Origin of the sequence: Amycolatopsis sp. MJM2582, assembly GCF_000754115.1 — a bacterium.
GTDB lineage: Bacteria > Actinomycetota > Actinomycetes > Mycobacteriales > Pseudonocardiaceae > Amycolatopsis > Amycolatopsis japonica.
The window spans coordinates 1-57,671 of record NZ_JPLW01000009.1 but is presented as its reverse complement, the minus strand read 5'-3'; the positions used below and the strand labels follow the sequence as shown (position 1 = coordinate 57,671).

48 protein-coding genes and 2 tRNA genes (1 of these 50 running past the window's edge) are annotated in these 57,671 nt (G+C 69.6%); 24 read left to right on the top strand and 26 right to left on the bottom strand.

Annotated elements, in window-relative coordinates; all coding sequences use genetic code 11:
* The 3 genes from ED92_RS38970 to ED92_RS38960 all read right to left on the bottom strand — a co-directional run.
* Positions 1-950, bottom strand: partial view of an ROK family transcriptional regulator gene (locus ED92_RS38970; RefSeq protein WP_052121261.1) — the 5' portion only. Its footprint begins 217 nt before the window's first position; 950 of the gene's 1,167 nt are visible here — the first part of the coding sequence; it begins with the start codon at positions 948-950; the stop codon falls past the left edge of the window.
* 60 nt (positions 951-1,010) lie between these two features.
* The gene (locus tag ED92_RS38965; protein WP_037347831.1) at positions 1,011-1,451 is read right to left on the bottom strand and encodes a GNAT family N-acetyltransferase; all 441 of its coding nucleotides are present in this window, start codon (positions 1,449-1,451) and stop codon (positions 1,011-1,013) included.
* Between the two features lie 176 nt (positions 1,452-1,627).
* A tRNA-Pro gene (locus ED92_RS38960) sits at positions 1,628-1,701 on the bottom strand.
* Between the two features lie 84 nt (positions 1,702-1,785).
* Between ED92_RS38960 and ED92_RS38955 the strand changes: the two genes are divergently transcribed.
* Positions 1,786-1,859 (top strand) — tRNA-Gly (locus tag ED92_RS38955).
* Positions 1,860-2,068: 209 nt separating this feature from the next.
* Here the strand turns inward: ED92_RS38955 and ED92_RS38950 are convergent.
* Complete coding sequence (locus tag ED92_RS38950; protein ID WP_052121258.1) at positions 2,069-6,748, bottom strand: HAMP domain-containing protein; 4,680 nt, start codon at positions 6,746-6,748, stop codon at positions 2,069-2,071.
* Positions 6,749-6,878: 130 nt separating this feature from the next.
* Between ED92_RS38950 and ED92_RS38945 the strand changes: the two genes are divergently transcribed.
* Positions 6,879-8,456 (top strand): SpoIIE family protein phosphatase, encoded by a 1,578-nt coding sequence (locus ED92_RS38945; protein WP_037347606.1) that lies wholly within the window; start codon positions 6,879-6,881, stop codon positions 8,454-8,456.
* Here the strand turns inward: ED92_RS38945 and ED92_RS38940 are convergent.
* Complete coding sequence (locus ED92_RS38940) at positions 8,439-9,446, bottom strand: DNA topoisomerase IB (protein ID WP_037347827.1); 1,008 nt, start codon at positions 9,444-9,446, stop codon at positions 8,439-8,441. The two genes, ED92_RS38945 and ED92_RS38940, sit on opposite strands and share 18 nt — an antisense overlap.
* 97 nt (positions 9,447-9,543) lie before the next feature.
* On the opposite strand from ED92_RS38940, the gene ED92_RS38935 reads away from it, so the two are divergent.
* Positions 9,544-10,086 carry a type 1 glutamine amidotransferase domain-containing protein gene (locus tag ED92_RS38935; protein WP_037347604.1) on the top strand — a complete coding sequence of 181 codons (543 nt, stop codon included), beginning with the start codon at positions 9,544-9,546 and terminating at the stop codon, positions 10,084-10,086.
* Positions 10,087-10,145: 59 nt separating this feature from the next.
* The gene (locus ED92_RS43100) at positions 10,146-10,319 is read left to right on the top strand and encodes a hypothetical protein (protein WP_162836917.1); all 174 of its coding nucleotides are present in this window, start codon (positions 10,146-10,148) and stop codon (positions 10,317-10,319) included.
* Here the strand turns inward: ED92_RS43100 and ED92_RS38930 are convergent.
* Positions 10,312-10,698: a hypothetical protein gene (locus tag ED92_RS38930; protein WP_037347603.1), complete on the bottom strand. Its 387-nt coding sequence runs from the start codon at positions 10,696-10,698 to the stop codon at positions 10,312-10,314. The two genes, ED92_RS43100 and ED92_RS38930, sit on opposite strands and share 8 nt — an antisense overlap.
* Before the next feature lie 48 nt (positions 10,699-10,746).
* Positions 10,747-12,066, bottom strand: a complete 1,320-nt coding sequence (locus ED92_RS41590) for a serine/threonine-protein kinase (protein ID WP_052121256.1) — start codon at positions 12,064-12,066, stop codon at positions 10,747-10,749.
* A gap of 144 nt (positions 12,067-12,210) precedes the next feature.
* Between ED92_RS41590 and ED92_RS38920 the strand changes: the two genes are divergently transcribed.
* Together ED92_RS38920 and ED92_RS38915 are read left to right on the top strand one after the other, a co-directional pair.
* A complete protein-coding gene (locus ED92_RS38920) occupies positions 12,211-13,308 on the top strand; it encodes a hypothetical protein (RefSeq protein ID WP_081976079.1) in 1,098 nt (365 codons plus the stop codon).
* A 139-nt stretch (positions 13,309-13,447) separates the two neighbouring features.
* Complete coding sequence (locus ED92_RS38915) at positions 13,448-14,278, top strand: SAM-dependent methyltransferase (RefSeq protein WP_037347601.1); 831 nt, start codon at positions 13,448-13,450, stop codon at positions 14,276-14,278.
* 5 nt (positions 14,279-14,283) lie between these two features.
* Here the strand turns inward: ED92_RS38915 and ED92_RS38910 are convergent, their stop codons facing one another.
* The 3 genes from ED92_RS38910 to ED92_RS38900 all read right to left on the bottom strand — a co-directional run bounded on the left by ED92_RS38910 (position 14,284) and on the right by ED92_RS38900 (position 18,378).
* Positions 14,284-16,167, bottom strand: coding sequence for a M48 family metalloprotease (locus tag ED92_RS38910; RefSeq protein ID WP_037347600.1), 1,884 nt, complete (start codon positions 16,165-16,167; stop codon positions 14,284-14,286).
* A 167-nt stretch (positions 16,168-16,334) separates the two neighbouring features.
* Positions 16,335-17,168 (bottom strand): aldo/keto reductase, encoded by an 834-nt coding sequence (locus ED92_RS38905; protein WP_037347599.1) that lies wholly within the window; start codon positions 17,166-17,168, stop codon positions 16,335-16,337.
* 28 nt (positions 17,169-17,196) lie between these two features.
* The gene (locus ED92_RS38900; protein WP_037347598.1) at positions 17,197-18,378 is read right to left on the bottom strand and encodes an MFS transporter; all 1,182 of its coding nucleotides are present in this window, start codon (positions 18,376-18,378) and stop codon (positions 17,197-17,199) included.
* A gap of 143 nt (positions 18,379-18,521) precedes the next feature.
* On the opposite strand from ED92_RS38900, the gene ED92_RS38895 reads away from it, so the two are divergent.
* From ED92_RS38895 to ED92_RS38880, 4 genes are all read left to right on the top strand, one after another.
* On the top strand, positions 18,522-18,974 hold the full coding sequence (locus ED92_RS38895) for a MarR family winged helix-turn-helix transcriptional regulator (protein WP_037347597.1): 453 nt from the start codon (positions 18,522-18,524) through the stop codon (positions 18,972-18,974).
* Positions 18,975-19,068: 94 nt separating this feature from the next.
* The gene (locus ED92_RS38890; RefSeq protein WP_037347596.1) at positions 19,069-20,526 is read left to right on the top strand and encodes an amidohydrolase; all 1,458 of its coding nucleotides are present in this window, start codon (positions 19,069-19,071) and stop codon (positions 20,524-20,526) included.
* A gap of 39 nt (positions 20,527-20,565) precedes the next feature.
* The gene (locus ED92_RS38885; protein WP_037347593.1) at positions 20,566-20,970 is read left to right on the top strand and encodes a hypothetical protein; all 405 of its coding nucleotides are present in this window, start codon (positions 20,566-20,568) and stop codon (positions 20,968-20,970) included.
* 43 nt (positions 20,971-21,013) lie between these two features.
* Positions 21,014-21,478, top strand: coding sequence for a DUF2127 domain-containing protein (locus ED92_RS38880; RefSeq protein WP_037347589.1), 465 nt, complete (start codon positions 21,014-21,016; stop codon positions 21,476-21,478).
* Between the two features lie 9 nt (positions 21,479-21,487).
* Here ED92_RS38880 and ED92_RS38875 read toward each other — a convergent pair whose 3' ends face one another.
* The 7 genes from ED92_RS38875 to ED92_RS38845 form a co-directional block, all read right to left on the bottom strand.
* Positions 21,488-22,186, bottom strand: coding sequence for a PP2C family serine/threonine-protein phosphatase (locus ED92_RS38875; RefSeq protein WP_037347586.1), 699 nt, complete (start codon positions 22,184-22,186; stop codon positions 21,488-21,490).
* Between the two features lie 109 nt (positions 22,187-22,295).
* Positions 22,296-23,117, bottom strand: a complete 822-nt coding sequence (locus ED92_RS38870; protein WP_052121254.1) for a hypothetical protein — start codon at positions 23,115-23,117, stop codon at positions 22,296-22,298.
* 43 nt (positions 23,118-23,160) lie between these two features.
* Complete coding sequence (locus ED92_RS38865) at positions 23,161-25,002, bottom strand: glycosyltransferase family 39 protein (protein WP_037347583.1); 1,842 nt, start codon at positions 25,000-25,002, stop codon at positions 23,161-23,163.
* Positions 25,003-25,005: 3 nt separating this feature from the next.
* Positions 25,006-26,259, bottom strand: coding sequence for a bifunctional glycosyltransferase family 2/GtrA family protein (locus ED92_RS38860; RefSeq protein WP_233629966.1), 1,254 nt, complete (start codon positions 26,257-26,259; stop codon positions 25,006-25,008).
* Positions 26,260-26,333: 74 nt separating this feature from the next.
* On the bottom strand, positions 26,334-28,181 hold the full coding sequence (locus ED92_RS38855; protein ID WP_037347578.1) for a glycosyltransferase family 39 protein: 1,848 nt from the start codon (positions 28,179-28,181) through the stop codon (positions 26,334-26,336).
* A 4-nt stretch (positions 28,182-28,185) separates the two neighbouring features.
* Complete coding sequence (locus ED92_RS38850) at positions 28,186-29,712, bottom strand: cell wall metabolism sensor histidine kinase WalK (protein ID WP_037347576.1); 1,527 nt, start codon at positions 29,710-29,712, stop codon at positions 28,186-28,188.
* 137 nt (positions 29,713-29,849) lie between these two features.
* The gene (locus ED92_RS38845; protein ID WP_037347573.1) at positions 29,850-31,862 is read right to left on the bottom strand and encodes a fatty acid desaturase; all 2,013 of its coding nucleotides are present in this window, start codon (positions 31,860-31,862) and stop codon (positions 29,850-29,852) included.
* A gap of 453 nt (positions 31,863-32,315) precedes the next feature.
* Here ED92_RS38845 and tig point away from each other — a divergent pair, with 453 nt between their 5' ends.
* From tig to ED92_RS38815, 6 genes are all read left to right on the top strand, one after another.
* Entirely contained in the window at positions 32,316-33,686 is a 1,371-nt protein-coding gene (gene tig / locus ED92_RS38840; protein ID WP_037347570.1) for a trigger factor, read from the top strand.
* Positions 33,687-33,858: 172 nt separating this feature from the next.
* Positions 33,859-34,461 carry a ClpP family protease gene (locus ED92_RS38835; RefSeq protein ID WP_016332353.1) on the top strand — a complete coding sequence of 201 codons (603 nt, stop codon included), beginning with the start codon at positions 33,859-33,861 and terminating at the stop codon, positions 34,459-34,461.
* 28 nt (positions 34,462-34,489) lie between these two features.
* On the top strand, positions 34,490-35,161 hold the full coding sequence (locus tag ED92_RS38830) for an ATP-dependent Clp protease proteolytic subunit (protein ID WP_016332354.1): 672 nt from the start codon (positions 34,490-34,492) through the stop codon (positions 35,159-35,161).
* Positions 35,162-35,379: 218 nt separating this feature from the next.
* Positions 35,380-36,675: an ATP-dependent Clp protease ATP-binding subunit ClpX gene (gene clpX / locus ED92_RS38825; protein WP_016332355.1), complete on the top strand. Its 1,296-nt coding sequence runs from the start codon at positions 35,380-35,382 to the stop codon at positions 36,673-36,675.
* A gap of 104 nt (positions 36,676-36,779) precedes the next feature.
* Positions 36,780-37,160, top strand: coding sequence for a hypothetical protein (locus ED92_RS38820; RefSeq protein ID WP_037347567.1), 381 nt, complete (start codon positions 36,780-36,782; stop codon positions 37,158-37,160).
* 76 nt (positions 37,161-37,236) lie between these two features.
* Positions 37,237-38,157 carry a sensor histidine kinase gene (locus ED92_RS38815; RefSeq protein ID WP_304413656.1) on the top strand — a complete coding sequence of 307 codons (921 nt, stop codon included), beginning with the start codon at positions 37,237-37,239 and terminating at the stop codon, positions 38,155-38,157.
* Positions 38,158-38,162: 5 nt separating this feature from the next.
* On the opposite strand, the gene ED92_RS38810 is transcribed toward ED92_RS38815, so the two are convergent.
* Together ED92_RS38810 and ED92_RS38805 are read right to left on the bottom strand one after the other, a co-directional pair.
* Positions 38,163-39,104, bottom strand: coding sequence for an alpha/beta hydrolase family protein (locus ED92_RS38810; RefSeq protein ID WP_037347565.1), 942 nt, complete (start codon positions 39,102-39,104; stop codon positions 38,163-38,165).
* Between the two features lie 98 nt (positions 39,105-39,202).
* Positions 39,203-39,901, bottom strand: coding sequence for a TetR/AcrR family transcriptional regulator (locus ED92_RS38805; protein ID WP_037347563.1), 699 nt, complete (start codon positions 39,899-39,901; stop codon positions 39,203-39,205).
* A 70-nt stretch (positions 39,902-39,971) separates the two neighbouring features.
* Here ED92_RS38805 and ED92_RS38800 point away from each other — a divergent pair, with 70 nt between their 5' ends.
* Entirely contained in the window at positions 39,972-41,405 is a 1,434-nt protein-coding gene (locus tag ED92_RS38800; protein WP_037347561.1) for a carotenoid oxygenase family protein, read from the top strand.
* Between the two features lie 269 nt (positions 41,406-41,674).
* Here ED92_RS38800 and fdhD read toward each other — a convergent pair whose 3' ends face one another.
* Positions 41,675-42,505 carry a formate dehydrogenase accessory sulfurtransferase FdhD gene (gene fdhD, locus ED92_RS38795; protein WP_037347559.1) on the bottom strand — a complete coding sequence of 277 codons (831 nt, stop codon included), beginning with the start codon at positions 42,503-42,505 and terminating at the stop codon, positions 41,675-41,677.
* A gap of 101 nt (positions 42,506-42,606) precedes the next feature.
* On the opposite strand from fdhD, the gene ED92_RS38790 reads away from it, so the two are divergent.
* Genes ED92_RS38790 through ED92_RS38780 form a run of 4 tightly spaced genes read left to right on the top strand, consistent with a single transcriptional unit; the run spans position 42,607 to position 46,304 of the window.
* On the top strand, positions 42,607-43,968 hold the full coding sequence (locus tag ED92_RS38790; RefSeq protein WP_037347558.1) for an OFA family MFS transporter: 1,362 nt from the start codon (positions 42,607-42,609) through the stop codon (positions 43,966-43,968).
* Positions 43,965-44,093, top strand: coding sequence for a hypothetical protein (locus ED92_RS43730; RefSeq protein ID WP_255355414.1), 129 nt, complete (start codon positions 43,965-43,967; stop codon positions 44,091-44,093). Before ED92_RS38790 ends, ED92_RS43730 begins: the two co-directional genes overlap by 4 nt.
* Before the next feature lie 15 nt (positions 44,094-44,108).
* Positions 44,109-44,852 carry an SDR family NAD(P)-dependent oxidoreductase gene (locus ED92_RS38785; protein WP_037347555.1) on the top strand — a complete coding sequence of 248 codons (744 nt, stop codon included), beginning with the start codon at positions 44,109-44,111 and terminating at the stop codon, positions 44,850-44,852.
* Positions 44,853-44,900: 48 nt separating this feature from the next.
* Complete coding sequence (locus tag ED92_RS38780; protein ID WP_037347551.1) at positions 44,901-46,304, top strand: LCP family protein; 1,404 nt, start codon at positions 44,901-44,903, stop codon at positions 46,302-46,304.
* A 6-nt stretch (positions 46,305-46,310) separates the two neighbouring features.
* Here the strand turns inward: ED92_RS38780 and ED92_RS38775 are convergent, their stop codons facing one another.
* From ED92_RS38775 to ED92_RS38760, 4 genes are all read right to left on the bottom strand, one after another.
* Positions 46,311-47,198: a hypothetical protein gene (locus tag ED92_RS38775; RefSeq protein ID WP_037347548.1), complete on the bottom strand. Its 888-nt coding sequence runs from the start codon at positions 47,196-47,198 to the stop codon at positions 46,311-46,313.
* An 81-nt stretch (positions 47,199-47,279) separates the two neighbouring features.
* The gene (locus ED92_RS38770; protein WP_037347546.1) at positions 47,280-49,592 is read right to left on the bottom strand and encodes an FdhF/YdeP family oxidoreductase; all 2,313 of its coding nucleotides are present in this window, start codon (positions 49,590-49,592) and stop codon (positions 47,280-47,282) included.
* Positions 49,593-49,635: 43 nt separating this feature from the next.
* Entirely contained in the window at positions 49,636-49,953 is a 318-nt protein-coding gene (locus tag ED92_RS38765; protein WP_037347543.1) for a hypothetical protein, read from the bottom strand.
* 29 nt (positions 49,954-49,982) lie between these two features.
* On the bottom strand, positions 49,983-50,957 hold the full coding sequence (locus ED92_RS38760) for a hypothetical protein (RefSeq protein WP_235213507.1): 975 nt from the start codon (positions 50,955-50,957) through the stop codon (positions 49,983-49,985).
* A 107-nt stretch (positions 50,958-51,064) separates the two neighbouring features.
* Between ED92_RS38760 and ED92_RS38755 the strand changes: the two genes are divergently transcribed.
* Positions 51,065-53,698: a valine--tRNA ligase gene (locus ED92_RS38755; protein WP_037347541.1), complete on the top strand. Its 2,634-nt coding sequence runs from the start codon at positions 51,065-51,067 to the stop codon at positions 53,696-53,698.
* 60 nt (positions 53,699-53,758) lie between these two features.
* Here the strand turns inward: ED92_RS38755 and ED92_RS38750 are convergent, their stop codons facing one another.
* Positions 53,759-54,634 (bottom strand): SGNH/GDSL hydrolase family protein, encoded by an 876-nt coding sequence (locus ED92_RS38750; protein WP_037347538.1) that lies wholly within the window; start codon positions 54,632-54,634, stop codon positions 53,759-53,761.
* 107 nt (positions 54,635-54,741) lie between these two features.
* Positions 54,742-55,371, bottom strand: a complete 630-nt coding sequence (locus ED92_RS38745; protein ID WP_037347535.1) for a bifunctional 2-polyprenyl-6-hydroxyphenol methylase/3-demethylubiquinol 3-O-methyltransferase UbiG — start codon at positions 55,369-55,371, stop codon at positions 54,742-54,744.
* 70 nt (positions 55,372-55,441) lie between these two features.
* Between ED92_RS38745 and ED92_RS38740 the strand changes: the two genes are divergently transcribed.
* Entirely contained in the window at positions 55,442-57,118 is a 1,677-nt protein-coding gene (locus ED92_RS38740; protein WP_037347532.1) for a folylpolyglutamate synthase/dihydrofolate synthase family protein, read from the top strand.
* On the top strand, positions 57,115-57,513 hold the full coding sequence (locus ED92_RS38735; RefSeq protein ID WP_034316250.1) for a DUF4233 domain-containing protein: 399 nt from the start codon (positions 57,115-57,117) through the stop codon (positions 57,511-57,513). Before ED92_RS38740 ends, ED92_RS38735 begins: the two co-directional genes overlap by 4 nt.
* Positions 57,514-57,671: the final 158 nt, after the last annotated feature.

Below are 57,671 nucleotides of genomic sequence, written 5' to 3'. Positions count from 1 at the left end.
ATTTCCGGATTGAGGACGTCGAACAGCAAGGCGGCGGCCTGTCCGATGATTCTCGCGCGTTCCCGGAAAAGGGCGACGGCGCCTTTGTTTCCCGATGCCGCCAAATGGAGCACATCGGTGAAATCCGGTTCTTCGATGATGTGCGCTTCGACGGCTTTACGGGCGATCGTGCGCTCGGACACCGTCGCTTCGAGACAGCCGGATCGCCCGCAACGGCAAGGTTCCTCGCTGTCGTCGACCCGCAAATGCGCGACGGCGCCCGCCGCCGACCTCGGTCCATGATGGACGGTGTCCCCGGTCGCGAAGGCGGCGTCGACCACGTTGCCGGTGAACAACTGCACGACACTGCTCCGCGCTCGCGGTTGCCCCAGCAGGCGTTCGGCGTGGATGAGCGCCCGCGAATGCCCGTCGACGCGGACGTCGAGACCGGTGACCTCCGTGAGCAGTTCGCGCAACGGGACCCCGCGCCAGCCGAGCAACCCGTGCTCCACCACCGTTCCCGAGGCCTCGTCGACCCATCCGCCGGTCGCCACCCCCAGCCCGAGTGGCGTCCGCTCCGGCGCGTGTCCGACGAGAAGGTCGTCGAGCAGCTCCGCGATCTGCGCCGCCTGCACGGCCGGCTCGGCGCCGTGATGCGGGGCTTCCAGCTGTGCCAACACTTTCCCGCGCAGATCGAGCAACCCGACGGTGAGATGGTCGACCGCGACATGTGCTCCGCACACCACGAACCGCTCGGTGTCGAGCTCCAGCGGCACATACGGCCTGCCGACCGCGCCCGCGACCTCGGGCAGCTCGATGAGGAACCCGCGGCGCATCAGCTCCGCCACATGCCCCGTGACGGCCGCGGCACTCAGCCCGGTGCGGCGCGCGATGGTGCTGCGCGCTATCGCTCCTTCGTCCAGCACCACGCGGAGCACCGCGCTGGCACTGGCGCTCCGCCTGCCGGTCACGGTGCCGATGTTCGCAAGCGGGTGGCGGTGGGCCTAGGGCTCTCACCATCCGGGAGCTGGTCAGGTGGTCAGTTCGCGGAAGAACTTGGCGCTGCGTTCGCACCGGTCCTCGTACCCCCGCGCCCGGTAGAAGGCGTGCGCGCCGGTCCGGCGGCGGGAACTGCTGACCTCCATCGCGCCGCAGCCCCACCGCAGCGCCTGCTCTTCGGCGGCGGTGATCAGTGCGCGGCCGACGCCGGTGCCGCGTCGGGTCTCGTCCACCACCAGGGCCACGATCCGTCCCACGGCGCCTTCCCGCTCGAGAAGCGGGATCGCGACCACCGCGATGACCCCGGCCACGGTGCCGTCGGACTCGGCGACGAACGCGGCGCCTTCGGGATGACGGGCCCAGCGTTCGAGCCGGCCGCGTACGTCGGTCTCGGTGTTGTCGGGGTAGCCGAGCTCGGCTAGGAGGGTGGTCACGGCTGGGGCGTCGGTGGCGCGGGCGTGGCGGATCTCCATGATCGCCATCATGCCGCTGACCCGGAGTGAGGGGTGTGTGGATCTCGGGTCATCGACTACCGGACCCGGGCGGCAGTGAAACCGTCAAGGCGGAGGGTCGCTGAGCGCGGCACCCACCCTCGAACCGGCGAGTTCAAGCCGAAACGCCGGTGAAGCCGCAGGTCGAAGACCTAGAGTCGGGATGACAGGATTTGAACCTGCGACCCTCCGCTCCCAAAGCGGATGCGCTACCAAGCTGCGCCACATCCCGTGACTTCCCCGATCTCCCGGGGGGTGTGCGCACAGCCTAGCGGGTCACGCTAAGCTGTTTTCGCACCCGGTACTCCGGGGGCACGCGGGTGTAGCTCAATGGTAGAGCCCTAGTCTTCCAAACTAGCTACGCGGGTTCGATTCCCGTCACCCGCTCCACAGCTCCACATCAGAACCCGCAGGCGTCTGGCCTGCGGGTTCTTTCGCGTCCGGGGGCGGAAGTCCGCGTGTCCTGAAGGCCCCCCTTTGAGACATCCAACGTCTCAAAGGGGGCCTTCAGGACACGCGCCAGCAGGGGTCCAGGTGGTCGTGAGTGGCGTTTCGGGCTCTAACCCGAAACGCCACTCACGACCAACCCGACCAACGCCTCAGTCCGACTCGGCGGGTGCCACGGCTTGCGAGAGGCCGCTGGAGGCGGCATCCGCCTCCAGATGGGCCGCGATCAGGTCCAGCAGCTTGTCTGTGTCGACCGGCTTGGTGACGTAGTCGTCGGCGCCCGAAGCGAGCGTCCGCGCCTTGTCCTCCGCGGTCGCCTTCGCGGTGACGGCGATCACGGGCAGGTCTTCGTGCGCGGCCTCGGCGCGGATCGCGGTGATCGTGGCGTTGCCGTCCAGTTCGGGCATCATCACGTCCATCAGGACGAGCGCGGTGTCCTCGTGCCGCTCCAGCGCCCGGATGCCCGCGACACCGGTCTCGGCGTAGATGACCTCCAGGCCGTTGCGTTCCAGCACGGCGGCCAGCGCGAAGACGTTGCGCAGGTCGTCGTCGACGATCAGGATCTTCTCGCCGTGGAACCGCTGCGACGGCGTCACCGGGATCACCTGCGGTACGGCCATGATCAGCGGGACACCACTCGCCGCGGCGGAGGTCGGGACCACCAGGTTCGCCGCGCTCACCGGCAGGTACAGGGTGAACGTGCTGCCCTTGCCGGGCTCGCTGCGGACCCGCAGTTCGCCGCCGAGCAGTTCCGTCAGCTGCTGGCTGATCGACAAGCCCAGCCCGGTGCCGCCGTACTTGCGGCTCGTGGTGCCGTCGGCCTGGCGGAACGCGTCGAAGATGATCGCGAGTTTGTCCGGCGCGATGCCGATCCCGGTGTCCTCCACGGCGAACGCGAGGACGCCGGGGGCGTTGCGGAGCGAGTCGGCTTCGACCTCGCCCGGGTCGGCCATCCGGATGTGCAGGCGCACGCCGCCCTCGTCGGTGAACTTCGCCGCGTTGGACAGCAGGTTCCGCAGCACCTGCTGTACGCGGTGTTCGTCGGTGTGGATCGACGACGGCACCGGCGGGTCGATGAGGACGGCGAACTCCAGGCCCTTGTCCGAGGTGAGCGGACGGCAGATCGATTCGACGTACTCGACCAGTTCGGGCAGCGTGACGTCGGACATCTGCAGGTCCAGGTGGCCGGCCTCGACCTTGGCCATGTCGAGGATGTCGTTGATCAGCTGCTGCAGGTCGCTGCCCGCCGAGTAGATCGTCCGCGCGAACTGGACCTGCTTCTCCGACAGGTTCCCGTCCGGGTTCTCCGAGAGCAGTTTCGCGAGGATCAGCGCGCTGTTGAGCGGGGTCCGCAGTTCGTGCGACATGTTCGCCATGAACTCGGACTTGTACTGCGACGCCATGGTCAGCTGCCCGGCACGTTCTTCGAGCTCCTGCCGCGCCTGCTCGATCTCGCTGTTCTTGACCTCGATGTCGCGGTTCTGCTGCGCCAGCAGTGCCGCCTTCTCCGCCAGATCCGTGTTGGACCGCCGCAGTTCCCGTTGCTGCGCCTGCAACTGCTCGGACCGCGCGCGCAGTTCCTGTGCCAGGCGCTGGGATTCGGTCAGCAGCGCTTCGGTGCGCGAGTTGGACTGGATGGTGCTGACGTTGACCGCGATGGTCTCCTTCAGCTGTTCCAGCAGGTCGATGTGCACGGTGCTGAAGGCGTTGATGGTCGCCAGTTCCAGCACCCCGAGCACCTCGCCCTGGAACAGCACCGGCAGCACGATCACGTTGACCGGCGCGGCCGAACCCAGTCCCGACGAGATGAGCGCGTACTCCGGCGGCGCTTCGTGGACCAGTATCGTGCGCCGGTCGACGGCGGCCTGCCCGATGAGCGATTCGCCGGGGGAGAACCGCAGCCCGTTCTGGGATTTCGCCAGCCCGTAGGTGGCGATGCTCTCCAGGACCACCTCTTCCTGCTCGTCTTCGCGGGCCAGGAAGAACGCGCCCTGCTGCGCGGACACCAGCGGCGTCAGCTCGGACAGGATCAGCGTCGCCACCGACGCGAGGTCGCGGTGCCCCTGCATGAGCGCGGACAGCCGCGCGAGGTTGGTCTTGAGCCAGTCCTGCTCGCGGTTCGCCCGGGTGGTCTCCTTCAGGTTCGCGATCATCTGGTTGATGTTGTCCTTGAGTTCGGCCACCTCCCCGGACGCGTCGACGGTGATGTGCCGGGTCAGATCGCCGGCGGTCACCGCGGTGGCCACCTGCGCGATCGCGCGCACCTGGGTGGTCAGGTTCCCGGCCAGCTGGTTGACGCTTTCGGTCAGCCGCGACCACGTGCCCGCGACGCCGGGCACCTCCGCCTGGCCGCCGAGCGTGCCGTCCGTGCCCACTTCGCGGGCGACTCGGGTGACTTCGGAGGCGAAGGCCGAGAGCTGGTCGACCATCGTGTTGATGGTCGTCTTGAGTTCGAGGATCTCGCCGCGCGCGTCGATGTCGATCTTCTTCGACAGATCGCCCTGCGCCACCGCCGTGGTCACCGTCGCGATGCTGCGGACCTGGCCGGTCAGGTTGTCGGCCATGACGTTCACGTTGTCCGTCAACGCCTTCCACGTGCCCGCCACGTTCGGCACGCGGGCCTGGCCGCCGAGGATGCCTTCCGTGCCGACCTCGCGGGCGACGCGGGTGACCTCGTCGGCGAACGCGCGCAGCGTCTCGACCATGCTGTTGATCGTCTCGGCGAGGACGGCGACCTCGCCCTGCGCGTCGATCGAGATCTTCTTCGACAGGTCGCCGTTCGCCACCGCGGTGGTCACCGTCGCGATGCTCCGCACCTGGTCGGTGAGGTTGGTGGCCATGACGTTGACGTTGTCGGTGAGGTCCTTCCACGTCCCGGCGACGCCGCGCACCTGCGCCTGGCCGCCGAGCTTGCCTTCGGTACCGACCTCGCGCGACACCCGGGTGACCTCGTCGGCGAACGCCGACAGCTGGTCGACCATGATGTTGACGGTGTTCTTGAGCTCCAGGATCTCGCCGCGCGCGTCGACGATGATCTTCTGCGTCAGGTCGCCCTTCGCGACGGCGGTGGTGACCTGGGCGATGTTCCGGACCTGGTCGGTCAGGTTCTTCGCCATGAAGTTGACGTTGTCGGTCAGGTCCTTCCACGTCCCGGCCACGCCCGGCACCTGCGCCTGACCGCCGAGCCGCCCGTCGCTGCCGACCTCGCGGGCCACTCGCGTGACTTCGTCGGCGAACGACGAGAGCTGGTCGACCATCGTGTTCAGGGTGTTCTTGAGTTCGAGGATCTCGCCCTTGGCGTCGACGGCGATCTTCTGCGAGAGGTCGCCCTTCGCCACCGCCGTGGCCACCTGGGCGATGTTGCGGACCTGCGCGGTGAGGTTGTTCGCCATGAAGTTGACCGACCCGGTGAGGTCGCGCCACGTCCCGGCGACGCCCGGCACCTGCGCCTGGCCGCCCAGCTGGCCTGCCGTGCCGACCTCACGCGCGACTCGCGTGACTTCGTCGGCGAACGACGACAGCTGGTCGACCATGGTGTTGACGGTCGTCTTGAGTTCGAGGATCTCGCCGCGCGCGTCGACCGTGATCTTCTGCGTCAGGTCGCCCTTCGCGACGGCGGTGGTGACCTGGGCGATGTTGCGGACCTGGTCGGTCAGGTTGTCCGCCATCTGGTTCACCGAGTCGGTGAGCCCGCGCCACGTCCCGGCGACCCCGGGCACCTGCGCCTGGCCGCCGAGCCGGCCTTCGCTGCCGACCTCGCGCGCGACGCGCGTGACTTCGTCGGCGAACGACGAGAGCTGGTCGACCATCGTGTTCAGAGTGTTCTTGAGTTCGAGGATCTCGCCCTTGGCGTCGACGTTGATCTTCTGCGAGAGGTCGCCCTTCGCCACCGCCGTGGCCACCTGGGCGATGTTGCGGACCTGGTCGGTCAGGTTGTCCGCCATCAGGTTCACCGAGTCGGTGAGGTCGCGCCACGTGCCGGCCGCACCGGGGACCTGCGCCTGACCACCGAGACGGCCTTCGCTACCGACCTCGCGCGACACCCGGGTCACTTCGTCGGCGAACGCCGAGAGCTGGTCGACCATGATGTTGACGGTGTTCTTGAGCTCCAGGATCTCGCCGCGCGCGTCGACGTTGATCTTCTGGGTCAGGTCGCCCCGCGCCACCGCGGTGGTCACCTGGGCGATGTTGCGGACCTGGTCGGTCAGGTTGCTGGCCATCACGTTGACGTTGTCGGTGAGATCACGCCAGGTGCCCGCCACCCCCGGCACCTCGGCCTGACCGCCGAGCCGTCCTTCGGTGGCGATCTCGCGGGCCACTCTGGTGACCTCGGTCGCGAACCGCGAAAGCTGCTTGATCAGGCCGTTGACCGTCTTCGCGACTTCGGCGAACTGACCCTGCAGCGGCCGTCCGCCGACCTCCAGGGGCATCGGCTCGGACAGATCGCCCTCGGCGACCGCGCCGAGGACGCGGTTGAGCTCGGCCGTGGGCCTGCTCACGTCTTCGATCAGCCCGTTGACGACGTCGACCGCGGTCGCCCAGCCGCCGGGACCGATCTCGGCCGCGACGCGCTCGGTCAGCCTGCCTTCCTTGCCGACCGCCTCGCGGACGCGCAGGAGTTCGGTCACCAGTCGCTGGTTCCGTTCGGCGATGTCGTTGAAGGCGCCCGCGAGCTGGGCCGCGAGCCCGTCGCCGTGCGCCACCAGCCGCCGCCGGAAGTTGCCGTCCCCGAGGTCACGAGCCGCCGCGAGCAGGCGTTCCAGGGTCGCTTCGTCCACCTGGCCGCCACCACCTTCCACGGGGAGCCGGTCCCTTTGGGAGTGCTGTGTCATCTGTGTCGACCCTCTCCACCACGCATGCCAAGCCATGGTCGTCGCATCAGCGTGCCATGATTCGACCTACACTTCGAGCCAGTCCGCCCGCTCACACTGCGCTACCCGCCAGGCAGGAGGAGGTCCGGGAATGGTGTCACGGCCGGCCCCGGCCTCGACGTCGCTCCCCTCGGAGTCGTCGACGGCGACCAGCGAGGGCGCGCTGCCCGAATCCGGGCGGTTCTGGCGTGAGCTGCTGGAAGACGTCCGTGACGCGGTGCTCGTGCAGGACGTCGGCGGCGCGTTGCGCTGGTCGAACCCCGCCGCCCGCGAGCTGTTCGGCGGCGGCCGCCCGATACTGACCGCCGAAGGCCCCGACGTCGGGCATGTCGAGCACACCGGCCGCCGGTTCCCGGCCCGGATCCGGACGCTGCCCGGCGGCTGGCACGCGTGGACGGTGACCTCCGCGGTCGCGGCCGACGGCCCGCGCGTGGACGGATTCCTCGCCGCTTCGGGCCCCAGGCTCGCCTCCGCGCGAGGACGGCACGGGACGGCGAAGGTGATCGCCGAGGTCGCCGCCGCCGAGCTCGCCGACTGCGTGTTCGTGCTGCTGCCGACCACGCGGGGCCGGTGGGAATGGTGGAGCTGCGATCACCGCACCAACCACGGGCACGGCCGGATCCGCCGGGTCCCGGTCCAGCTCGCGCCGGTGCTCGCCGGCACCTTCGCCTCCACCGAGGAACTCGAAGCCAAAGCGGTGCCGGAGGAGGAGATCGCGACGCTGCCCGCGATCGTCGCGGAACGGCTCGCCGTCCATCCGTCCGTGACCGTGGTCTCACTCGGCTTCGACGGCGGCGCCGGGGTCACCGGGGCGGTGGTGCTCGGCAGGCGCGGCGCGCCCGCGTTCGGCGAGGACCACCCGCGCGCGGTGACCGAATTCGCCCGTGCGGCCGGGACGGCGCTGGCGAACGCGCATCGCTACGCCCGCCAGGAAGAGGCGACCCGCGGCTTGGAGACCACCCTGCGCCCGACACCGCCGCCGGACGTCCACGGCGTCAAATTCGACGTCTGGTACGAGCCGTCGGGCGGTCTGCTCGACGTCGGCGGCGACTTCTACGACGTCCTGCCGCGCGAAAGCGGCGGCGCGATGTTCGTCCTCGGCGACGTCTGCGGGAAGGGCGCCGAGGCGGCCGCGCTCACCGGACGGGTCCGGCAGACCCTCGCCGCGCTCGACCTCGTCGAGCACGACAACACCACGTTGCTGAGCCTGCTCAACTCCCTGCTCATCACCGGCGGCAGCGGCCGGTTCGCCACGCTGGTGCTCGGTTCGGTGCTGGCTAACGAAGACGGTCTCGGCGTCACCTTGGCCTCCGGCGGCCATCCCGCGCCGCTGGTGGTGCGCCGCCGTGGCGGCGTCGACGAGATCACCCTGCCCGGCACACTGGTCGGGATCTCGCCGCAGGCGCGGTTCGCCGAGACGGCCATCCGGCTGGGCGAGGGCGACGTCTGCCTGCTCTACACCGACGGCATCACCGAAGCGCGCCACCACGAGCGGCCGTCGGACCTGTTCGGCGACGAGCGGCTGCGTGAACTGCTGGCCGGCTGCCGGGGGATGTCCGGCCGCGAGGTGGTCGCCCGGATCCGCACCGCGGTGCGGGAATGGCTCGGCAGCGGGACGCACGACGACATCGCCGTCCTCGCCATCGAGGCCTCACGACCCGCTCAGTAGCCGCACCACCGCCCGCTCCACGATGTCGCGGGCCTCGTCGGGATCGGAGACCTTCCGCGCCCGTCGCGTCGCACGCGCGATCGTCCGGTCCCGGCGGTAGGCGGTGATCACGCGCGGGTCCACATAGGACCGTCGTGCCACGGCTGGCGTGTTGCCCAGTCCTTCGGCCACTTCGGTCATCACCGCCTTCTCGACCCGCTTCAAACCTCTTTCGCTGGAAGGCTTTTCGGTCTCCGCGAAGGCCGAAGCGGCCAGGACGGTGGCGTTCCAGGTGCGCAGGTCCTTGGCCGTGAAGTCGTCCCCCGTGAGTTCCTTGAACCGCTCGTTGAGGTCTTCGGCCCGGATCTCCTGCCATCCGCGACCGTTTCGGTAGGCGAGCAGGCGCACCTCGTCACCGCGGGCCCGCCTGAGTGAGCGGATCAGCCGGACGAGGTCCTCGTCCCGCAGCCGGACCTTCCGCTGGATCCCGCCTTTCGCCGGATAGTCGCAAAGAAGGCAGCCCTCCCGGATCGAAACGTGCTCGCACAGCAGGGTCGCCACCCCGTGCGTACCGTTCTCGTCGGCGTAGCTTTCGCCACCGGTCCTGAACACGCCGAGGTCGAGCATGCGGAGCGCGCCGGCGAGCACCCGTTCGCGGGTGAGGCCGCGGGAAGCGAGATCCTCCCGGATGGTCCGGCGCAGCCGGGGGAGCCGCCGCGCCAGCGCGAGGACGCGCTCGTGCTTCTCCTCGTCGCGGGCCCGTCGCCATTCGCCGTGGTAGAGGTACTGCTTCCGGCCTGCGTCGTCGACACCGACGGCCTGGATGTGGGCGTTCTCGTGCGGCGAGATCCACACGCGCCGCCACGCGGGCGGGATCGCCAGCGCCTCGATGCGCTCGATCGTCTCCTCGTCCTTCAACGGTTCGCCGTCCGGCGTCAGGTAGCCGAAACCCCGGCCTCTTCGCCGCCTCCCGATACCGGGGGAGCCCAGATCCGCTCGCCGCAATCGCATGCGCGGCGAATACCCCCGGTGATCGCGGTTCATGCCCATGGTTCGGCGAGGCCGCCGCGGGGTAGCCGGGGGCGAAGACGACTTCAGGAGGGAACCGATGACGACATCGCTGAACGGACGCCGCGTGGCCATCCTCGCCGCGGACGGCGTGGAACAGGTCGAACTGGTCGAACCGCGCAAGGCGGTCACGGACGCCGGGGCGACGGCCGAGCTCGTCTCGCTGGAACCCGGCGAGATCCAGGCCATGAACGGCGACATCGACAAGGCGGACAAGTTCACCGTCGACCGGGTCGTCAAGGACGTCACCGTCGACGACTTCGACGCGCTCGTGCTGCCCGGCGGCACGATGAATCCGGACAACCTGCGCGTGGACGAGAACGCCGTCCGCTTCGTGCGCGACTTCGTGAACAGCGGGAAGCCGGTCGGGGTGATCTGTCACGGGCCGTGGACGCTGGTCGAGGCCGACGTGGTCCGCGGCCGCACGCTCACGTCGTATCCGAGTGTGCGCACCGACATCCGCAACGCCGGCGGCACCGTCGTCGACCAGGAGGTGGTCGACGACAACGGCCTGATCTCCAGCCGGAACCCCGGCGACCTCCCCGCGTTCTGCGCCGCGATCGTGGCCCGATTCGCCGGATAAACGAGTGGCGCGCGTCACAATGATGGGGGATCGTGGTGGGCAGAGGAGGAGGTGCCGCGATGACCGTGCATGCCAGACGCTACGGCCGTTGGTGCCGTGAGCACTTCGAGACGGAGCACGCACCGGAGCAGCCGTCGGCCGAGACCGAGGCCGCCCCGGAGGTCACCGACGCCCAGGCCGAGCAGGCCCAGGCCGGTGACGCTCCGGAAGCGAGACCGGGCTCGCTCAACTGAGCGGTCGCCGGTACCAGACCCGCTTCGGGCCGGGCAGGCCGATCCGCGACACCAGATCGGTCACCACGCCGCCGATGATCAGCCACAGCAGTGCGGCGAGGCCGTCGTTGAACAGCGTCCGGGGTTTGATCCCTTCCGGGGTGAACAGGTTCCGCAGCCCGAGCGAGACCGCTCGCGACCACTGGTCGATCAGCTGCGCGAACCCGTTCCCCGGATTGGCTTCGCCGAACACCAGCAGGATGTGCACGATCAGCACCAGCGCGAAGATCCAGCAGATCGCGTGGACGAGGGCGTTGACGATCCGCACGACACGGATCCTGGCGGGCGTCTGTTCGACGATCTCTTCCGGTGGCTCACGCGGGTCGTTGATGTAGGTCATCGCCGTCTCCCATCATCGTCCACTGTGGACACCCGGCCGGGCGGTCGCTCAGCCGGGAGGGCCTGGCTTGCTCTTCGTCGGCGGGCTCGGCCGGGTCTTGCTCGGCTTGCCCGAGGTGCTCTGCCGCTCGCTGGCGGCGGTCGTTTCCCTGGGTGTCGAGGTGGCGTCGACGCTTTCGGTGGCACCGGGCGGATCCGCGGAGGCGGGCGCGTCTTCGGTCACCACGACAGTGGCGTTGCTGGCCTTCGGGCCGCGGGTGGCCACCTCGGCCACTTCCGAGGACCGGGGCCCCTGGCCCGCCACCGGGGCGGACGAGCCGGTCGCCGCGGGAGGTAGCAGGCCGCCCGGCCGGCCGGGCTGGTCCGCCGGGGTCTGGTTCACCGCGAGCAGCACCCCGACGGTGATCGCGGCGGCGGGCGCGCTGATGGCGGCGACCACGGCCGCCCGTTTGCGGGTGGCGGGCGCGAGATGGGCGACCTTCGTGCCGGTGGAATCCTCCAGCAGGATCCGGGAGATCGCCGCGGCCGTCGGGCGCTGCGACGGTTTCCGCGCGGTCATCCCGCGCAACAGCGTGGTCATGGTGGCCGACAGGCCGGCGGGGATCCGCGGCGGCCGGTGCAGCCGTCCGACCGCGGCCTCGACCGGGGTCCCGGTGTACTCCCGTTCCCCGGACAGGCATTCGAGCAGGACCAGGCCGAGCGAATAGACGTCGGCGGGCGGGCCGACGTTCTCGCCGCGGACCTGTTCGGGCGCCATGTACGCCGCCGTGCCGACGACACCGCCGGTCTCGGTCACCCTGGTCGCGTCGAAGGCGTGCGCCACGCCGAAGTCGCCGATCAGCGGGCCGTCGTCGGCGATCAGGATGTTCGCCGGTTTGAGGTCGCGGTGGGTGATGCCGTGCGCGTGGACGTGCGCGAGCGCGTCGGCCAGCCGGGCGGTCAGCTCGACGACCTCGTCCTGGGGGAGTGGTCCGGAGCGCAGCCGCTGGGCCAGATTCGGCCCGTCGACCAGGCGCATCGTGAGGTAGGTGTAGCCGTCGTCGGTGCCCGCGTCGTACAGCGGGACGAGCCCGGGGTGGCGGACCGCGCTGAGCGTCTGGATCTCCTGCTGACGGCGGCGCTCGTCCCGGGTCATCGTGTCGGCGTGGAACAGCTTCAGCGCCACTTCGCGCTGTTCGAGCAGGTCGCGGGCGCGGAAGACGCGTGCGGTCGCGCCGCGCCCGAGCAGCTCGCCGACCTCGTAGCGGCCGGCGAGTTTGCGCGGGAGATGGTCCGGGTCGTGGACGTTCAGGCTGAACCGGCGTTGAGTGGTCCCGGCATCGGGTTCCTCCTCGTTGTCACCGCCAGCACGCGAACCCGCGTCGTCCATCGGTGCTACCTCCGTCTCACCGGCCGAACGCCGTATACCCGGTCCGGCCCCGGGCGAAACAAGGGTGGGGAGCCTACCGGAGACGATCCGCGGGTTCACCCCGAACGGCGGGCAACCCCGGCGGGGGCCGTACGTCTCGTGGTCATGAAGCCGAACCGGTGGGCCGCGCTCGCCGCCGCCGCACTGACCGCCCTGGCCGTCTTCACCCCGCCCGCCGTCGCCGATCCGCTGGTGCCCCGGGGTTTCGCGCCCGCGTCGACGAGCTGGACCGGGCCGTCGCGCGGATTCGTCCTCGGGTTCTCGCCGTGCGGGAAACCGGGATGGTGCGCGTCCCTGCTGTCGACGACCGACGGCGGGAAGCGGTGGCGGCGCGTGGGCGAACCGCCGATCTCGTTGCCGGACAACCACAATCAGGTCAAGCTCACGGTGATCGACGAGCGCGACGTCTTCCTTTCCGACGGCACCCGGCTGCTCGCCAGCCACGACGGTGGCGGTAAATGGTCCGCGGTCAGGCTCGCCGGGGTCCGGGAACCCTTCTATATTTCGAAGATCACCGAAGTGGGCCCTCGGGTGTTCGCGATGGTCACCGGTTTCGGCAGTCCGTCGACGACGACGCTGTACGCCGGGATCTCCGGCACGCGGCTTCTCCTGCCGGTCCCGGGATTCACCGTCACCGGCTCCACGACCTACGGCGACATCGCCACGAGCGGCGGGGTCCAGGTGTCGATGGGGGCGGACTACCGCGTCCAGAAGTACTGGACGTCTTCGGACGGCTTGACCTTCGCGACCGCGCCGCCGCCCTGCCCGGCGGACAGTTCGGCTTCGCTGAGCGGAGTACGGCGGGGACAGGTGCTCGCGTTGTGCAGCGGGGGACCGGGGACACCGCAGCCGGGCGCGACCGTCCGGCGGCTGTGGCGCGCGCCGAAACTCGGCGGGCACTTCACCGGGACGGCGCAGGCGCCGACCCTCGGCATCAACCAGAGTTTCAGCGCCGCTTCGCCCACGGCGGCGACCGTCGCGGCGGAAGGCGGCGGCACCGGCTTCCTGCACAGCACCGCCGACGGCGGGACGACCTGGACGACGACCGTGCTCAGCGGCCGCGGGGTCTGTCTCAACGATCTGGACTTCCCGGACGAACGGGTCGGTGTGGTCGTGGACGGCCTGCCGGACGCCGATGGCGGGTCCGCCGTGTACCGCACCACCGACGGCGGACGCACCTGGCGCGAACTCGGCTTCGGGTGATCGTCGCAGGTGGCCAAGGCCCTTGGGGAGGTTCACGGGGGTGCACGCCATGTCGTAATCTGTGTACGGTCCGTCGATGTCGAGGGAGCCGCGGGCGCGTTCGCGTGGCCTGTGCGCGGCTGAAGGGTGGAACGTGTCCATGACTTCGGACGAGGTCCGGTCTGTGCCGAGGCGCCCGCTCCCCCTCGACTACAGCAAGCCCAATCTCGCCCGGATGAAGGACGTCCTGCTCGGCGGGCACGACCACTACGAGGTCGACAGGCGCGCCGTCGAAGACCTGCTCGCCCTCGCCCCCGACGCCGCCGCGATGGCCAAGGAGTTCCGCGCCTGGGCGAACCGGGTGGTCCGCTTCCTCGCCGACGCCCGCGGTATCGACCAGTTCCTCGATCTGGGCTCCGGGCTGCCCACCGCGGAGAACACCCACCAGGCGGCGCAGCGGTACAACCCGGACGCGCTGGTCGTTTACGTCGATCACGACCCGGTGGTCCAGGCGCACGGCCTGGCGCTGCTGGAGGACCACCTCGTCCACGTGAGCGGCGCGGATCTGACCGATCCCGCGCAGACCCTCGCCGATCCGGTGGTCACCGAGCACATCGAACTCGACCGCCCGGTCGCGGTGATCCTGAACTCGGTGCTGCACCACATCGAAGACCTCGACAAGGCGCGGGCCGTCGTGCGCGCCTACGTCGACGCGATCGCGCCGGGGTCCTACGTGCTGATCACGCACGACTTCACGCCCGGCGAAGGCTCGCGTGGCGCGCTCGCCCGGAAGCTCGACGACCTGATGGCCGGCACCGGACACCGCACGGTGCATCGCGGGCGCGACGAGATCGAGTCGCTGTTCGACGGGCTGGAGATCCTCGAGCCCGGCGTGGTGCACCTGCACGAGTGGTGGCCGGAGGGGCCGCGTCTCGCTCCGCTGACGGAGCTGAACCACCTGAGTCTCGGTGGAGTGGGGATCAAGCCTTAACGGCGTCAGGCTTTCAGCGAGCCGAAGAACGCCGTCAGTTCGTCGTGGGCGGCGCCGAAATCCTCGGTGTTGCCGGTGATCGCCAGTTCCAGCGTCTCGCCGTCGGACAGCTCCAGCGTCAGGTACGTGGTCAGCTTCCGGCGCGGGAAACCGCCCGCGACGATGTCCGACAACGGGATCCGCCGGGCGCCCGGTTCCGCGCGCAGATCGTCGAGGCCGCGCTCGCGCAGCTTCCGGATCCGCTTGCGGTCCGACACCCCGCGTGCCCCGATCAGGCCGGCGAGGCCCCGGCGGATCAGCACCGAACGCGCCATCGGCAGCAGCACCACTTCGGTGTCGCAGACGATCAGGTCGTAGAGCTTCCGTTTGGCCTTCAACGCGGTGAACAGCCCGAGCATGCGGGCTTCGGCGGGATCCGGTTCCGGCTGGGGTTCCTGTTTGCAGAAGTAGGCGGCGGGCACGTTCAGCAGTTGCAGGTTGTGGACCAGTTCGTCGACCGCGCGCGGGCTGCGCACCGCCGCGCCGACCAGTTCGGCGACGTCGAACGGCTCGCCGTCGCCGAGGCACAGTTCCCAGCCGCCGCCCCAGTTCAGGCGGTGCGCGGCGACGCCGTTGTCGATCATCGCGGCGGTGACGGTGTCGGCGAACAGTTCGGTCAGCAGTTCCAGGCCCTCTTCGCGCGACGGGGCCCGAAGGGGTTTCGCGAGCGCGTCGGCGTCGCCGTCACGCAGGACCCGCACGACCTCGCCGATCGTGCCGCGCGGTGCCAGCCTGCTCTCGATCCCGGCCGCGGTCAGCAGCCGCGCGCCTTCCGCCACCGACGCCCGGCCCGCGCGTTTGACGACCTCGTCCCAGTCCGCGCGTGGCCCGACGTCGCGGATCAGCACGTCGAGTTCCGCCTCAGGCACGTCGATCTTCGGCGCGCCCAGCAGCGACCATCCCGGTCGCGCGTCCGGCTTCACCGGGTTGTCCGGGACACCCGCCAGTGCGGCGATACGCCGCTTCGTGGGCGGGTGGCTGTCGTACTTCGAGAGCTCTTCGCCGTCGATGACGTCTTCGGCGTACTCGGCCACCCAGTCCCGCTGGACGGGGTGGTTGAGGTACGACCGGAACCCCAGCAGCACCGGGGGAGTGCGCCGCGCCGCCGCGCCGAGCGAGAGATAGCGCTCGGAGTAGTCCTTCCACAGCGGGCTCAGCGTCGCGGCCTTCCGCAGTGCCGCGGCCGCCGTCCGGCTGCCCGCGGCGAGTACGGACGCCTCGTCGGCCTGCAGTTCCTGCCGCCGGTTCGCCGACCGCGCGACCAGGAGGTACAGCTTCGAGTAGGCGGAGAGCAGGGCCCTGGCGGGGCCGCCGTCCAGCCTGTCGACGGTGAAGGCGAGGGTCTGGGTGCCGCGATAGGTCAGCGCGAGCAGGCGGGTGTGGCCGCCGCTGTAGTGGCCGAGTTCGTGCGCGAGGACGGACCGAAGCTCACTGACGCTCATCGCCGCCAGCAGCGGAAGCCCGATCAGCATCGTGCGGCGGCCCGGCCGCAGACCGAGGAACCGGGCGTCCTCGCTGACCGCCGCGTTGATCTCGCCGATCAGCACGATCTCGTCCGGCGGCCGCGTCTTCACCTGTGCGGCGAGGTCGTCGATCATCTCCCACAACGCGGGATGGGCGTCGCGGTCCAGCCGCGGCCCCTCGATCGGGGGACGCCGCGCCCGCAAGGCGCTCAGCAGCCCGAAGGCGAGTGCGACCATGATCGCCAGCCCGCCGAACATGACGTAGGTGCCGATCTTGCCCTGGATCCGCAGGCCCGCCAGCACACTGGCGACACCCACCGCGACGACCACCACCGGGAACGCCACGAGCAGAAGTGTCGCGAGGACGGCGCGTCCTCGGGCCTGCATCGTCGGTTACCTCTTTTCGCACAAGTGCCGTCTGTGCGGCCGAATAGTAACCGGCTACGCAGCGGGCTCGTGCGAAAACAAAGCGCTACGCCCGCTACCTGGGAAAGTCCGTGAAGGCCTCCTTGAGAGACCCAGAGTCCCTCAAGGAGGCCTTCACGGACTTGTGACTAGGCGACGTTGAAGGTGTCGGGATCCGGCCCGGTCCGCTCGCCCCGGTCCAGCACCGACAGCGAGGCGATATCCTCCTCCGACAGCGTGAAGCCGAAGACGTCGAGGTTCTCCTTGATCCGCGACGGGGTCACGGACTTCGGGATCACGACGTTGCCCAGCTGCAGATGCCACCGCAGCACGATCTGCGCCGGCGTGCGGCCGTGCTTCGACGCCAGCGCCTTCACCGCGTCCTCACCGAGCAGGTCGCCGCCCTTGGCCAGCGGGCTCCACGCCTCGGTCGCGATGCCGTGCTTCGCGTCGTACTCGCGCACCTCGGCCTGCTGCAGGTACGGGTGCACCTCGACCTGGTTGACCGCCGGGGTCACGGAACCGGCGTCGGCCAGCCGTTCGAGATGCGCGGGCTGGAAGTTGGACACGCCGATCGCGCGCACCCGGCCGTCGGCGTAGAGCTTCTCGAAGGCCTTCCACGTGTCGCGGTAGAGATCGCGCTCGGGCGTCGGCCAGTGGATGAGGTACAGGTCCAGCTGCTCCAGGCCCAGCTTGGCCAGGCTGGCGTCGAACGCCTTCAGTGTGGCGTCGTAGCCCTGTTCGCTGTTCCACAGCTTGGTGGTGATGAACAGCTCGTCGCGGGCGATCCCGGACTCGGCGAGTGCCTTGCCGACGCCCGCTTCGTTGCCGTAGATGGCGGCGGTGTCGATGCTGCGATAGCCCGCGTCCAGCGCGGCCTTGACCGCGGCGGTGGTCTCCTCGTCCGGCACCTGGAAGACGCCGAACCCGAGCTGCGGCATCTCCACCCCGTTGTTGAGCTTGACGGTGGGAATGTCGGTCACTTGTGTTCCTTTCATGGGTGTTTCCGGTTCAGGCGGCGGGGGCCAGTTCGGCGCGACGAGCCTTTCGCCGCCCGTGGTCGAGCATGCCTGAGATGACCGCGACCAGCAGTCCGGCGAGCGCGAGCGCGGCGCCGATCCAGTTGGGCGCGGTGTAGCCGAGACCGGCGTCGATGGCCTTGCCGCCGAGCCACGCGCCCCCGGCGTTGCCGAGGTTGAACGCGGCGATGTTGGCCGCCGAAGCCAGCGCGGGCGCGCCTTCGGCCTTGTTCATGACACGGGCCTGCAGCGGCGCGACGGTCGCGAAACCGGCGGCGCCGAAGACCGCGATGGTGATCGCGGCGGGGAGCTGGGCGTGCGCGGTGAAGACGAACACGACCAGGACGGCCGCGAGCACGGCGAGGATGACGTACAGGCTGGGCATCAGCGACCGGTCGGCCGCCTTGCCGCCGAGCAGGTTGCCGACGAACAGGCCGCCGCCGAACAGCACCAGCAGCCAGGTCACCGCGCCGGGGGAGAAGCCCGCGACCTCGGTCATCATCGGGGCGATGTAGGTGAAGGACGCGAACACCCCGGCGAAGCCGAGCGCGGTCATCGCCAGTGCGAGCCACACCTGCGGGCGTCGGAACACGGCCAGTTCGCTGCGCAGCCCGGCGCTCTGCGTCGTCGCCTGGACGGGGACCAGCGCGAGGATCCCGATCAGGCCGATCACGCCGAGCGCGCTGACCGCCCAGAACGTCGAGCGCCAGCCCAGCGCCTGGCCGAGCGCGGTCCCGGCGGGCACGCCGAGGACGTTGGCGACGGTCAGGCCGGTGAACATCATCGCGATGGCGCCCGCCTGCTTGGTCGGCGCGACCAGCGAGGCGGCGACGACCGCGCCGACGCCGAAGAACGCGCCGTGCGACAGCGCGGCGACCACGCGGCCGGTCATCAACAGGCCGTAGGTGGGGGCCAGCGCGGACACGACGTTGCCGGCGATGAACAGGACCATCAGGCCGACCAGGACCGTCTTGCGCGGCACCCGCGACGCGAGCGCGGTCAGCAGCGGGGCGCCGACCACGACGCCGAGCGCGTAGCCGGAGATCAGCAGCCCGGCGGAGGGGATCGAGACGCCGAAGTCGCCCGCGACCTCGGGCAGCAACCCCATGATCACGAACTCGGTGGTGCCGATACCGAAGGCACTGATCGCCAGTGCGAGCAGAGCGGCAGGCATTGGAGGCTCACTTCTTCCCGTAGAGTGGTGATGACTGGCGTTGGCAACTACGGGCGTCTGAAATAGTTGCACGCGCCGTATATTGCACACGCTTGATGATGCATGACGCAACGAAGCTCGGGCAACCGGGGAAGAGGTGAACCGTGTCACTGGCCGACGACGCCGTGGAGGCACGCGCGCAGGGCTGGCGGACCCTCGCCGCGCTGCACGCGCGGATCGAGGACGCGCTCGAGCGCGCGCTGGCGCAGCAGCACTCGCTGTCCGTGAGCGAGTACACCGTGCTGGACGTGCTCGCCCGTCAGGACGGTTTCCACCTGCGGATGAACCAGCTGTCGAACGCCGTCGTGCTCAGCCAGTCGGCGACGACGCGGCTGGTGTCGCGGCTGGAGGACCGGGGGCTGCTGCAGCGGTACCTGTGCCCGGACGACCGGCGGGGGATCTACACGGAGGTCACGCCGTCGGGACAGGAACTGCTCGCGGCCGCGCGGCCGACGCACGACACCGTCCTCACCGAGGCACTCGCCGCCGCCGAGGAACTCCCCGAACTCGCGCCTTTGGTCGCCGCGCTCGGAAAACTCACCTTCGCCCGCTCCTGACCCCCTCCCGCATTTCGTCCTCTGAATGCGATCGTTGCGCGCGCAAGGACCGCATTCAGAGGACTAAACGCGGGCGGGCTGGCAAGGTGAGGGCGTGGACGATCTTCTGTTGCGCCGGGTCCGGGTCGGCCTGGCGGGTTCCCTGTCGGACGTGCGGATCGAGGGCGGCCGGGTCGCGGCCATCGCGGGCCCGGGGCAGGCGGGTGAGGCGTCGGAGATCCTGGACGGGCACGGCGGCACCCTGCTGCCCGGGCTGGTCGACACGCATGTGCACACCGCGCAGTGGTCCGCCGCGCGCCGCCGGATCCCGTTGGGGGAGGCGACCTCCGCCGCGCACACGGTCGAGCTCGTGCTCGCCCATCTGCTCGCGAATCCCGCGCCACCCGGCGAACTCGTGCTCGGCGCCGGGTTCCGCGACGGCCTCTGGCCCGACGCCCCGCACAAGGATCTGCTGCAGAAGGCGCTGCCCGGGCATCCGGTCGCGCTCTTCAGCGCCGACCTCCACACGCTGTGGCTCAGCCCTGCCGCGCTGAAGCTCATCGGCCGCGACCATCCCACCGGGGTGCTGCTGGAGAACGACTGCATGAGCGCGACGGCCGAACTCCCGGTCGCCCCCGACGACGTCATCGACGGCTGGGTCGCCGACGCCCTCGACGCGGCGGCCGCCCGCGGCGTCACCAAGATCGTCGACTACGAATACGCCGACACCGTCACCGACTGGCGGCGACGGCTGGCGCGGAAACCGCTGCCGGTCCGGGTTTCCTGCGTGATCGCGAAGTACCTGCTCGACACGGCCATCGAACGCGGCCACCGCTCCGGCGACGTCCTGGAGGGCAGCGGCGGGCTGCTCACGGTGGGCCCGTTCAAGCTGTTCGTCGACGGTTCGCTGAACACGCGCACCGCGTACTGCGTGGGCCACTACGCCGGAACCGAGTCCCACGGGCTGCTCGAACTGCCGCCCGAGGAGCTGGAGCCGTTGATGCGCAAGGCTTCCGAGCACGGTCTCTCACCCGCGGTGCACGCGATCGGCGATCACGCCAACAAGATCGCGCTCGACGCGTTCGCGAACGTCGGCTGCGCCGGCCGGATCGAGCACGCGCAACTGCTGCGTTCCGAGGACGTCGCCCGCTTCGCCGAGCTGGGGGTCGTGGCGAGCGTGCAGCCCGCGCATCAGCCGGACGACCGCGACGTCGCCGAACGGCACTGGCACGGCTGGACCGATCGGGCGTTCCCGTACGGCGCCCTGTACCGCGCCGGGGTGCGCCTGGAGTTCGGCTCGGACGCGCCGGTCGCGCCGCTGGACCCGTGGGACGCGATCGCGTCGGCGGTCAGCCGCACCGACGACGACCGTCCGGCGTGGCACCCCGAGCAGGCCATGCCGCTGGAGGCCGCGCTCGCGGCGTCGTCCGGCGGCCGGACCGGGGTGGCCGTGGGCGACGTCGCGGATCTGGTCGTCACCGCGGTGGATCCGGTGCGCCTGTCCCCGGCCGGGCTGCGCGACATCCCCGTCACCGCCACCGTCATGAACGGCCGGGTCACCTACGCCTCGTGACCCTTTCCTTGCCCGGGCGCAACGCCTTAATGGGAGGGCATGGATCACCGTCTCATCGACCGGCTCCGGGATCTCCACGGCTCCTTGGGCACCGACATCACCTTCGTCACCCGGATGGTCGAGGACGACGCGCCGCGCGCCGACGTCCTTCGCGATCTCGGGGAGCGGCTGACCGACCTCGGCACGGCGCTGCTCGCCCGATCGGACGACGTCGACGCGGACGTGCTCGCGAAGCTGCCCGACGACGGCTGGCTGCCCGAAGCGGGCGAGCGCCATCGTGCGCTGATGGTGGCCCATCACGTCGGCGAGCGGCCGCTGCGGTGCGGGCGGATCTATCTCGCCGTCTGCGGGGCCCCGTGCTTTCCGTTCTACGGCAGGGACGCCTCCGGCCGGACCGCCCGGCACGAACGATGCCCGACCTGCCGGGACCGCCTGTTCCGGTGACGGTGGCTGCGGACGGCGGCCCGGTGCGGCAGGGTGAGGTGACATGAGCACCGAGAAGCTGTTCCGGATCGCCATCACCCTGAAGGGGCTCGACGGCGCGTTGCAGCTGGTGGGCGGGCTGGTGCTGATGATCGTGCCGGCGACGGTCATCTCCGGTTTCGCGCACGCCGTGGTCACCCGCGACCTGCTCGGCGACCCCGAAGGGACGCTGGCCCGGCACCTCGAACTCGCCGCCGGCCATTTCGCCGAGGGCCGGACGTTCGCCGTCGTGTACCTCGTCGCGCACGGCCTCATCAAGCTCGGCCTGGTGTGGGCGCTCGCGAAGAAGGTGATGCGGGCCTACCCCGTGGCCGCCGTGGTGCTCTCGGCGTTCGTGGTCTACGAGATCTTCCGCGCGATCCACACGCACTCGCTCGCGCTGCCGTTCTTCGCCGCCCTCGACGTCCTGATCGTCGTGCTGGTGCTGCGTGAATACCGTCAGCTGAAGAGGGATCGCGTCGCGGCCTGACCGCCCGGTTCAGGCCGCGACGCGAAACTTTTCCGTGGTGACCTCCGCGCCGGGCGGATCCACCACGATCGCGGTGGCGTTGTCGGAGCCACCGAGCGAGATCGCCGTCCGCACCAGCTCCGCGGCCGCCCCGTCCGGCATCCCGAGGATGTCGAGCATGGCCGGACCGCTGAGCGTCTTGTGCACACCGTCGCTGGTGAGCAGAAGCCCGCCGGTCGTGACGGTGGCGGTGCCGATCTCGTGCGCACCGGCCGTGCGGACGCTGGTGGTGACGACGTGTTCCATCCGCGGTGTCACGGGTTGGTCGTGGTCGCGGAAGTACTGCGCGAGCGTATGGTCCTTCGTCACCTGCCGCACGGTGTAACCGTCCCAAGCGTACGCCCGCGCGTCCCCGACCCACGCGATGCCATACCCTTCGCCGGTCCGGACGGCCACGACGAGGACGCAGTCACCGGCTCCGCCGAGGGCGAGCACGGCCCGCTGAGCAGCGAGAACGGCCCCGACCGCCCCCTGATCGACCGGTGTCCGCGCCGCCGCCGATGCCGCTGTCCGGGCCGCTTGTGCGGCATTCGGGTGATCTCCGACTCCATCGGCCAGCGCGAACACGATCCCGCGGCCGCCCGCCGCCGCGTACGCCGCGACGGCGTCCGCGTTGTACTCGCGCGGTCCCCGCGCGCTCGCCGTGTGCCAGTGCGGAAGCTCCCTCATCGTCCACTCCTCACCCCTGGGTGATGCCCTGCTTCCAGAGTGCGCCCGAATCCTGTGGGCGACCTGAGGGGTAGGTGAAAGGCAGCTGTCGGTCCCGTCTCGTGAGTGGTCAGCGCAGGCGGGTGATCAGGGTCCGCAGCCAGCTCTCCGTCATCGCCGGTTCCTTCCGCAGATGCCGCACGAGCAGGTCCCGCCCCGCCTTCGAGCGCCCCGCCTCGACGATCGCGACCGCCTCGGCGAGCCCCCGCAGCCGCTCCTCGGAATGCTCCGGCGCGCGGCCGTTCTCGTCCGACCAGCGCGGCCGCGGGAACGACGCCGTGAGTTTCTCCTGCCGGTCGCCGAAGTAGTGCCAAACCGGCCAAGCGAGCGAAATGTTCCGGACGCCGTTCGCGGGCAGGTCGGCCGGCCAGTCGAAATGCTGCTGCCAGCGGAACGCCGACGGTGTCGTGCGCTCTCGGACGGTGATCCCGAGGAACCGGAGCCGTCCGCGGACGATGCTCCACGCCTCGCGCTCGTCGTCGATCCACTTTCGCAGCAGTCCGTAGAGTTCGGTGAACGTCTGTCCTGAGTGGACGAGGTCGACGAACACCTTCGGCCGCCCGCGCGCCAGGTCGTGCGGACTCAGGCCCGCCGAAGCGAGATAGCCGCGAAGAGTGTCCACATCGGACTCGCTCAGTCCGGATCGGGCGCCCGCGAACGACAGCGGCAATTGGTGGATCCGTTCCCGCCAAGGGGTTCCGCTCAGCAGATCGTGCACGCTGTCCGCGGAGCGGCCGACGAAGTAGAGATCCGCGTCTCCCGCCCGGGCGATCACCTTCGCGGCGCATTCGATCAATTCGGCCAGGAACCACAACCACGGTTCCCCGGCGCGCTCCAGTAGCGTCCCGAGCTGGTCGGGGCGCACGAGATCCCAGCGGTACGGCCGATTCACGCCGTCCAGGTTCCCGTGCGCCCCGAGGTTTGTCGACGCAATTTCAGGAGAGCAGGTTGTACACCGTCTGCTCGCCGACCGTCGTGGCGGTGAAGTTCTCGGCGACCCATTCGACGATCTCGTTCGAACCGCCGCCCGGCCCGCCGCCGCGGCCGCCTTCGACGTAATAGGTGATGTCGCCGTTCGCCACGTACCGCTGGAATTCGGCCAGGGTCGGTGCGGGATCCCCGCCACTCCAACCGCCGATGCCGATCACCGACTTTCCGCTCGCGAGTTCCAGGTTCGCCGCCGACTGCGAACTCGACGTCGCGGCCGCCCATTTCGTCGTGGTCGCCGCGAGCACGGCCCCGATCTCCGCCGAGGACCCCTCTTCCATACCCATGCCCATTCCGCGCTCGCCACCGGTGGACGGGCCGGAGATCGGGATCGAGCCGGAGTGCGACTGCGAAGCGGTCTCGATGCCGTACGCGGCGGTCCCGAGGCCGATCGTCAGCACGGAGACCGTCGCGACGACGGCGGCGAGTTTGCGCGCCGGCGGGACACCCACCAGCACGACGGTCGCGGTCAGCAGGCCGAGGCAGACGATGATCCAGCGCAACGCGGGCAGCCAGTCCGCGTCACGGTCCAGGAGGATGTACGCCCACACGGCGCTCGCCGCGATCATCAAGGACAGGAACACCCGAGGCGCGAAGTGCGCCCGGCCGCGCCACAGCGAGGTCCCGGAGATCGCCACCACCGCGGCGATCGACGGCGCCAGCGCGACGGCGTAGTACGGGTGCACGATCCCGCTCATGAAGCTGAACACCAGCGAGGTGACCAGCATCCAGCCGCCCCACACGATCAACGCGGCCCTCGTCCGGTCGGTCCCGGCCGCCCGCCGGGTGAACCACAGTCCCGCGACCAGCCCGATCAGCGCGGCGGGCAGCAGCCACGACACCTCGCCGCCGAAGCTGGCGCCGAACATCCGGGTCAGGCCGCTTTCGCCGCCGAAGCCGACGTTCCCGCCACCGGGGCCGCCGGGGCCGCCGACCATCACGCCGCCGCCCATGCCGAAGATCCGGCCGAGACCGTTGTAGCCCAAGGCCAGTTCGAGCAGGCTGTCGCCGTCCGAGCCGCCGATGTACGGCCGCGAATCGGTCGGCCACAGATCGACCAGCGCGATGAACCAGCCCGCCGAGACGACGACCGCGACCACTGCGCCGAGCAAGTGCAGCAGGCGTTTGCCGAGCGACGCCGGCGCCGCGACCAGATACGCGAGCCCGAACGCGGGCAGCACCAGGAACGCCTGCATCATCTTGGTCAGGAAGCCGAATCCGATGGCGACCCCGGCCAGCGCCAGCCAGCGCGGGCTCGCCGTTTCGATCGCGCGGATCGTGCAGTACCCGCCGGCGATCAGGAGCAGCGTCAGCAACGCGTCCGGGTTGTTGAACTTGAACATGAGCGCGGCGACCGGCGTGACGGCGAGCGCCGCCCCGGCGAACAGGCCGGCCATCGGTCCGGAGGTCCGCTTCACCGTCAGGTACAGAAGGCCGACCGATGCCACGCCCATCAGCGCTTGCGGCGCCAGCACGGTGAAGCTGGAGAAACCGAAGATGCGGGCGAACGCCGTCGTCACCCAGAGCGCGGCCGGGGGTTTGTCGACGGTCAGGACGTTCCCCGCGTCGAGGGAGCCGAACAGCCACGCCTTCCAGTCCTGGGTGCCCGACTGCACGGCCGCCGCGTAGAACGAGTTGCCGTAGCCGGACGCGGTCAGGTTCCAGAAGTACAGCAGCGCGGTGGCGGCGAGCAGCCCGAACACGGCGGGCCGGACCCATCGGCCGGGTGGTTTCGTGGCGGTTTCCCCGACGTGGCCGGGTTCTGCCCGGGAAGCGAGTGCGGTGGTCATGGCTCAGCTCTCCATCTCGGTGGCGGGGCGGCGGCGGAACACCCAGCCCCGCAGCAGCAGGAAACGCAGGACGGTGGCCGCGAGGTTCGCGAGTACGAGCGCGGTGATCTCCAGCGCCAGCCCCGGCGCGGTCATCGTGTGCAGCAGCGCCAGCGCGCCACTGGTGAGCGCGAGCCCGAGCCCGAACACGATGAGGCCCTGGAATTGATGCAGCCCCGCGCCTTGCCTGCCGCGGATGCCGAAGGTCAGGCGCCGGTTGAGCGCGGTGTTGCCGATCGCCGTCACCAGCAGCGCGACGAGGTTCGCCGCCTGCGCGCCGGTGAACGTGCGCAGCAGCAGGAAAAGCACGAGGTAGGCGACGGTGCTGGCGACGCCGACGGCGGCGAACCGCACCAGCTGTCGCACCAGGCTCGGCGCCACTCCTGGCGCCTGTACCTGGATCGGCGCCCGGCCGAGCTGCTCGCGCAGGCCGCTGATCGGGATGCGGCCGGTCATCGTGGCTTTGGTCAGCCGTGCGATGCCTTTGAGGTCGGCGGTCGCGGTGGCGATGATGTTCACCGACGAGTCAGGGTCGTCCACCCAGTCGACCGGGACCTCGTGGATCCGCAGCCCCGCCTTCTGCGCCAGCACGAGCAGTTCGGTGTCGAAGAACCAGCCGGTGTCCTGGATGTGGGGGAGCAGCCGTTCGGCGACGTCGGCGCGGATCGCCTTGAACCCGCATTGCGCGTCGCTGAACCTCGCCGCCAGCGTGCCGCGCAGGATCAGGTTGTAGCACCGGGAAATGAACTCCCGCTTCGGTCCGCGCACCACCCGCGCGCCGCGGGCGAGCCTGCTGCCGATGGCGAGGTCGGAATGGCCGGACAGCAGTGGCGCGACGAGCGGCCCGAGCGCGGCCAGATCGGTCGAGAGGTCGACGTCCATGTACGCGAGCACCGGAGCGTCCGAAGTGGACCAAACGGCACGCAACGCACGGCCACGGCCTTTTTCGTCGAGGTGCCGGACTTCGACGGCGTCGAACTCGCGGCTCAGCCGTTCCGCGACGTGCAGTGTGCCGTCGGTGCTGGCGTTGTCGGCGACGGTGATCCGGAACGGGTACGGGAACTGCTCCACGAGGTGCGCGTGCAGCCTCCGGATGCACGGTTCGAGGTCGGTTTCCTCGTTGTAGACCGGGATGACGACGTCGAGCACGGGGGAGCCGTCCGGGGCGATGGCGGGGCGGCGGCCGGTTTCGGCGCCGGAGAGGATCGCGGTTGTCATGACGTCAATCTCGGCCATCGCGCTGAGGTCGCCTTGTGCCCGAGCTGTGCTGTCGCTGTGTCCTGTCACGGGATTCACCGGCTCAGGTCGTAGACGGTGACACCGTCCACAGTGGTCGGTTCGTAGATGTCCGCGACCCAGGCGGCGATCCGCTCGGCGGCGTCGCTGCCGGTCTCCCCGCGCATCATCATGCCCTCGCCGAGGAAGTAATGTATCCGTCCTTTTCGGACGTACTCCTGGAACTGTTCGAGCGTGGGGGCGGGATCCGTGCCGTTGAACCCGCCGACGGCCATCACCGGCGCGCTGCTGCCCAACTGGTAGCCCGCGGCGTTGTTGGAGCCGACGGTCGCCGCCGCCCAGGTGTAGTTCGCGCTGTCCTGCCGGATCAGCGCGGCCAGTTCGTCGCCGGGCAGGCTCGTCCCGAGCAACCCGCCGCCGCCCATCCGCATGCCCCGGCCCGTATCCGGCCCGGCGGAGGGAAGCGCGCCGGAATGCGGGGTGGCGGCGGTCGCGACCGTGTACGCCCCCGTGCCTGCGAGGATGGTGATGAGTGCGCCGAGGGCGACCAGACGCCTTGCCACGTCAGGCAAACGCGAGGCGAAGAACACCAGGAAGGCGCACAGAAGCCCGGCCACGAGGACGGCGATCGCGAGCCCGGGAAGCCAGTCGGATTGCCGTGACAGCAGGAGATACGCCGTGAGCGCGGTCAGCCCGATTCCCGCGCTCAACGTGCCCGCGGCGGCCGGATTCCCCCGTGCGCGCCACAATTGCGTGCCCGCGATCCCGACGAGTGCGGCGACCGCCGGGGCGAGCGCGATCATGTAGTACGCGTGGATGATGCCGCCCATGTAGCTGAACACGACGGCGGTCACCACGAACCAGCCGCCCCAGACGATCAGCGCCGCCCGGCCGCGGTCGGTGCGCGGGGCACGGCGCGTGAACCACAGCCCGGCGGCCAGCGCGACGGCGGCGGCGGGCAGGAGCCAGGCGATGCCGCCCGCCATCTCCTCGCCGAACAGCCGGTCCCAGCCCGTGCCGCCCCAGCCGCCGTTGGGATTCCCGCCGACACTGCCGACCTCGTCGCCGGTAATGCGACCGAAGCCGTTGTAGCCAAAAGCCAGCTCCCACAGGCTGTTCTCCTGCGAGCCGCCGATGTAGGGCCGGTCGGCGGCGGGCCACAACGCGACGACGGCGAGATACCAGCCGGCCGAGACCAGGGTCGCGGCCAAAGCGCCGAGTAGGTGCAGCAGACGTTTGCCGAGCGAGGTCGGGGCGGCGATCAGGTAGGCGAGACCGAACGCGGGCAGCACCAAGAACGCCTGGAGCATTTTCGCGAGGAAACCGAAACCGACGGCGACTCCGGCCAGCGCCAACCAGCGCGGGCTCGCCTTCTCCAGCGCGCGGACGACGCAGTACGCGCCCGCGGTCAGGAGCAGGACGAGCAACGCGTCGGGGTTGTTGAAGCGGAACATCAGCGCGGCGGCCGGGGTGAGCGCGAGGACCGTGCCCGCCAGCAGTCCCGCGGCCGGGCCGGACGTCCGGCGCACCGCGGCGTACAGCATCGCGACCGAGCCGACGCCCATCAACGCCTGCGGCACCAGGATGCTCCAGGCGTCGACGCCGAACAGACGCGCGGAAAGGCTCATCACCCACAGCGCGGCCGGTGTCTTGTCGACCGTGATCGCGTTCGCGGCGTCGCTGGATCCGAAGAACAACGCCTTCCAGCTCAGCGATCCCGCCTGCGCGGCCGCCGAGTAGAAGGCGTTGGCCCAGCCGGATTCCCCGAGGTTCCACAGGTACAGGACGGCGGTCGCGAGCAGGAGCGCGGCCAGCGACGGCCGGACCCAGCGCGGATCGGCCGGCGTGCCTCGGGCGGGGGGAGCGGTCCGATCGGCTTCGTCGCGGGAGGCGAGGAGGGTCATGGCCTCAGCGTCGGGGGCCGACCTGGGGGGTGGTTGTGCCGAAGCTGTGCACCCGCTGTGAGGATCCGATCACCGGAAGGTGGACGGCGAATTCGGTGCGGCCCGGACGGCTGTGCACCTCGATCGTGCCGTGATGGGCCACGACGATCGCCGACGCGATCGCCATCCCGAGCCCGGTGCTGCCCGCGCTCCGGGACCGGGAGGAATCACCGCGGGCGAAGCGTTCGAACACGCTCGGCAGGAGCTCCGGGTCGATCCCGGGGCCGTCGTCGGTGACGGTGAGCACCGCGGCGCCACCGTGCGAGCGGGTCAGCGCGGTGATCACCGTGGTGCCCGGCGGGGTGTGCGTGCGCGCGTTGGACAGCAGGTTCGCCAGCACCTGGTGCAGACGCTGGACGTCGCCGCGGACGAGGACGGGCACGGGCGGGAGCCGGAGTTCCCAGCGATGGTCCGGACCCGCGACGTGCGCGTCGCCGACGGCGTCCGCGGCCAGCCTGGTGAGGTCGACATCGCCCGCTTCGAGCGGGCGCCCGGCGTCGAGTCTCGCCAGCAGGAGGAGATCCTCGACCAGCGTCGTCATCCGGGCCGCCTCGGACTGGATCCGCGACATCGAACGCGCGACCTCCGGGGGCGCCAGCGCGCTGCCGCGGCCGGCGAGTTCGGCGTACCCGCGGATCGCCGCGAGCGGAGTGCGGAGTTCGTGACTCGCGTCGGCGACGAACCGGCGGACCCGGGTCTCGCTGGCCTGCCGGGCTTCCAGCGCCCGCGCGATATGCCCGAGCATGAGGTTCAGCGCGGAACCGACCTGGCCGACCTCGGTCCGCGGATCGGTGTCGATCTCGGGCACCCGTACGGAAAGCGCGACCTGACCGCGGTCGAGCCGCATCGCCGACACCCGGCCCGCGGTCGCCGCGACCCGGTCGAGCGGCCGCAACGTGCGCCGGACGGCGAACGCGCCGAGGAACCCGGCGCCGGTGACGCCCGCCGCCGCGACCCCGAACAGGATCCACCCGACGGTGGCCAGCGTGTCCTGCATCGGCCCGAGCGGGAGCCCGGTGACGACCACGCCGCCGGGGATCGAGGCGGCCTGCACGCGGTAGTCGCCCAGCCCGCCGATCGTCAGCGTCATCGGCGGACGGTCCGCCGGGATCGAGAACAGCCCGGCCTCCTGCTCGGCCGACAATCCTTGGGGAAGTCCTTGCACGGTAAGGACTCCCGCGTAGAGCACGCGGTCGCCGGAGACCCGCACGCTGAGCGTCCCGGAGGCCTGGCCCGGCGCGTTGAGCGGATTGGGACCGAGCCCGTCCTCCGGCGGCCGGTTCGCGAAGTCCTGGGCGCGGGACGACGCGGCCGAGAGCTGGTCGTCGATCTGGCGGGTGAGGAACGAGCGCAGCGCGATCTCGCTGGCCACGCCGATCACCAGGCAGACGAACGTGAGCAGCAGCACCATCGAGCCGGTCAGCTTGGCGCGCAGGGAAAGCCGCCCGGGCCGGGGCCACCGGCGCGGGCCGGCGGTCGGACCGGATGCCATGACCCGAGCGTGCGCCGCCGTCGTATGCGCGCGTTGTGTCCCACCTGTGAGCCCGCTGTGTGCCGCAATGCCGCACTCGCGTGATCGGACACGTCACTCGCGTGTTCAGAGACGGAACTCGCGTGATTGGGGGCCGATCAGCGGTCGTAGTCGACGGCGAGTTCGGGCGAGGTCGCCACCGCCCGGCAGGTCAGGATCCGGCCCGCGGCGACCTCGTCGTCCCCGAGCGCGTAGTGGACGTCCATCCGCGCGCTGCCCCGCACCACGGTCGCCCGGCACGTGCCGCAAGCCCCGCCGACGCACGCGTATGGCGCGTCGACGCCGTGTCGGAGCGCGGCGCTGAGCACGGTTTCGCCCACGGTCGCGGGGATTTCGACGGTCTTGCCGCCCGCGGTGACGGTCAGCGTCGGGCCGGGGCGTCGCGAGGGTCGCACGGGAAGCGCGCCCTGGAACAGTTCGAAATGGACGTTCTCCTCCGGGACGTCCCGGTCGGCCAGTGTCCGGCGGGCCATGTCGACGAGGTCGCGCGGCCCGCACAGGAACCAGTCGTCCACCTTCGCCGGATGCAACCGCGCCTGCAGCAGCGCGCGGAGGCGGGTGCTGTCGAGACGGCCGCGCTGGTAGCGCTCGTGCGAGATGGCCAGCGCCTCGCCGACGATGTCGAACGGCTTCTCGAGCCGGTGCGTGCGCAGATCCGGGTCACGTTCGTCGGTGCGGTAGTGCACGACGTGCAGCCGTCCGCCCAGCCGCGCGGCGAGTTCGCCGAGCTCGTCGGCGAACATCGTGCTGGCGCCGGAGGTGTTGATGTACAGCAAGGTCGCCTTGCTGTTCGGCTCGTTCCGCAGGGTCGCGGTCAGGATCGACAGGATCGGCGTGATCCCGCTGCCCGCGGCGAGCGCGACGTAACGGCCGGCGCGGCCCCGATCCGGGATCAGCGTGAACTCGCCGTCCGGCGGCAGGACGTCCAGGACGTCGCCCGCCGCGAGTTCCGTGGTGGCGAACGTCGAGAACGCGCCGCCGAGCTGGTGCTTGATCGCGATCCGAAGCTCCCCGGAGTCCGGCGTCGAGCAGATCGAGTAGGCGCGCCGCACCTCTTCCCCGTCGACCTCCGCGCGGATGACGAGGTGCTGGCCGGGGGTGAAAAGGAAGGTCTCGCGCAGCCGCTCCGGCACCTCGAACGTCACCGTGACCGCGCCCTCGCACAGCGGCCGGACCTCGGCGACCCGCAGCGAGTGGAACCGGCTCGGCCGCAGTGGCTGCGGTGCGGGCGGTTCCTCGTCGAACGAGCCGGTGAGCCGCCGCCATTCGCGGTACTCCGCCGCCGTCAGCTCGCGGCCCCACGGGGTCGCGATCGGGACGTCCCTGGCGAGGTAGGCGTCGCGGTTGTCCCGCCAGGTGCGCAGGTACCGGTAGAACGGGATCGCGGGGTGGAGATGGTGCACCAGGTGGTAGTTCTGGCACAGCATGATCGGCGTCATCAGCCATTCGAGCCCGACGCGGACGCGGGTGGCGCCGAACCGGTTCTGCCGCTGCGCGCCGAGGTCGTGATGCGGCAGCCAGTCGAACCACCAGGCCAGCACGGCCAGCCCGACGCGTTGCGGGATGAGGTAGACCATCAGCAGTTCCCAGCCGTGGCCGCTGACGGTCAGCCAGGCGAACGCGGCGAGGCTCAGCGTGACGACGGCCGCGGTCTCGATCCGCTCCGACGGCGGCCGCGTGCGCTGCCGGGCCACGTAGAAACGGGCGTACCAGAAGTCGATGGTCAGCCAGCGCAGCGGCAACTGCCACCAGGGGCCGTGCGCGGTCCAGGCGTCGGGGTCGGTGTGGGCGTCCTCGTTGGTATTGCGGTGGTGCTCCAGATGGATGTAGCGCACCAGGGGAAAGGAGCCGTAGGCCGCCACGAACGGCATCGCTAGCCTGCCGAGCAGTTCGTTGACCCAGGTGAGCCGCCCGGCCGCGTGATGCGTCGACTCGTGCAGCACGGTGAACATGGTGAAGGTGACGAGCGCGTGCAGGGGAATGGTCACCCACAGCGGCGCGGCCTCGGTGACGACCAGCCAGGTGGCGCCCGTCCAGACCATGACACCGCCGGTGAACAGCAGCACGGTCGGTACCGAGACCAGTGGCAGCGGCAGCCGCGGATTGGGCACACCGCGTCTGGGTCTTCTCTCGGGTGATTCCCCCGTGTCCTCGGACCGGGTTACGGCGACGGTCATCGATCGTTCCCCTCGGTCGATGGCTACCGGGACAAGCTTGCACACCGTAGACAATTAGTACTGGTTTGTAAACTTCATCCGATCGCCGAAACGCCTCGTCACGGCGTCCGATGGTGAAGCGTGGCACGCATCCGTGTCCAGGAAAGGGCCGGTTCGTAACAGAGAAGAACCGAAAACTGGTCCGATCGGGTGGTCGGGGGCCTGATGGTCCGACGTGGTTCGAAACCTGTGACCGGCGGGCGAGGGCGGGCTGATGGCCCCGGGACCGGGCCGGGATGGGACACGGCCTAGACTCGGACGGCCCGGTCTGCAAGGTGACCAGGGCACATCCGCCGTCGAAGACATGCGGATGCCCCAACACATCGTTTACCGCTCGAGGAGAATACGTTGAAGAGCACCGTCGAGCAGCTCAGCCCGACGCGAGTCAAGATCAATGTCGAGGTGCCGTTCGACGAGCTCAAGCCGAACTTCGACCGCGCCTACCGCAAGATCGCCCAGCAGGTGCGCATCCCCGGCTTCCGCCCGGGCAAGGCGCCGGCTCGCGTGCTGGAAAGCCGGATCGGGCGAGCCCCGGTGCTCGACGAGGTCGTCAACGAGGTCATTCCGGCCAAGTACATGGAAGCCGTGCGCGCGGGCGAGGTCCGCACGCTGGGCCAGCCCGAGTTCGAGGTGACCAAGCTGGAGGACCGCGAGGTCCTCGAGTTCACCGCCGAAGTCGACATCCGCCCGGAGATCTCGCTGCCCGACCTCGAGGGCTTCGCGGTCAGCGTCGACGACGTCGAACTGACCGACGCCGAGGTCGACGAGCAGCTCGACGAGCTGCGCGCCCGCTTCGGCACGTTGACCGGTGTCGACCGCCCGGCCGAGAACGGCGACTTCGTCTCGATCGACCTCGCCGCCACCGTCGACGGCCAGGAGGTCGAGGAGGCCTCGACCACCGGCCTGTCCTACGAGATCGGCTCCGGCCAGCTCGTCGACGGTATCGACGAGGCGATCATCGGCGCGAACGCCGGCGAGACCAAGACCTTCACCACGAAGCTGGTCGCCGGCGAGCACACCGGCAAGGACGCCGACGTCACCGTCACCGTGCAGACCATCAAGCAGCGCGAGCTGCCCGAGGCGGACGACGAGTTCGCCCAGATGGCGAGCGAGTTCGACACGATCGAAGAGCTGAAGAACGACCTCCGCGAGCGCCTCGGCCGCGTCAAGAAGATGCAGCAGGGCGTCCAGGCCCGTGACAAGGTCCTCGAGGAGCTCCTCGAGCGCACCGAGGTCGCGATCCCGGAGAAGGTCCTCGAGGCCGAGATCGAGAACCGCAAGCACGACGCGATCCACCCCTTCGACCATGACGAGGCGCAGTTCGCGAAGGCGCTGGAGGCCGAAGGCCGCACGATCGAAGAGTTCGACACCGAGGTCCGCGAGGAGTCGGAGAAGGCGGTCCGCACGCAGCTGCTGCTGGACAGCATCGCCGACGCCGAGCAGACGTCGGTCAACGACGGCGAGCTCACCGAGCGGATCATCTACCAGGCGCAGCGCTTCGGCGTCAGCCCGGACGAGTACGTCCAGCGGGCGCAGCAGTCCGGTCAGCTGACCGCGATCTACGCCGACGTGCGCCGCGGCAAGGCGCTGGCCTCGGTGGTCCGCAAGACCACCGTGACCGACGCCTCCGGCGCCACGGTCGACCTCGAAGAGCTCTTCGGCCCCGCAGCCGAGGAGACGCAGGTCACCGAGGAGACCGCGAAGACTGCGGCCGAGTAGGGAATATCCGGTCCGGTCGAATCGGACCGTAAAGCTGTAAGCGAACTTGGGCGGTGTCAGGCATTCTGCACCGCCCAAGTTCGTTAGGGTCGGTTGCAAGATCCTCAAGCATCTGGACATACGCGGCGGCGAACGTTCCACCCGCCGCCGTCGGCGAAAAGGCAGGCATGACGTGACGCAGCACACGCCCCAGGCGCGGACCGGTACCGCAGGGCTCAACCTCACCGACTCGGTCTTCGAGCGGTTGCTCCAGGAGCGCATCGTCGTCCTCGGCTCCGAGGTCAACGACGAGGTCGCGAACCGGATCACCGCCCAGTTGTTGCTGCTCGACGCAGACGACTCCGAGTCGGACATCCGCTTCTACATCAACTCGCCCGGTGGCTCGGTCACCGCGGGTTTCGCGATCTACGACACCATGCAGCTGATCCGCCCGGACGTCGCGACCTACGCGATGGGCCTGGCCGCGTCGATGGGGCAGTTCCTGCTCTCCTCCGGCACGCCCGGCAAGCGGTACGCGCTGCAGCACGCGCGCATCCTCATGCACCAGCCCTCGGCGGGTGTCGGCGGCACGGCCTCCGACATCGCCATCCAGGCCGAGGTGTTCGGCAAGTGGAAGCAGGAGCTGGCCCGGATCACCGCCGAGCAGACCGGCCAGACGGTCGAGCAGATCGTCAAGGACGGTGACCGCGACCGCTGGTTCACCGCGCAGGAGGCGAAGGACTACGGCTTCGTGGACCAGGTCCTCACCCGTGAGAACCCGCTTCCCAACAGCTGATCCGCGCCCGGCACACAGGAGAATTTCAATGAGCAACTTCCAGCTTCCGATCGGGTCGCAGGCGCCCGGGATGCAGTCGCGGCTCCAGCTGCCGCAGTCGCGGTACGTCCTGCCCTCGTACGTCGAGCGCACGAGCTACGGCATCAAGGAATCGAACCCGTACAACAAGCTGTACGAAGAGCGTCAGATCATGCTCGGCGTGCAGATCGACGACGCGTCGGCCAACGACGTGATGGTCCAGCTGCTGCACCTCGAGCACGAGGACCCGGACCGCGACATCATGATCCTGATCAACTCGCCCGGTGGCTCGTTCACCGCGCTGATGGCGATCTACGACACGATGCAGTACGTCCGCCCGGACATCGTCACCATGTGCATCGGCCAGGCCGCCTCGGCCGCCGCGGTGCTGCTGGCCGCCGGCACCCCCGGCAAGCGGTTCACGCTGCCGAACTCGCGCGTGCTGATCCACCAGCCCGCCACCGAGGGCACGTACGGCCAGGTGTCGGACCTGGAGATCCAGGCCAACGAGATCCAGCGGGTGCGGCGCCAGATGGAGGTCATCCTGGCGAAGCACACGAACAAGGACGCCGACGAGGTCAAGAAGGACATCGAGCGCGACAAGATCCTGACGGCCGACGAGGCCAAGGCGTACGGGATCGTCGACGAGGTGCTCGAGTACCGCAAGGCTTCGAGCAGCTGATCGGGCGAGGGGACCGGTGCGTGTCGGGAGACGACACGCACCGGACCCCTGGTCTATGGTCAGCTTCTGGCGTGCTCAGATGTGACGTTGGTTCTCCCGTCGGCGGCATCGGACGGGTACCGTCAGTGGCAGTGTGTGAGGCTCCGAGAGGTCATCCGTGACCGGGGCGGTAAGACAGTCAGGCGCGTATCGCGCCGGAGGGGACGAGGTCAACGGCCATGGCACGGATCGGTGACGGCGGCGACCTGCTGAAATGTTCTTTCTGCGGCAAGAGCCAGAAGCAGGTGAAGAAGCTCATTGCCGGCCCCGGGGTCTACATCTGCGATGAGTGCATCGATCTCTGCAACGAGATCATCGAAGAGGAACTGGCGGAGGCCGGTGAGGTCAAGCTCGACGAGCTGCCCAAACCCGCCGAGATCCACGAGTTCCTCGAGCAGTACATCATCGGCCAGGACGACGCGAAGCGTTCGCTGGCCGTGGCGGTGTACAACCACTACAAGCGTGTGCAGTCCGACGACAAGGCCGGGCCGAAGGATTCCAAGGACGAGACCGTCGAGCTGGCGAAGTCCAACATCCTGATGCTGGGGCCGACGGGCTGCGGCAAGACCTATCTGGCCCAGACCCTGGCGAAGATGCTGAACGTCCCGTTCGCGATCGCGGACGCCACGGCGCTCACCGAAGCCGGGTACGTGGGCGAGGACGTCGAGAACATCCTGCTCAAGCTGATCCAGGCGGCGGATTACGACGTCAAGCGCGCCGAGACGGGCATCATCTACATCGACGAGGTCGACAAGATCGCCCGCAAGTCGGAGAACCCGTCGATCACCCGCGACGTGTCCGGCGAGGGCGTGCAGCAGGCGCTGCTGAAGATCCTCGAGGGCACCACCGCCTCGGTGCCGCCGCAGGGCGGCCGCAAGCACCCGCACCAGGAGTTCATCCAGATCGACACGACGAACGTGCTGTTCATCGTGGCCGGCGCGTTCGCCGGGCTGGAGAAGATCATCAACGAGCGGGTCGGCAAACGCGGCCTCGGGTTCGGCGCGGAGATCCGCACCAAGGCCGAGATCGACGAGAGCGACATCTTCTCCGACACCATGCCGGAGGACCTGATCAAGTTCGGGCTGATCCCGGAGTTCATCGGGCGTCTTCCGGTCGTGGCGACGGTGACCCACCTCGACAAGGACTCGCTGGTCAGCATCCTGACCACGCCGCGCAACGCGCTGGTGAAGCAGTACAAGAAGCTCTTCGAGATGGACAACGTCGAGCTGGAGTTCACCAAGACCGCGCTCGAGGCCATCGCCGACCAGGCCGTGCTCCGCGGCACCGGCGCCCGTGGCCTGCGCGCGATCATGGAAGAGGTCCTGCAGCCGGTCATGTACGACATCCCGAGCCGCGACGACGTCGCGAAGGTCGTCATCACCGAGCAGACCGTCCGCGAGAACGTGAACCCGACGATCGTGGCGCGTCAGCCGTCACGCCGTCGCAGCAGCGAGCGCGGCGAGAAGTCCGCCTGACAAAAGCTGTTTCGTCAGCGATGCCCCGGCCGGAAACCTCCGGCCGGGGCATCGCTTTCTCCGGCCCGGTCCGGCCGGCGACCGGACCGGGATAGGATGCGAAGGTGCCGCTGACTCCCACGAAGGACGAGAACGAGGCTCCCGAGCTGGCAGCCGCGAGTCCACGCGAGGTCAGGGGACTCGTCGAACTCACCGAACGCATCGTCGTCGGGGCCTACCGCGGGCATCCGTGGCTCCCGCGCGCGCTGACGATCGCGCTGGGCGTGCTGGTGGCGACCTGCCTGGTGGCCGGGGTCGTCCGCTTGTCGCCGCTGCCGCTGATCCCGCTGCCGTTCTTCGCCGTTTCGGCGTACGCGCTCGTCCGGCTCAAGGCGGCGAAAAGCGCGGAGGCCAACCGATCGCTCGTCGCCTGGACCGGGCTGTTCACCGGTGCGACGCTCGCCGGATTCTGGCTGATCTCGATGGCGGGACGTTGGCTCGGCTGATCGGCCCGGCACCGTTTCCGCGATTTCCCTCCGTTAGCAGGGTTTCAGAATCGTCTCCACGGGGTAAGACGACACCGTGACAGTCACCGCGGGTCTCTTCTCGCACGTGGGCCTGCTCTACTCCGGTGACACCGAGTATCTGAACGGTACGGTTCCGTACATCCTGGAGGGCCTGAAACTCGATGAGCCCGTCGCGGTGGCCGTCCCCGGCCGGAATCTGGCGCTGATCGAAGCGGCCTTGGGCGATTCCGCGGCCGCGGTCGAGTTCATCGACATGACCGAGGCGGGCCGCAATCCCGGCCGCATCCTCCCCGGCGTGCTGCTCGCGTTCGCGGACCACCGCCCGGGTCCGGTGCGGATCATCGGCGAGCCGATCTGGGCGGGCCGATCGGCCCTCGAATACCCGGCGTGCGCGCAGCACGAGGCCCTGATCAATTTCGCCTTCGGGGACCGCGAGCTGAGCATCCTCTGCCCGTACGACCGCAACCGGCTCGAAGACGACGTCCTCGCCGACGCCGAGCGGACCCATCCGACGCTGTCAGGCGCCGAGGGAGACCGCCCGAGCACTGGATACGCCCCCGAGGCGGTCGTCGAGAAGTACAACCTGCCGCTGCCCGAACCGAGGGCGGCCGACGCGTTCCGCTTCGACCTCGCCCGGCTCGGCGCGGTGCGGAGTTTCGCGCAGGACCGGGCCGAGGAGTACGGGCTCGCTTTGGAGCGGGTGGAAGATCTCGTGCTCGCCGTGGCCGAGCTGTCCGCCAACAGCGTGCTGCACGGCTCCGGCCACGGTGTCGTCCGCGTCTGGCGTGAAGAGGACTACGTGCTCTGCGAGGTCATCGACGAAGGCACGCTGAGCGATCCGCTGGCCGGCCGCCGTCCCGCCTCGCCGGGACAGATCGGCGGACGTGGCCTGGTGCTGGTGAACCAGGTCGCCGATCTGGTCCGGCAGTACCTGAGACCGGGGTCGACGGTGACCAGGATCTACTTCCGCGTCTGAGCTGCTCAGGCGTTCTTCGGGACGTGTTTGCCGAGGAACGCGATCAGGCTCGGCACGACCGTGCGGTTGAAGGCGTCGCCGTGCTTGCCGCGCGAGGTGTGCGCGACCATGGGCCGCGCCTCGGAGATGAACTTCCGCACCCCGCCGATGAACGGGTCTTCGGTCCCGCACCAGATCCCCGTCGGCACGCTTTTGGTGACGTCGATATGGCGCAACGGGTCCAGCGAGCCCCAGTCGGCGGCGTCGCGGAACGCGCGCCGTTTGCTCATCTCGGCCCACGACGTGATCAGCGCGGGCGCGAGGGCCGCGACCGCGGCGGGCGGGCGACGGCGTTCCAGACGGCGACGGGTGTACAGCAGCGCGCCGAAGCCGCCCATCGAAAGCCCGGTGGCGGCGAACGGCTGCCCGTCCCGGCCGCCGAGACCGCGCGCGGCCAGCCAGCGGGGGACCTCTTCGAGCAGCATCGCCATCGGGTTGTCGCCCGGCTTGTTCTCGTGCCAGTAGTGGTCTCCGCCGTCGACGGCGACGAACCCGAACGGGGGCACCGCCTTGCGGGCGACCTCGCTGCCGAGCTGTTTCAGCAGTCCGGTCGGGGCCGCGTGCCGCGCGGTGCCGTGGAGGCCGTGCAGCATCAGCGACATCGGCAGGCCCTTGGGCGGCGCCTTGGTCGGCAGCATGAGCACGAGATCGACCTCGCGGCCGCGGGCTTCGGAGTAGACGCGTTCGACCCGCGGGCTGCCCAGCTGGGTGGCCGGGGTCGGCGACGCGACACCGAGCGCCCGCTGGAGCGCTTCGCTGAACGGCAGGGCTCCGGTGGCCGTTCCGGCGGCGAGACCGGCGACGCCGAGGCCGGAGGCGCCCGCGATCAGCACGGAACGACGGCTCAGCCACCGGCGGGCGCCGTCCACCCCCGGCAGCGTCGTGTGCCCCTGGTCGTCCTCGTTCACCGATCCCCGTTTCCCCCGTAGAGCTTCCACCAGGTCAGACGCGCGTTTCCGCTCGAAGGTTGCACGATTCACCGACCTGTGACCGGGGTATCGCCGGATCAGGTGCCGATGTTTCCCTCTTTCGCGCGCCAGGCCTCGATCGAGCGGCGGGCGGACCGCGTCGCGGCCTCGTAAGTGTCGCCCAGACCGACGCCGAGGGCGGTGGCCAGGGGAATCAGGATGTGGTCCACACCATTCTCGCCGTCGCCGAAATGGCCGGCGACCTCCAGCGTGATGTAGCCGTGCACGGCGCTCCAGAGCTGCGCGGCGACCTCGAACTCCGGTGCGGGGCGGAACCGGCCGGCGTCGATCACCCGCTTCGCGGCGCGGACGAGGTAGCCGAAGGCCTCGATGCCCTCTTCGCTGGCGTTCTGGCGGGTCTCCTCGTTGGTCATGTCGCCGAGGGTCACCTTCTGCCCGCTGGGCTGGCTCTGGCCGAAGGTCACCGCGTAGAGCTGCGGGTCGTCCACGACGGTCCGCCGGTACGCCAGCGCCAGGGTGAGGATGTCGGCCGCCGGGTCGTCGGTCTCCTCGACCAGGCCCAGATTCGCCGACAGCCGCCGGAATCCCTCGCGCGCGACCTCGTCCACGAGCGCGCCCATCCCGCCGAAGTGGGTGTACACGGCCATGGTGGACGCGCCGATCTCGGCCGCGAGCTTGCGCGCCTGGAGCGCCTCCGGGCCGCCGTGCGCGAGCAGCCGGATCGCCGCCTCGATCAGCTTGCCCTTGACCTCGGCGGCGGAGGGTTTCGGTGCCATGCTTGCCAGTATCTCATAACCCTGTTATAAATGAGCGCATAACATCGTTATTCCAGGGTAGGGGTCTGTGATGGGCAACAAGTTCCTCGAGGGCAACTTCGCCCCGGTCAGCCGTGAGCACACGATCACCGAACTGAACGTCACCGGGCACATCCCGGAGTACCTGGACGGGCGTTATCTGCGGAACGGCCCGAACCCCCTGTCTGAAGTGGACCCCGCGACGTACCACTGGTTCATGGGCGACGGCATGGTGCACGGCGTCCGGCTGCGGGACGGCCGCGCCGAGTGGTACCGCAACCGCTGGGTGCGCAATCCCCGGCTCGCGCGGGAGCTCGGTGAACGCTGGGAAGGCGGCACGGCCGCCGGCCTGGGGGCCAACACGAACGTGATCGGCCACGCGGGCAAGACCCTCGCCCTGATCGAGGGCGGCGCCACGAGTTTCGAACTGACCGACGAACTCGACACCGTGGGTGCCTGCGATTTCGACGGCACCCTGCCCGGCGGCTACACCGCGCATCCGAAGCGGGACCCGGAAACCGGTGAGCTGCACGCCGTCTCGTACTTCTTCGGCTCGGGGAACAAGGTGCAGTACTCGGTGATCGACGCGCAGGGCCGCGCGCGGCGCACGGTCGACGTCGAGGTCACCGGCTCGCCGATGATGCACGACTTCTCCCTGACCGAGAAGCACGTCGTCTTCTACGACCTCCCCGTCGCCTTCGACAGCGAGCAGGCCGTGGCCGCGTCCGTGCCGCCGTTCCTGCGCACGCCCGCGCAGCTGGTGGTGTCCGCGCTGGTGGGCAAGGTGAAGGTGCCGGATCCGCTCAGCGCGCGGCTGCGTCAGCGGATCTCGGGCAACGCCGGCCTGCCGTACCGCTGGAACCCGAAGTACCCGGCGCGGATCGGTGTCATGCCGCGCGACGGCGGCAACGGCGACGTCCGCTGGTTCGAGATCGAGCCGTGCTACGTGTTCCACCCGATGAACGCCTACGACGACGGCGACACCATCGTGCTGGACGTCGTCCGGCATCCGAAGATGTTCGACACCGAGCTGCTCGGACCGGCCGAGGGGCCGCCGACCCTGGACCGCTGGACCGTCGACCTGAGCGTCGGCAAGGTCGTCGAGGAACGTCTCGACGACCAGGGGCAGGAGTTCCCGCGCGTCGACGAACGGCTGGTCGGGCGGCCGCACCGGTTCGGCTACTCGGTGTCCACAAAGGATGGTTCGGCGTCGTCGGGTTCCCTGCTGAAGCACGATCTGTGGAACCGGTCGGTCCGGTCGCGGGAATTCGGCGACGGCGCGCAGGTGGGGGAGTTCGTGTTCGTGCCGTCCTCGGTGGACGCCGGCGAGGACGAGGGCGTGCTGATGGGGTTCGTCTACGATCCCGCGACGCAGAAGAGCGATCTGACCATTTTGGACGCGGAGACGCTGGAGACCGTCGGGGCCGTGCACCTGCCGGACCGGGTGCCGAACGGTTTCCACGGCAACTGGGTGGGCACGGAGTAAAGGTCCCGTGACCGGCGGTGCCGAACCGGTACTTTCGCGTGATTACGCGGACGGCACGCGTGATCAGAAGGACGACACTCGTGATCAGCGGGACGGCGCGCTCGCGGCCGAGCCCCACCGCGAGCCGTCCGTCCAATCACGGGTGTCGTCCACGCGATCACGTGTGTCGTCCATCTGATCACGCGAGTCACGTGCCCGATCACGCGAGTCACGCCTTCGCGGACTTCGGCCAGTAGGTACAGGAGGACGGTTCCACCCGTCCTCGCCGCTCAGTCGAGGCCGAGCACCCGCTGTTCCCCGGTGTAGAGATTCATACTGTCGCCGCGCAGGAAACCGATGAGGGTCATGCCGTTCTCCTCGGCCAGTTCCGCGGCCAGCGACGACGGCGCGGAGACGGCCGCCAGCAGGCCGATCCCGGCCATGGCGGCCTTCTGCACCAGTTCGAACGAGGCGCGGCCGGACACCAGCAACCCGGTGTCCGCCGCGGGGATCCGGCCCGCCTGCAGCGCCCAGCCCAGCACCTTGTCGACGGCGTTGTGCCTGCCGACGTCCTCGCGGACCACGGCGAGGTTCCCGTCGCCGTCGAACAGGGCGGCCGCGTGCAGGCCACCGGTGCTGGAGAACACCTTCTGGTGCGCGCGGAGCGTGTCCGGGAGTTTCGCCAGCACGTCGGTGCTCACCGCGAATCCGGACTTCTCCGGGGAAAACCGGCTTTTCAGCTTCACCGCGTCGAGCGCGGCCTTGCCGCAGACGCCGCACGAGGACGTGGTGTAGAAGTTCCGCTCGACGCCGGTCTCCGGCGGGGCGACCCCTTCGGCCAGCGCGATGTCCAGGACGTTGTAGGTGTTGCGACCCTGGTCGTCGACGCCGTCGCAGTACCGCGCGACCGCGACGTCCTCGCGCGAGGCGAGCACGCCTTCGGACAACAGGAACCCGTGCGCGAGTTCGACGTCGTTGCCGGGGGTCCGCATGGTGACCGCGAGTGCCTTGCCGCCGACGCGGATCTCCAGCGGTTCTTCGGCCGCGAGCGCGTCGGGCCGTCGCACGTCCTTGGTCGCGGAGATCTTCCGCACCGGACGCCGCACCGTCACCCTGCCCACTTGTCCACCCTTCTGACCGCTTATTCGACACTCGGATACTGCAACGTCGGGAATTAAGTAATACATTCCCAGTGCACATCCTCAGAGTACGGAGGCGCCGGATGGCTGTCGGCTTCCTGGACCGTTCCCGCATCGTCGCATCACCGGGCTGGAGCCGCTGGCTGGTGCCGCCCGCCGCGCTGGCCGTCCACCTCTCGATCGGGCAGGCGTACGCGTGGAGCGTCTTCAAACCGCCGCTGGAGAAGACCCTCGGCCTCACCGGGACGGAGAGCGCGCTGCCGTTCCAGCTCGGCATCGTGATGCTCGGGCTGTCGGCGGCCTTCGGCGGGACGTTGGTCGAACGCAACGGGCCGCGCTGGGCGATGTTCGTCTCGATGGTCTGTTTCAGCTCGGGCTTCCTGCTGTCCGCGCTCGGCGTGGCGACGTCGCAGTATTGGCTCGTCGTCCTCGGCTGGGGCGGGATCGGCGGCATCGGGCTCGGGATCGGCTACATCTCGCCGGTGTCGACGTTGATCAAATGGTTCCCGGACCGGCCGGGGATGGCCACCGGTATCGCGATCATGGGCTTCGGCGGCGGCGCGCTGATCGCCTCCCCGTGGTCTTCGCAGATGCTGGGCACGGCGCCGTGGTCCATCGGGACGGTCGCGACGGCTTTCCTCGTGCACGGCCTGGTCTACGCCGTCTTCATGACCCTCGGCATCCTGTTGGTGCGGGTGCCCGCCGACGGCTGGAAGCCGCAGGGCTGGGAACCGAAGACCGACCACGGCAACGCGATGATCACCACCGCGAACGTGTCGGCGCGCAACGCCATCAGGACGCCGCAGTTCTGGCTTCTCTGGGTGGTCCTGTGCTTCAACGTGACCGCGGGCATCGGCATCCTGGAGAAGGCATCGCCGATGATCGCGGACTTCTTCCGCGAGACCTCCACGCCGGTCGGCACCGCCGCCGCGGCCGGGTTCGTCGCGTTGCTGTCGCTGACCAACATGCTCGGCCGGTTCGTCTGGTCGTCCACTTCGGACCTGGTGGGGCGCAAGAACATCTACCGGCTCTACCTCGGCGTCGGCGCCCTGCTGTACCTGGTGATCGCGCTGACCACCAACGCCTCGAAGCTCGTGTTCGTCCTGTGCGCGATGCTGATCCTGTCCTTCTACGGCGGCGGCTTCGCGACCGTGCCGGCGTATCTGAAGGACCTCTTCGGCACCTACCAGGTGGGCGCGATCCACGGCAGGCTGCTGACCGCGTGGTCGATGGCCGGCGTACTCGGGCCGCTGATCGTCAACGCCATCGCCGACAGCCAGAAGTCCGCGGGCAAGGTCGGCCCGGATCTGTACACGACGTCGCTGTTCATCATGATCGGCCTGCTGATCGTCGGTTTCGTCGCGAACGAGCTGGTGCGCCCCGTCAACCCGAAGTACCACGAGCCGGCGTCGTCCGGCGAGCCCGCGAGGAGTGAGGCCCGATGACCGAACAGGCACCCGAACGCCGCCGCACCGGGCTGATGGTCTTCGCGTGGCTGTGGGTCGCGCTCCCGTTCGCCTACGGCGTCTACGAACTGTTCCGCAAGGTGGTCCAGCTCTTCGGCGGCTGAAGTAGGGTCGGTTCCGTGGGAGTTCTGGTCACCGGGGCGTCGCGCGGCATCGGCCGCGCGATCGCCCGCGCCTTCGCGGAAAAGGGCGACCGTGTCGCCGTCCACTACGCCTCGAAGCGGGAGGAGGCCGAGCGGACGCTGGGCGGGCTGCCCGGTTCCGGACACGGCCTGATCCAAGGTGATCTTTCGGAACCCGAAGTGGCACAACGGGTCGCCGACGAGGCCGAGGCGCTGGTGGACGGGGTGGACGTCCTCGTGAACAACGCCGCCTTCGCGCCCTCCGCGGATGCGGCCCATCCCGTCGCCGAAGTGTCCTATGAGGACTGGCAGCGGGTCTGGCGGCGGATGCTCGACGTCAACGTGCTCGGCACCGCGAACGTGACCTACTGCGTGGCGCGGCACATGATCGAACGCGGCGCGCCCGGCCGCGTGGTCAACATCGGCTCGCGGGGAGCCTTCAAGGGCGAGCCCGAGTTCCCGGCGTACGGCGCGAGCAAGGCGGCGCTGCACTCGCTGGGGCAGTCGCTCGCCGTCGCCCTCGCCCCGCACGGGATCGCCGTGACCTCGGTCGCGCCCGGTTTCACCGCGACGGACCGGGTCGCGGCGAAGGTCGAAGGCGCGCGAAGCGAGAGCCCGTTCGGCCGGGTCGGCACGCCGGAGGAGGTCGCGGCCGCGGTGCTCTACCTGGCTTCCGGCGAGGCCGCCTGGGCGTCCGGGGCGATCCTCGACCTGAACGGCGCCTCGCATCTGAGGATGTGAACTGGATCACTGATGCAGCGGTGACGGCCTCCCGCGCGTCTATGGGACGTGCACAAGCTGGGGAAGGTCCTGGTCGCCGCGCTCGCGGTGGCGGTGTTCGGCGGGACCGCGTACGGATACACGACGCTGGAGTCGCTCGACGGCATCACCCGCGAGGACGTGATCGAGGCGCCGGATCCGGGGGAGCAGCCCGCCGACGGTTCGCTGGACATCCTGCTGGTCGGGCGCGACGCGCGCACCGACAACCAGGACCGGCCGCTTCCGCCGGAGATCCTGCGGGAACTGCGGGCCGGGGCGAACGGCGACGACCTGACCGACACGCTCATCGTGCTCCGCATCCCCAACGGCCAGCAGGCGGTGAAGGCGTTCTCGATCCCGCGTGACTCGTGGGTCGCGCAGCCGGGCACGAAGGACAAGAGCAAGATCAACGAGATCTTCGGCCGGACCAAGTTCGCGTCGGCGAACGAGCAGCGTGCGGCGGGTAAGACCGACAAGGCCGAGATCAACAAGCAGGCGATCACCGCGGCGCGGAAGGCGACCTTGAAGGCCGTCGAGGAGCTCAGCGGCGTCAAGATCGACCACTTCGCCGAAGTCAACCTGCTGAGCTTCTACGAGATCAGCAAGGCCGTCGGCGGCGTCGAGGTCTGCCTGAAGAAGGCCACCAAGGACCGCGATTCGGGGGCGGACTTCCCCGCCGGGCGGCAGACGATCGCGGGCGCCGACGCGCTCGCCTTCGTCCGTCAGCGCAAGAACCTGCCCCGCAGCGACCTCGACCGCGTCCGCCGCCAGCAGGTGTTCCTCGCCGGACTGGCGAAGCAGGTGCTCTCCGGCGGGACCCTCGCCAACCCGGCGCGCGTGTCCGACCTGATCGACGCGGTGAAGCGTTCGGTCGTCCTCGACGGTTCGTGGAACCTGCTCGACTTCGTGCGGCAGATGCGCGGGGTGTCCGGCGGCGGGATCGCGTTCGAGACCATCCCGGTGGTCAACCCCGACTACCGCTACGACCCCCGGCATCCGACGTGGACCGCCGTGCAGGTCGATCCCGCCCAGGTGCGCGCGTTCGCCGCTTCCTTGATCGGTGTCCAGCCGACGACCCCGCAGGCGCCCGCCGGGCCCAAGGTCGACGTCGTCAACGCGAGCGGCAAGGACGGTCTCGCCGCCCGCGTCTCGGATCTCTTGGCGGAGAAGGGCTTCGGCAAGGGCGACACGAAGGCCGAGGCCGGACGGCGGACATCGGTCGTCCGGTACAGCGACGCGGCCGGGCCCGCCGCGGAGATCGCGAAACTGCTCGGCGGACTGGACGTCCAGAAAGCCGATTCGGTCGCGGCGGGCAAGATCGAGGTCGTCCTCGGCCAGGTCTACAAAGGACCGGGCGTCTCCGCGGGCGGGGGCGCGATCGGTGCGCTGGCGGAGCCGCCGATCACGGCCGATGGCGCCGACTGCATCGACTGAGCCGCGTCACTCCCTTGGCGGGATCTTCCCGTTCTTCGCGACCGGAAGGCCGAGCTGGACCGGCTCGGTGATGACGGCCGCTTCGCCGGGAAGGTGGCTCAGCACCGGATTCAGGTGGGTCAGCTTGAGCGTGAGCGGTCCGACGACGCTCGGCGCGGTGCTGACGTCCGCCTTCGCCAGATCCAGCCACTGGACGGTGCCGAGCACCTCCGGCGGGATCTCGTCACCGCGTTTCGCCACCGGGACGCACAATTGCCGCGCGTTGCCGACCTTCACGTCCGTCTTCGGCCGGTCGGCCAGCACCGGGTTGAGATGGCCCAGCGTCAGCGGGAACGGGATGGTCGGAATGCCGAGGACACGCAAGGCATAGCACTCGAGGTCGATATGCCGCACGAACGACAGGATCTCCGGTGGCGGCAGCTTCCCGTTCTTCGCGACCGGGACGCACAACTGCTCCGGCGACAACATGGTCACGGGCGAATCCTGGATGCCGAGCTTCTGCACGACGGGGTTGAGATGGCTCAGCGTCAGCGGGAAGTCCACCGAGCGGCCTTCGATCCGGTAGCACGACAGATCCACCCAGCGGACGTAGTCGACGATCCCCGGCGGTGGGATCACGCCGTTCTTCGCTACTGGCACGCACAGCTGTTGGCGTTCACCGAGCTTGACCGTCTCCACCGGCAAATTGCCGAGCACGGGGTTGAGGTGCTTGAGGGTGAGCTCCGTCGGCGGTGGTTTGTAGCCTTCGGTCCGGTAGCAGGACAGGTCGAGCTGGGAGACGAACGGCAGCGGCGGCGGTGCGGCCGGAGCGGCGGTGGCCGCGCCGGGCAGCACCGCGACGAGCAGGAGCGAGGCCAGGGCGGCGAAGCAACGCGAGGTCGATCTTCGTGACATGGCAAGGCCTTTCCGCGAAAGGGGTTGGCCCTTTCACGGTGGACCCCGTCCGGCGCCGCGCGGCACCGCCAAGCGGGCAGCCTAAGGTGCGGCCACCGGCTCCAGCCGCACCACGATCGCCTTCGACACCGGGGTGTTCGACTTGTCCGCCACCGAATCCAGCGGCACCAAGGCGTTCGCCTCGGGGAAGTACGCCGCCGCACAGCCCTTCGCCGTCGGATAGGAGACCACCCGGAACCGCGGGGCCCGGCGGTCGCCGTCCCGCCATTCCGAGACCAGGTCGACCATCGCGCCGTCGGCCAGCCCGAGCGCGGCCAGGTCGCCGGGGTTGACCAGCACCACGCGCCGCGCGTCCTCGATGCCGCGGTAGCGGTCGGAAAGGCCGTAGATGGTGGTGTTGTACTGGTCGTGGCTGCGCATCGTCTGCAGCAGCAGCCTGCCTTCGGGCACCTGGGGGTATTCGAGTTCGGAGACGGTGAAGTTCGCCTTGCCGTTCGCGGTTCCGTTGAACTGCCGGGAATCGCGCGGCGCGTGCGGGAGGACGAACCCGTCGGGCTCGCGCACCCGGGCGTTGTAGTCGTGGCAGCCGGGGACGACGCGCGCGATCCGGTCGCGGATGAGGTCGTAGTCGGCGTGGAAATCCCGCCACGGCACGGCGTGCCCGGCGCCGAGCAGGGCTTCGGCGAGATGACAGATGATCGCGACCTCGGAGAGCAGATGCTCGCTGGCCGGGGCCAGCCTGCCGCGTGAGGTGTGCACCTGCGACATCGAGTCCTCGACGGTGACGAACTGCTCGCCGCCGGCCTGGACGTCGCGTTCCGTGCGGCCGAGGGTGGGCAGGATCAGCGCCGTCCTGCCGGGCACGACGTGCGAGCGGTTGAGTTTCGTCGACACGTGCGCGGTCAGGGAGCACGACTTGAGCGCCTTCTCCGTGAGCTCCGTGTCCGGTGTCGCGGAAGCGAAATTGCCGCCGACGGCGAAGAAGACCTTGCCGTGCCCGTCCCGCATCGCGCGGATCGCGGCGACGGTGTCGTGACCGTGGTCTCGCGGCACCTTGATGCCGAACTCCGCGTCGAGACTGTCCATAAAGGACTCCGGCATCTTCTCCCAGATGCCCATCGTCCGGTCGCCCTGGACGTTGGAGTGCCCGCGCACCGGGCACAGGCCCGCGCCCGGCTCGCCGATCATGCCGCGCATCAGCGCCAGGTTCGCGATCTCGGAGATGGTCTGCACCGCGTGCTTGTGCTGTGTCAGCCCCATCGCCCAGCAGTAGATGGTGCGCTTCGACGTCGCGATCATCCGCGCCAGCCGCTCGATCTGCTCACGAGGCAGCCCGGTCGCGACGCCGACCTCGTCCCAGTCGATCTCCCGCAGATGCATCGCGTAGCCCTCGAACCCCTCGGAGGACGACTCGATGAACGCGTGGTCGACGATCGTGCCGGGGGTCTCCTGCTCCCATTGCAACAGGAGATGACCGATCGCCTGGAACAGCGCGAGGTCGCCGCCCAGCCGGATCTGCGCGAACTCGTCGGCCAGCGGGGTGCCCTTGCCGACCACGCCGCGGACGTTCTGCGGGTTCTTGAACCGCATCAGACCGGCTTCGGGCAGCGGGTTGACCGCCATGATCTTCGCGCCGTTGCCCTTGGCCTCCTCCAGCGCCGACAGCATGCGCGGGTGGTTGGTGCCCGGGTTCTGGCCGACCACCACGATGAGGTCCGCCTTGTGGATGTCGGCGAGCGACACCGAGCCCTTGCCGATCCCGGTCGTGGCCGCGAGCGCCGCGCCGGAGGACTCGTGGCACATGTTGGAGCAGTCCGGCAGGTTGTTGGTGCCGTAGGAGCGCACGAGCAGCTGGTAGAGGAACGCGGCCTCGTTGCTGGTGCGGCCGGAGGTGTAGAAGATCGCCTCGTTCGGGTCGCTCAGCGCTCGCAGTTCGTCCGCGACCAGCGTGAATGCGTCGTCCCAGGAGATCGGTTCGTAGTGCGAAGCCCCTTCGCGCAGCACGAACGGCTCGGTGATGCGGCCCTGCTGGCCGAGCCAGTAGTCCGTCTTGTCCGCCAGTTCGTGGATGGAGTGCCGGGCGAAGAACTCACGACCGACCCGGCGCTTCGTCGCCTCCTCGGCGACGGCCTTCGCCCCGTTCTCACAGAACTCGGCGAGTTTGCGGTGCTCGCCGTCGACCTCGCGCGGCTCCGGCCAAGCGCAACCCGGACAGTCGAAGCCGTCGCGCTGGTTCAGCAGGCGCAGCGTCTTCACCGTGCGCGCGGCGCCCATCTGCTCCATGCCGCGCATCAGGGAGACGGCGACCCCGGGGATCCCGGCCGCCCAGCTCTTCGGTTTCCCGACCTCGAGCTGTGTCTCGTCAACGTCGTTCGCGGGTGCTTCGCGGGTCATGACCCCATCGTGCGCCTTGCCGTCTTCGCGCGCGACCGAGGGGTCAGGCGTTGGTGACGATCCGGCTGATCTGCGCTTCGTCGAGCGGGAACCAAGGTGTCTCGTTGACGCCGCGTTCCTGCACCGCGTTCACCGTCACCGCGGCCGCGACCAGCACGATCAGGCCGACGAGCGCCGCGATGCCCGGCCACCGGCTCGTCCCTGGCGCTGAGTAGCCGCTCGCGGCGGCCTTCTGCTGCTTACGACGCTTCTTCTTGAGTTCCTTCTTCGCACCCAGCCAGGCGTCGCGTTCGGCGTGTTTCTGCCAGTCCGGGTTCATCAGATCCGGATGGGTCTCGATCCGCCGGTCCTCTTCGTCCATCTCGGTCCTCTTCCCCAGGGTTCGGCCGACTACCGGCAGGTGTCCAGCGACGGCAAGGGTTTCGTCGGGTCGTAGGCGGCGACCTCGTCGGCGACGGGTGGGCCGACGAGAGGTCTGTCCTTGTCAGCGTACTGGGGCGCGAGGATGCCGGTCTTGATCGCGTCGCAGGCCATGCGTGACGTGAAGCCCGAGCTTGCGCCCAAGCTGAGTCCCGCGTCACCCTTCGCGAACGGTGCCTTGCGGAGCACGTAGTCCTCCTCGTCGCGGACGAACGGGACGATGTCCACCGGCGAGCGGGCGTCACCCGGGCGTACGTCGAAGGCGTACGCGGTCACGTAACTCGCGTGGACGATCAGCTCGCCTTTACGACCGGCCTTCGCGGTGAGAAAACCGGTCATGCGCGGCCGCGCCGGGAGCAGCCGATTCGATCCGAGGAGGGTCAGGTAACTGCCCTTCTCGACGGTCGGCGCGCTCGTCAGCATCGCTTCGAGCCGCGCGCGCTCGTTCGGGGCCAGCAGGGCGAGCAGTTCCGAACCGTCGTGATCCCGCAGTGCCCGGGAGCCGAGCCGCGCTGCCGAGATGGCCTCCGTCACCTTCCGGTACGCGGCGTCGACCTCCTGCGCGCTGAAGCCGCCGACGGCCTGCCCCGCCGGCACGGTGATCCCGGCCGTCCCTTCGCGCCAGTTCGCGGCGGGAGTGCGGTCGAAAGGCCGGTCGAGGTCGACGCCGGTGAGCACCGGGGCCGCCTTCGGAGGCTGCGGCCCCGGATCGGCGCTTCCCCGCATCTGGTGCATGACGACCGCCGTGGCCCCGAGCAATGCCACGGTCCCGATCACGAACAGGCCGACGACGACCCTGCGGGTCATCCGGAACCGGCGGCGCGGCCGCTGCTTCCGCTGCCGTTTGCGGTCCTTCTTCGCGCCGAGCCGAGCCTCGCGCTCGGCTCGTTTGCGCCACTCCGGATCCATCAGATCCGGATGCGTCTCCAACCGCGCGTCCTCCACGAACCCGCCCCTCCCCAGTGCGTCACGACATCCCCTCATCGGCTGGGAACGGCGGGCGTTACGGCCGGTGAGGAAGTCGATAGAGGGGGTTCGTAGACTTGTCAACTGTGACCGAGAACGCCCAGCCGCAGCAGACCGACCTTCCGGGTACCTGGAACCCGGCCGACGAAGAAGCCTCGCTCTACCAGCGTTGGGTAGACGCCGGCTACTTCACGGCCGACCCCACGTCGGACAAGCCGCCGTTCACGGTAGTCATCCCGCCCCCGAACGTGACCGGTTCGCTGCACATCGGGCACGCGTTCGAGCACACCCTGATCGACGCCATCACCCGCTACCACCGCATGCTCGGCGAAGAGACGCTGTACCTGCCGGGCATGGACCACGCGAGCATCGCGGTCCACGCGCTGGTCGAGAAGCAGCTCCGCGCCGAGGGCACCAGCCGCCGCGAGCTCGGCCGCGAGGCCTTCGTGGAGCGCGTCTGGCAGTGGAAGAACGAGCACGGCGGCAAGATCCTCGCCCAGATGAAGCGCCTCGGTGAGGGCGTCGACTGGACCCGTGAGCGGTTCACCATGGACGACGGCCTGTCCAAGGCCGTCAACACGATCTTCAAGAAGCTGTTCGACGACGGCCTCATCTACCGCGCCGAGCGCCTGGTCAACTGGTCGCCGGAGCTGCGGTCGGTGCTGTCCGACGCCGAGGTGAAGCACGAAGAGGTCGAGGGCGAGCTCGTGTCGATGCGCTACGGCGACGGCGAGAACGCGATCGTCGTGGCCACCACCCGGATGGAGACGATGCTCGGCGACACCGCCGTCGCGGTCCACCCGGACGACGAGCGCTACACCCACCTCATCGGCACCGAGGTCGAGCTGCCGCTCACCGGGCGCAAGATCCCGATCGTCGCGGACAAGCACGTCGACCCGGAGTTCGGCACCGGCGCGGTCAAGGTGACCCCCGCGCACGACCCGAACGACTTCGAGATCGGCCAGCGGCACGACCTGCCGATGATCACGATCATGGACGAGCAGGGCCGCATCGACGGCACCGGCACCGAGTTCGACGGCATGGACCGCTTCGAGGCCCGCGTCGCGGTGCGGGAGAAGCTTCGCGAGCAGGGCCGGATCGTCGCGGAGAAGCGTCCGTACCTGCACAGCGTCGGGCACTCCGAGCGCTCGAAGGAGCCGATCGAGCCGCGGCTTTCGCTGCAGTGGTTCGTCAAGGTCGGCCCGCTCGCGAAGGCCGCCGGCGACGCGGTGCGCGACGGCCGGGTGAACGTCCATCCGCCGGAGCTGGAGAAGCGCTACTTCGACTGGGTCGACAACCTGCACGACTGGTGCATCTCGCGTCAGCTGTGGTGGGGCCACCGCATCCCGGTCTGGTACGGCCCGAACGACGAGGTCGTCTGCGTCGGACCGGACGAGGAGCCGCCTTCGGGCGAGGGCTGGACCCAGGACCCGGACGTCCTCGACACCTGGTTCTCCTCGGGCCTGTGGCCGTTCTCCACCCTCGGCTGGCCGGAGAAGACCCCGGACCTGAACAAGTTCTATCCGACGTCGGTGCTGGTCACCGGCTACGACATCCTGTTCTTCTGGGTCGTGCGGATGATGATGTTCGGCCTCTACGCCACCGGCGAGGCGCCGTTCAAGACCATCGCGCTGCACGGCATGGTCCGCGACCAGTTCGGCAAGAAGATGTCGAAGACCGCGGGCAACGGCGTCGACCCCATCGAGTGGATGGACAAATACGGCACCGACGCGCTGCGCTTCACCCTCACGCGGGGCGCGAACCCGGGTACCGACGTGCCGATCGGCGAGGAGTGGGTCGCGGGCTCCCGGAACTTCACCACGAAGCTCTGGAACGCCACCAAGTTCGCGATGATGAACGGCGCGGACGCGAACGCCCCGCTGCCCCCGGCCGCCGAACTCACCGAGGCCGACCGCTGGATCCTCGGCAGGCTCGGCGACGTCGTCGACGAGGTCACCGGCTATCTGGCGGACTACCAGTTCGCGAAGGCCACCGACACGCTTTACCAGTTCACCTGGACCGAGCTGTGCGACTGGTACCTGGAGCTGTCGAAGGTCCAGGTCTTCCAGGGTGACGAGGCCCGCGTGACGGCGACGCGCGCGGTGCTGGGGCACGTGTTCGACACCGTGCTGAAGCTGCTGCACCCGTTCATCCCGTTCATCACCGAGAAGCTGTGGACGGCGCTGACCGGCCGCGAATCGCTGGTGATCGCCCCGTGGCCGGTGGCCGACGCCTCGTACGCCGACGCCGTGGCGGACAAGCGGATCGCGGACGTGCAGAAACTGGTCACCGAGGTGCGCCGGTTCCGCGCGGACCAGGGCCTCAAGCCCAGCCAGAAGGTGGCGGCGCGGCTGTCCGGCGACGGGTTCGCCGAGCTCACCGGGCACGACGAGCCGATCCGCTCACTGGTCCGGCTCACCCAGCCGGAGGAAGGCTTCGCGCCGAGCGCGTCGCTCGAGGTCGGGCTGTCGGCCGGTGTGGTGACCGTCGAGCTGGACCTGTCCGGCACCATCGACGTCGCCGCGGAGCGCAAGCGCCTGCAGAAGGACCTCGGCGCGGCGGAGAAGGAACTGGCGCAGGCCGAGGCCAAACTCGGCAACCAGGCATTCATCGACAAGGCGCCGGAGCCGGTGATCGGCAAGATCCGGGCCCGCAAGGAGACCGCGGTCGCGGATATCGAGCGCATCAACGCCCGGTTGGCCGCCCTTCCCGCCTCCTGACGAACGCTAGGAACGGTCCTTTCCTCGCAAAATTTGCGAGGAAAGGACCGTTCCTTGCATTCAGCGGAGGTGACGGAGGATCACTCCGGTCACGCCCGCCATCCCCGTGCGATACGGGTGGTAAGCCGCCGCCGCGAGCAGCTTCGTGTGCTGCCCGTTGATCCACGCGGCCCCGTTCGGCGCGCAGGCGTCGTGCCCGGCGGACGGTCCGAAGGTGTCGATGAAGGTCGCCTTGCCGTCGGCCGCGACGGCCTTCTCGATCGCCGAGTTCAGCGCCTTCTCGACGTCGTTGAGCCAGGCGTAGTCGCCCTCGGCGAAGGGCAGGATCTTCGGGCAGTAGCCGCGTTCCGGCGCGATCCGCGGGTAGCCGATGACGAGCACGTCGGCGCGCGGCGAGCGGGCGTGGACTCCGGCCAGCACCTTCTCGACGTTCTTGCCGGTGTCGGCGATCTTGGCCTTGATGGTGTCGACACCGCCGACGGTGAACCGCTCCTGGCACGGGTTCCCGGTGGGATCGCTCGCGCGCAGTGACGGGCAGGTGCCGACGAGCGTGCCGAAGACGCCGTAGTCGTTGCCGCCGATACCGACCGTGACCAGGTCGGTGTTCGCGCGCAGGGCACTGAACTGGGGCGGGTTGCTGCCGAGCGTCACGCTTTGGCGTTGCGTCATGTTGGTGGTGTCGGCACCGCCGCAGCTGATGTCGGTGAAGGAGCGGACCCGCAGCGCCGCGGCGAGCATCGACGGGTAGTTCTGCGTCGACTTGCCGCAGAAGAGCGGATCGAGGCGGGGGAGCGGGATGAGCGGTCCGGAGGTGTAGGAATCACCCAGCGCTACGTAATTGCGGTAGGACCGCGTGGTGGCGGTGGCCGCCGTGGCGGAGGCGATCAGCAGGACGACGGTCGAGACGGCCGCGAACAGGACGCGTCTGTAGCGCATGAGGACCCCGATCTCCGGACTGGATGGCCTCTCAAAAATGAACCGGATCCGCCCCGGTCGGCGCCGCCGATCGGGTGGTCGAGCGCCGGTTTCACCCGCTTGGGGTGTCACATCGGGTGATCGTCTTCCGGTCTGCGATAGACCAGCAGATAGCGGTAGAAGAGCAGGTTCCGGACCTTGCTCCCGGGCAGCAGGCCGGCCGCGTCGCGCCGGATCCGGCTCATCGGCGGGAAGGTCTCCACGATCGGCGCCGTCGGCAGCGGGTCGGCGCCGCCGTTCAGCCGCTCGCCCGCGTACACGATCACCCTGGCCAGCGCGTTGACCGGTGAGGCCACGAGAGCGCGCGCGTAGTCGCCGACGGTGCTGGGCCTGCCGAGGCCGAGCACGGCGAGCACCCCGCCGGGGACCAGCGCGTCCCGCAGCTTGGTGACCGTGTCGAACGGCACGTGGTGGAGCATCGCGAGACAGGAGATGAAGTCGTACGCCTCGTCCGGCAGCTTTTCGGCGACCACGTCGGCCTGCCGGTACGAGATCGTGCCGGGGCCCGGCGAGCCGGCGGCGCGGGCGAGCTCGATCATCGGACCGGACCGGTCGATCGCCTCGACGTGCATCCCGGTGGCCGCGAGCCGCCGCGCGAACCGTCCGCTGCCGCAGCCCACGTCCAGCGCCACGCCGGGGCCGGGAGGCAGCTGGTCGAGCAGCAGCGGGTGATAGTGGTCGTTGTGGTTGAACCCCATGCGTCGAGAGTGCCAGGAAAAGCCGCACGTAGACTCGGCGTGACAGGCAGCAAGGGTAAGAGGAGAGTTCGTGCCGCGAGGTGACGGCCGGGATTCCGAAGATTTCAGGGAATCCCCGGACCTGGCAGATCTGGACAGTTTCGCCGGTGTCGACGAATTGGGGGCCCGCGCCCACGATCCGTCCGACGACACCGACCCGGATCTGGACGCACCCGACGCCGCGTACCAGGCGGGCGGCGGTGCACGGGGCGGTATCGGCGGGATCGGGCAGCTGGGGGACAACCTCGCGCTCGGCCCCGTGCCGGACCTCGTCGCGCCGGAGGACGTCGAACTGCACGAACTGGACGACCAGGGTGACGAGTTCGCCCCGTCGGACCCCAACGGGCAGCAGGCGCGCCGCGAACTGCTCGCCGTCGAGGCCGAGCTGAACCAGCGCTGGCCCGAGACGAAGATCGAGCCGTCCCTCGCCCGGATCGCGGCCCTGGTCAACCTCATGGGTGAACCGCACCGCGGTTACCCGGTGCTGCACGTCGCCGGGACCAACGGCAAGGGTTCGACCACCCGGATGATCGACGCGCTGCTGACCCGCATGGGCCTGCGCGTCGGCCGGTACACCAGCCCGCATCTGCAGCTGGTCACCGAGCGGATCGCGCTCGACGGCGCCCCCATCTCCGCCGCCGCGTACGTCGACCTGTACCGCGACGTCGCGCCGTACGTGACCATGGTGGACAACGCCGGCGGCCCGGACGCGGTGCCGATGAGCAAGTTCGAGGTGCTGACCGGGATGGCGTTCGCGGCCTTCGCCGACGCGCCCGTCGAAGCCGCGGTCATCGAGACCGGGCTCGGCGGCTCCTGGGACGCCACCAACGTCGTGGACGGCGACGTCGCCGTCATCACGCCGATCGGCGTCGACCACGTCGAGTACTTCGGCGGCTCGCCGGCCAAAGCCGCGGTGGAGAAGGCCGGGATCATCAAACCCGGCAGCGTCGCGGTCATCGCCGAGCAGGAGCCGGAAGTCCAGAAGATCCTGCTGGAACGCGCCATCGAGGTCGACGCGAGCGTCGCCCGCGCCGGCAGCGAGTTCGGCGTGCTGGAGCGCGAGGTCGCCGTCGGCGGGCAGATGCTGAAGCTGCAGGGCCTCGGCGGTGTCTACGACGAGATCTTCCTGCCGCTGCACGGCGCGCACCAGGCCGCCAACGCCGCTCTCGCGCTGGCCGCCGTCGAGGCGTTCTTCGGCGCGGGCAAGGACAAGCAACTGGTCATCGAGGCCGTCCGCGAGGCCTTCGCCGAGGTCGAGACCCCCGGCAGGCTGGAGCGCGTCCGCGCCGCACCGACCGTGCTGCTCGACGCCGCCCACAACCCGCACGGCGCCAAGGCGCTCGCGACCACCGTCGCCGAGGAATTCGCCTTCCGCCGCCTCGCCGCCGTGGTCAGCGTGATGGCGGAGAAGGACGCCCGCGGCATCCTGGACGCGCTCGAACCGGTGGTGTCCGAGATCGTCGTCACCAAGAACTCGTCCCCGCGCGCGATGCCGCTCGACGAACTCAACGACGTCGCCATCTCGATCTTCGGCGAAGACCGCGTCGTGGCCGAACCCAGCCTGGACGCCGCGATCGAGACCGCCATCGGCCTCGTCGAGCAGAGCGACGACCCCGAGGAACCGCTGGCGGGCGGCGGCGTGCTGGTCACCGGCTCCGTCGTCACCGCGGGCGAGGCCAGGACCCTGTTCGGTAAGGAGCCGGCGTGACCGACGAGACCCCCAAGCCGCCCGCCAAGGACCCGATGAAGTCCTTCCGCGGGGTGATGGCCGGTTCGCTGATCATGGAGGGCATCACCGTCGCGCTCGCGCTGCCGGTGGTGGCGAAACTCGGCGGCGGGGTCGGTTCGCTCACCGGGTGGTCGGTGATCGTGATCGCGGTCGCGCTGATCGTGCTGTGCGGTTTCCTGAAGAAGCCGTGGGCAGTGCCCGCGGTGCTGGTGCTGCAGGTCGCGCTGATCGCGTTCTTCGTCGCGCTGCCCGCCGTGGCGATCCTCGGGGTGATCTTCCTCGGGATCTGGCTGTGGCTGCTGTGGCTGCGGCGGGACGTGGCACGGCGGATGGCGGCGGGGACGCTGCCGAGTCAGCAGCAGCAACCGCAGTAACGGCGTCGCCACTTAGGCATGCCGAAGGGCCCGTCGCCATGTGGTCGGCGGGCTCCCTCGGGTTCAGCGATGGTTGCGGCGGGGCGTTTGCAGTGGATCTAGATACTGCGGTGGAATGAATTCCGGCCGCCCGTTGGTGATCTGGACTTTCCAGCCGG

Coding starts and splice junctions, on each gene's coding strand:
- ED92_RS38885 (WP_037347593.1), top strand. CDS start 20,566: ATGGATCACCGTCTCATCGACCGGCTCCGGGATCTCCACGGCTCCTTG.
- clpX (WP_016332355.1), top strand. CDS start 35,380: ATGGCACGGATCGGTGACGGCGGCGACCTGCTGAAATGTTCTTTCTGC.
- ED92_RS38805 (WP_037347563.1), bottom strand. CDS start 39,901: ATGGCACCGAAACCCTCCGCCGCCGAGGTCAAGGGCAAGCTGATCGAG.
- ED92_RS38855 (WP_037347578.1), bottom strand. CDS start 28,181: ATGACCCTCCTCGCCTCCCGCGACGAAGCCGATCGGACCGCTCCCCCC.
- ED92_RS38745 (WP_037347535.1), bottom strand. CDS start 55,371: ATGGGGTTCAACCACAACGACCACTATCACCCGCTGCTGCTCGACCAG.
- ED92_RS38920 (WP_081976079.1), top strand. CDS start 12,211: ATGAAGCCGAACCGGTGGGCCGCGCTCGCCGCCGCCGCACTGACCGCC.
- ED92_RS38930 (WP_037347603.1), bottom strand. CDS start 10,698: ATGACCTACATCAACGACCCGCGTGAGCCACCGGAAGAGATCGTCGAA.
- ED92_RS38910 (WP_037347600.1), bottom strand. CDS start 16,167: ATGCAGGCCCGAGGACGCGCCGTCCTCGCGACACTTCTGCTCGTGGCG.
- ED92_RS38900 (WP_037347598.1), bottom strand. CDS start 18,378: ATGCCTGCCGCTCTGCTCGCACTGGCGATCAGTGCCTTCGGTATCGGC.
- ED92_RS38830 (WP_016332354.1), top strand. CDS start 34,490: ATGAGCAACTTCCAGCTTCCGATCGGGTCGCAGGCGCCCGGGATGCAG.
- ED92_RS38965 (WP_037347831.1), bottom strand. CDS start 1,451: ATGGAGATCCGCCACGCCCGCGCCACCGACGCCCCAGCCGTGACCACC.
- ED92_RS38860 (WP_233629966.1), bottom strand. CDS start 26,259: ATGACAACCGCGATCCTCTCCGGCGCCGAAACCGGCCGCCGCCCCGCC.
- ED92_RS38865 (WP_037347583.1), bottom strand. CDS start 25,002: ATGACCACCGCACTCGCTTCCCGGGCAGAACCCGGCCACGTCGGGGAA.
- ED92_RS38765 (WP_037347543.1), bottom strand. CDS start 49,953: ATGGACGAAGAGGACCGGCGGATCGAGACCCATCCGGATCTGATGAAC.
- ED92_RS38915 (WP_037347601.1), top strand. CDS start 13,448: ATGACTTCGGACGAGGTCCGGTCTGTGCCGAGGCGCCCGCTCCCCCTC.
- ED92_RS38800 (WP_037347561.1), top strand. CDS start 39,972: ATGGGCAACAAGTTCCTCGAGGGCAACTTCGCCCCGGTCAGCCGTGAG.
- ED92_RS38850 (WP_037347576.1), bottom strand. CDS start 29,712: ATGGCATCCGGTCCGACCGCCGGCCCGCGCCGGTGGCCCCGGCCCGGG.
- ED92_RS43730 (WP_255355414.1), top strand. CDS start 43,965: ATGACCGAACAGGCACCCGAACGCCGCCGCACCGGGCTGATGGTCTTC.
- ED92_RS38940 (WP_037347827.1), bottom strand. CDS start 9,446: ATGCGATTGCGGCGAGCGGATCTGGGCTCCCCCGGTATCGGGAGGCGG.
- ED92_RS38770 (WP_037347546.1), bottom strand. CDS start 49,592: ATGACCCGCGAAGCACCCGCGAACGACGTTGACGAGACACAGCTCGAG.
- ED92_RS38775 (WP_037347548.1), bottom strand. CDS start 47,198: ATGTCACGAAGATCGACCTCGCGTTGCTTCGCCGCCCTGGCCTCGCTC.
- ED92_RS38945 (WP_037347606.1), top strand. CDS start 6,879: ATGGTGTCACGGCCGGCCCCGGCCTCGACGTCGCTCCCCTCGGAGTCG.
- ED92_RS43100 (WP_162836917.1), top strand. CDS start 10,146: ATGACCGTGCATGCCAGACGCTACGGCCGTTGGTGCCGTGAGCACTTC.
- ED92_RS38880 (WP_037347589.1), top strand. CDS start 21,014: ATGAGCACCGAGAAGCTGTTCCGGATCGCCATCACCCTGAAGGGGCTC.
- ED92_RS38750 (WP_037347538.1), bottom strand. CDS start 54,634: ATGCGCTACAGACGCGTCCTGTTCGCGGCCGTCTCGACCGTCGTCCTG.
- ED92_RS41590 (WP_052121256.1), bottom strand. CDS start 12,066: ATGGACGACGCGGGTTCGCGTGCTGGCGGTGACAACGAGGAGGAACCC.
- ED92_RS38935 (WP_037347604.1), top strand. CDS start 9,544: ATGACGACATCGCTGAACGGACGCCGCGTGGCCATCCTCGCCGCGGAC.
- ED92_RS38875 (WP_037347586.1), bottom strand. CDS start 22,186: ATGAGGGAGCTTCCGCACTGGCACACGGCGAGCGCGCGGGGACCGCGC.
- ED92_RS38950 (WP_052121258.1), bottom strand. CDS start 6,748: ATGACACAGCACTCCCAAAGGGACCGGCTCCCCGTGGAAGGTGGTGGC.
- ED92_RS38790 (WP_037347558.1), top strand. CDS start 42,607: ATGGCTGTCGGCTTCCTGGACCGTTCCCGCATCGTCGCATCACCGGGC.